Below are 57538 nucleotides of genomic sequence, written 5' to 3'. Positions count from 1 at the left end.
GCACTGGCGGCGGCTTCCTGCAGCCTGGCCTGCATGCGGCCCACCACCACCTCGCCCATGGCCTGCTGTAGCCCTGCCTTGTCGCCAAAGTAGCGGTAGAAAACCGGTTTCGAAGTCCCGGCAGCCGCTGCGATGTCCTCCATCGAAGCGTCGGGGCCCAGCCGGTGCACGGCATGACGGGCAGCACGGATCAGTTCCCGGCGGCGTTCGGTCCGATGGCGGTCCCAGCGGGCGGAGCGGCCGTCGGGCCCGGGCGAAGCCGCGGAACGGACTGTGGCGCTATTCACGTTACCCAGCGTATCAGGTACGCTTGGTAACGGTAACTGACTTCGATCCGACCTGTACCCAATTCACGAGGAGAGCCTTCATGGCCGCTTCACCCGACGCCACCGGCACCCGTCCCGCCACCGTCCTGCGCAAGGCAGTCGTCATCGGCGGCAACCGCATCCCGTTTGCCCGGTCCAACGGGGCCTACACCCAGGCCAGCAACCAGGACATGCTGACGGCAGCATTGGACGGCCTGGTGGCGCGCTTCGGCCTGCAGGACGAACGGATCGGCGAGGTCGCCGCCGGCGCTGTGTTGAAGCACTCCCGCGATTTCAACCTCACCCGTGAAGCAGTCATCGGTTCCGCGCTGTCGCCGGAAACGCCCGCCTACGACCTGCAGCAGGCCTGTGCCACCGGCTTGGAAACCGTGGTGGGCCTGGCCAACAAGATCAAGCTCGGCCAGATCGAATCCGCCATCGCCGGCGGCGTGGATTCCGCCTCGGATGCCCCGATCGCTGTCAGCGAGGGGCTTCGGGCGGTGCTGCTGGAATTGAACCGCGCCAAATCGGTGCAGCAGAAGCTCACCGCCCTGGCCAAACTGCGCCCCAAGGATCTGGCGCCCAACGCGCCCGGTACTGCCGAACCGCGCACCGGGCTGTCGATGGGGGAGCATCAGGCGCTGACCACTGCGGCGTGGAACGTGAGCCGCGCGGCGCAGGATGAACTGGCGCTGGCCAGCCACCGCAACCTGGCGGCTGCCTATGAGCGCGGGTTCTTCGACGACCTGATGACGCCGTACCGCGGCCTGGCCAAGGACTCCAACCTGCGGGCGGACACCACGCTGGAGAAGCTGGCCAAGCTGCAGCCGGTCTTCGGCAAGAACCTGGGCGCCGAGGCGACGATGACCGCCGGCAACTCCACCCCGCTGACCGACGGCGCCTCCACCGTGCTGCTCGGCTCGGAGGATTATGCCCGGCGCAACGACCTTCCGGTGCTGGCCGAAGTCGTCGATTCCGAGGCCGCAGCCGTGGATTTTGTGCACGGCAAGGAGGGCCTGCTGATGGCGCCGGCCTACGCCGTGCCGCGGTTGTTGGCCCGGCAGGGCCTGACCTTTGCCGACTTCGACTATTTCGAGATCCATGAAGCCTTTGCCGGCACGGTGCTGTGCCATCTGGCGGCGTGGGAGAGCGAAGAGTTCTGCCGGAACAAGCTGGGCCTGCAGAAGCCGCTGGGCCCGATCGACCGGACCCGGCTGAACGTCAACGGTTCGTCGCTGGCCACCGGACACCCGTTCGCCGCCACCGGCGGCCGGCTGGTCGCCAGCCTCGCCAAGATGCTGCGCGAAAAGGCCGACGCCGAGTCCCGCGGCACCCGCGGCCTGATCTCCGTGTGCGCCGCCGGCGGCATGGGCGTGGTAGCCATTCTGGAGGCGAACTAATGGCGGACCGCTACCTGGACTTGGTCAACGCCGGGCCGCTGAAAAGCCTGGCCAAGAAACTGGGACTGCCCCAGCCAGCGGTGCTGCGCCGCTACCGGCCGGGCACCCCGTTGCTGCCCGGGCCCGTCCTGGTGCTGGGCTCCGGGGCCGGCGCCGACGTGCTGGCCAAGGAAATGCTCGGCTGGGATCTGGATGTCCGCCGGCACGTGGCGCCGAAGGAACGGCTCGGCGGCATCCTGCTGGTGCTCGACGAACTCGAGTCGCCGGAAGAACTCTCGGACCCGATGCTCACCGCAGGCGCCAGCCTGCGTGCCCTGGCGCCTGGCGGCCGGGTCGTTACGGTCTCCCGCCCCGCCTCCGGCACCGGCGAGCCCGCCCGGGCTGCCGCCCGCCAGGCGGTGGACGGTGCCCTGCGGTCGCTGGCCCATGAGCTGCGCGGCGGAGCCACCGGCAACGGGATCCTGCTGGGCGAGGGCGTGGATGCCGGCGCTCCTGCCGTCCTCGGGGCCCTGCGCTTCCTGCTCTCCGGCCGAAGCGCCTACATCAACGGGCAGTTCCTGACGGTTGGCTCCGGCACCGCCGCGCTGCCGGCGGAGGCGGACCGCCCGCTGGCTGGCAAGGTCGCCGTCGTTACCGGTGCCGCCCGCGGCATCGGCGCTGCCATCGCCGAGACCCTGCACCGCGACGGCGCCAAGGTCATCGCCGTCGACGTTCCCGCAGCCGGGGAACAGCTGGCCCACCTTGCCAACCGGGTAGGCGCCACCGCCCTGCAGTTGGACATCACCGCGCCGGACGCCGGCGAGAAGATCGCAGCCCATGCGGCGGAGCGGAACCACGGGCTGGATATTGTGGTGCACAATGCCGGCATCACCAGGGACAAACTGCTCGCCAACATGGACCAGGCACAATGGGACTCGGTGATCGCGGTCAATCTCTCCTCCCAGCTGAGGATGAACGAGCAGTTGTTGGCCTCGGGAGTCCTTCGCGGAGCCCCGCGGGTGGTGTCGCTGGCCTCCACCAGCGGAATTGCCGGCAACCGAGGGCAGACCAATTACGCCGCCTCCAAGGCGGGCATCATCGGCATGGTTCGCGCATCGGCGGCCGCCTTTGCGGACGCCGGCGGCAGCATCAACGCCGTGGCACCCGGCTTCATCGAGACGGACATGACCGCGCGGATGCCGTTCCTGACCCGCGAGGTGGCCCGTAGGCTGTCCTCGCTGCAGCAGGGCGGCAGGCCGCTGGACGTGGCCGAAGCGGTGGCCTTCCTGGCCAGCGACGCTGCCGGTGGGATCAACGGCCAGACGCTGCGCGTCTGCGGCCAGAGCATGGTGGGCGCATGAGCGAGGTCATCCTGGGGGAGATGCCCACGCTCTCCCGGCTGTACCTGACGGCCGCGTCCACAGCGGCGCGGCACAAGCTCGGCGTCGGCCAGCAGACCGAGCAGCTCCCGGCGGTGCGGCACACCGTTGACGGCGTGCACATCGCCCCGGAACGGGTCAGCGGCTTCCAGCAACTGATGCACGGCACCGTGCGGGACACCTTGCCCTCGGTGTTCCTGCACTCCGTTGCCTTCCCGGTGGCGATGAGCGTGATGACACGGCAGGACTTCCCGCTCCCGCTGCTGGGCATGGTGCATCTGGCCAACCGGGTGAACCACCTGCGGCCGGTCCACTTCACCGAACCGTTGACGGTGACGGCCTGGGCCGAAGGCCTGCGCGGCCACCACGCCGGCACCCAGGTGGAACTTCACACCCGGATCGAGGCCGGAGGCGAAACCGTGTGGGAAGGTGTCTCGGACTACCTGGCCAAGGCGGTCTACCTGCCCGGCCTGGACAAGGCCTTCAGGCCGGAACGCACCGATTTCATCCCGCCGCAGCCGACGGCACGTTGGCGCCTCGGACCCGAGGCAGGCCGTGAGTACGCCGGTGTATCCGGCGACTTTAACCCCATCCACTTGAGCGCGGTGTCGGCCAAGATGCTGGGGCTCAAGCGGTCCATCGCGCACGGCATGTATCTGGCATCGCGGGTACTGACCAGCGTGGAGGCCACGGCCAGCGAACCGTTCAGCTGGCGCATCGACTTCGCTGCTCCGGTGTTCCTCCCTGCCACGGTGGCCGTACGGATCCATGACACGGAACGCAACGGGTCGTGGGAATCGTCCGAGTTCTCCGGCTGGGGAGAGCGCAGCCACCGGCTTCACTTCACGGGCAGCGTCAACACTCTCTCAGGGGAAGACAGCTAACGCACGGTCCGTGCCAGCAACGGTTCAGCGCAGGCCCGATTCAGGTGGCGGCCGCCTTGCGTTCGAGCACCTCGCGTTCACGGTCGTTCCTGGCCAGGGCGGCTGCGGCGGCGAACTCGGCGCGCGCCTCGTTCGACCGGCCAAGCCTGGCCAACAGTTCGGCCCGGACGCTGGGCAGCAGATGCGATCCGCGCAGTGACCCCGCCGCAGCCAGCTCATCGACGATGGCCAGCGCCGTGGCCGGGCCGGTGGCCATGGAGACGGCGACGGCCCGGTTGAGCTCGACCACCGGGCTGGGCGCAATCCGTCCGAGTGCCTCGTAGAGCAGCACGATCTCTGCCCAATCGGTTCGTTCGACGCTGGGCGACACCGCATGGCACTCGGCGATGGCCGCCTGCAGCGCATAGCTGCCGCGTCCACGGCCCAGCCGGTCCGCCCGGGCCAGCGCCGCGCGTCCGCGGCCTATCTGGGCGCGGTCCCAGCGGGTGCGGTCCTGATCGGCCAACAGGACGGGTGTGCCGTCGGGCCGGGTACGGGCGCCGAACCGCGAGGCCTGCAGTTCCATCAAGGCAACCAGCGCGTGCGCCTCGGGCTCCTGCGGCACCAGCGTCACCAGGACCCGGCCGATCCGCAGGGCCTCGCCGGCCAGGTCCGGCCGGATCCAGCGTTCCCCGGAGGTGGCAGCATAGCCTTCGGTGAACATCAGGTAGATCACCCGCAGCACGCCGCCCAGCCGCGGTCCCCATTCATTTGGTTCCGGCACCTCGAAGGGGACCTTCGCGGCGGCCAGGGTTTTCTTGGCGCGGACAATGCGCTGCTGGACCGTGCCCACCGGGAGCACAAAGAGCCGGGCGATTTCCTCGCTGGACAGGCCACCGACAATCCGCAGCGTCAACGACACCTGCGCCTCCCGGGAGAGCACGGGGTGGCAGGCGGTGAAGACCAACCGCAGCACGTCGTCCGGTACTGGTTCCCAGCCGGGGGCGTCTTCGTCCTGCAGCCCGCGGGCCAGCTCCTGGTAGCGCTCGTCGAGGCGGTCGGCCCTCCGCCAGGCGTCAATGGCTTTGCGTTTGGCCACCGCGGTCAGCCAGGCGGCGGGATTGCTTGGCACGCCGGTGTCTGGCCATTGGCGCAGGGCATCGGCGGCGGCTTCCTGCGCCAGGTCCTCGGCAAACCCCACGTTCCCGGTGGCCCGGGCCAGCGCGGCGACGATCCGGGCACCCTCGATGCGCCACACGGCATCCAGCCGGCGCCTGACCGCAGCTGCCCGCTCGGTCGCCTCCTCCCGCTCAAGCGATCCCGAGCGCTCGGTCGTGACCGAGTGCTCGGTAGCCTCCGTCCGCGCGGCAGCCTCGGCCCGCGCCTCCTCCGTCCCCGCCACGGCTGACCCTCCCGCCGCCGCGAGGCTGCTAGGCGTTCTCCGCGCGCAGTTTCGCCTCTTGTTCGCGCCAGCCCTCTTCCTTCTGGATGTACTCGTTGTCGGAGAACTCGGCGAAGTCGGCGGCCTCGGTCACGCGGCGCACCTCCAGCTTGGAGCCGGGGCCCAGTGGGCAGCGGCTGGCCCACTCCGCAGCTTCTTCCTTGGACGACACCTGGACAATCCAGAAGCCGTTGAACAGCTCATGGGTTTCGCCGTACGGGCCGTCGGTGACGATCGGCGGCTCCTCCGAGAAGTCGACGACGAAGGCGCTGCCGTCGGACAGGTCCGCCAGCCCTTCACCGCCCAGCATGACGCCGGCATTGATCATGGACTCGTTGTAGGCGCCCATCTTGTTGATCATTTCTTCGAACGGCATGGCCTTGGACGCTTCGATCGCTTCGTCGGTGGCACGCATGATGAACATGTACTTCACGGCTTTTCTCCTTTGTGAACGAGGACGCGGTATGCGCCTTCTACTATGCCGTCGAACGGCGGATGTGGATATCGACAGCAACGGAAAACTTTTTTCTGATTCACCGTGCCCTTACCTCGCGCCCGGCCACGCCCACCGCCCTTATGCTGGCCGTATGACCACCGATGCTCAGCTTGCCGACCGCGCCCGGACGCTCGATGCCGCCGACCCGCTGGCGGGATACCGCACCCGATTTGTGGGCCACGACGACGAATCTGTCACCGCCTACCTGGACGGCAATTCACTGGGCCGGCCGCTGGCCGCCAGTGTGGACCGGGTCCGCGAGGTGATGCTGCAGCAGTGGGGCGGACGGCTGATCAGGGCCTGGGACGAGGGCTGGCTGGCGCTGCCCGAACGGGTCGGCGATGAATTGGGCCGCGTGGTGCTCGGCGCAGCCCCCGGCCAGTGCGTGGTGGCCGACTCCACCACCGTGCTGCTCTACAAGCTGGCAAGGGCAGCGATTGCGGCCCGCCCCGGCCGGACCCGCGTCCTGGTGGACCGGGACAATTTTCCCTCCGACCGCTTCATCGTGGAGGGCATCGCTGCCGAGTGCGGCTTGGAGTTGGACTGGCTCGAACCGCCGCATGGCGGGGGAGTCACCGCGGACGCCGTGCGCGCCGCCGTCGGGCCTGACACCGCGCTGGTGTTGCTCAGCCATGTGGCGTACCGCTCCGGATACATTGCCGACATCCCCGCCATCACCACCGCGGCGCACGACGCCGGTGCCCTGGTTTTGTGGGATCTGTGCCATTCCGCCGGGGTGCTGCCCGTGGAACTGGATGCGTGGGGCGTGGACCTGGCCGCAGGCTGCAGCTACAAGTACCTGAACGGCGGACCGGGCGCGCCCGCTTGGGCCTATGTGCGGACAGAACTCCAGCATTTCCAGCAGCCGATCCAGGGCTGGCTGGGCAGCAGTGAACCGTTCGAGATGGGCCAGGGCTACGAACCCGCCGGCGGTATCCGCCGGTTCACCTCCGGGACGCCGCCGATCATCGGGATGACGGCCATGCAGGACATGATCGCGCTGATCGATGAGGCCGGCCTGGCCGCTGTCCGGGACAAGTCCGTCGCCTTGACCGAATTCGCCATCGAAGCCGTGCAGGCCAGCCTGGCCGACTTCGGCGTCGTCGTCGCCTCCCCGTTGAATCCGGCCGAGCGCGGTGGACACGTCACGATCGACCATCCGGCGTTCAAACACGTCACGGCCCGGCTCTGGGAACAGGGCGTGATCCCGGACTTCCGCGAACCGGACGGTATCCGGCTGGGGCTCTCGCCGCTGTCCACCAGCTTTGCGGAAGTCTGGCGCGGCATCGCGGCAATTCGCGCCGAGCTGGAACGGGCCTGACGGCAAAGGGTGCGGCTGGAGGGGGCTCACCGACAAGGGCCTGACGGGAAAGCGCCCCGCCGGAGGGGCTTTACCGGAACGGGACTACCCGGCGTTGCGGACCATCCGGATCTCGTGCAGGCCGTCCCATAGGCCGGTCAGTGCTTCGCGGCGTCCGTCGGCGGCGAAGCCGTGCTTGCGGTAGAACGCCTGGGCGCGGGGATTGTCCTCGAGGACCCAGAGCAGCGCCGGCTGTCCACCGATCGCCGCCTCCAGCAGCTGCTGGCCCAAGCCGGTGCCGTGCGCCCGCTTCAGCGCATAGAGCATCTGCAGTTCGTACGGGACGCCGGCATCGCCGTCGTCATCCTGGGCCGGTCCGGCGCCGGCACACCCGATAATCAGGCCGGACGGATCCTCGGCGATCCACAACTCCGCGCCCGCGGCCAGGCCGCGAGACCACCAGTCGACCTGTTGCTCCCGCTGCGCGGCTTCGGCGGCAAAGAACGAGGCGGGACGCTGCTCGGCATACGTTTCCCGCCAGGCAGCCAACTTCATGTCCAGGGTTGCGGGAACATCATTGCTGGTGGCGCGGCGGACGCGGTAATCGGGAGTTGGCACCTATGAATCTTAGCGGTGCGCGAGGACCCGTCAGCGGCGGAAGTGGTCCACCGCCAGCTGGTAGCTGTGCGCCGTCAGCGCTGCGGTCTGCTCCCAGCCGAACGACGAGGCGTGCACCGCGGCGTTGACGCCCAGCCGCTGGCGGAACTCGGGGTAGTCGTGCAGTTCGCGCAGCGCACCGGCCCACCGCACAGGATCGTGTCCATCCACCAACAGTCCGGTGAGCCCGTGGCTGACCGCCACCGGCAACCCGCCCACGTTCGTGGCGACCACTGGTGTACCGCAGGCCTGCGCTTCCAGGGCCACCAGCCCGAAAGATTCGCTGAAGGACGGGACCGCCACCACATCGGCGCTGCGGAAGGTGGCCGCCAGTTCGGCAGGCTCCACCGGCGGCGAGAGCGTCACGACGTCTGCCAACCCCAGTTCCCGGGCCAGCGCCGGCAGGTCCAGTTCGGCGGCTCCGCTGGCCTCGCCGGTGATGGACATCCGCAGCCGGATATCCGGCCGTTCCCGGCGCAGTTCCGCCGCCGCGGCCAGTAGCACCTGGGGCCCTTTCAGCGCCTGGATCCGGCCGGCGAACACCAGGTGGAAGGTATCCGGGTCCAGCCCGGCAGCTGCCCGGTCCCGCTGCCGGCCCTCCGGACGGAAGGTCCGCAGGTCCACGCCGGGCGGGATCACGTCCACCGTCCCCTCGTCCGCGCCGTAGAGATCCACCAGCTCGGAAGCTTCATTCAGCGTATTGGCGATCAGCCGGCCGGCACCGGAGGCGATGGCCTGTTCGCCGCGGACCCGGGTTTCCGGCTCGGCTGCCTCGCCGGGCTGCAGGTGCAGATTCTTGACCAGCCCCATAGTGTGCATCGAATGTACCAGCGGAATCCGCCAGTCCCGCTGCAGGCGCAGTCCCACAGCACCTGAGAGCCAGTAGTGCGAGTGCAGCACGTCATACCGGGCCCCGTCCCGCTCCGCGAACCGCCGTAGTGACGCTTCCAGCGCGGCCAGCCGCAGCGGCACCTCTTCCTTGGCCACGGTGTCCGCCGGCGCCCCGTCCAGATGGATCACGCGCACGCCTGCCCGGGGATGCTCCACCGGCTCCTGGCCGTCATGTTGGGAGCGGGTGAAAACGTCGACGGCGGTGCCCAACGCTGCTTGTTCCCTCGCCAGCGCGCGGACATAGACGTTCATGCCGCCGGCATCGCCCCCGCCGGGCCGGGCCAGCGGCGAGGTATGCAACGAGAGCACGGCGATGCGGTCCGCGCCGACCATGCTCCACCTCCGTGCTGTGCTCGGCCGGTACCTCTCCAGCCGTGGGAAACCGGCGTGCTGCCGAATTTGTCTAGCAGCAACTTTAGCCGTCCGGACAGGCGGCAGCCGCCCGATGACGATCAGTGCATGGTGAAGCGGCTGGCCACCGCGTCCTGGGCACCGGGTATGTGGGTCAGCGCGGCGAACACGTGGTTGCGGGCGGCGAGCACTGCCGAGGGCAGCGGCCGACCCAACGCCATGTTCAGATGCGCCTGCCACGTGGCGGTGGCGGCAGCCCGCCGCCGGTCCGCCTCGAACTGCCGCAGCGCCCGCGCCGTCGGCTCGCCGCGCAGCGCCGCGGCCATGATCGGAGCCAGGGCAGCCGCGTCCAGCCAGCCCAGGTTCATGCCCTGCCCGCCGATCGGGCTGATTTGATGTGCCGCATCGCCAATCAGGGCCAGCCGCCCCGAAATTAGCCGACGCGGCATCCTGGAACTGACCGAGAAGGCGCTCAGCATGGAGCAGCTGTCCGGCTCCGGGCCACCGCCGGTACGCCGCGCGATCAGCGAGGCCAGGCCGGCAGCGGTGGGATGGCTGACCACGCCGGGCATCCTCGCCACCCAGCGCCGGGTGCCCCCGGGCAGCGGAAACGATTCGACGATGCCACCGGCCTCCAGATAGAGCACTGCAGTGCTGCCGTCGGCGGTGCCGTCGGCGGTGCCGTCGGCGAAATCTCCCATCAGGTAGGCATCCGGATACATCCGCGTTCGCACCGTGACGCCGCGTTGCCGGCGTAGCGCGGAGTACGCGCCGTCGGCCGCGACGACCAGACGGGCGCGGATTGATACCTCGCCCGGGTCCGCGGCATGCCCAGCATCCGGGACCGTTGCAGCTCCCGCCTCGCCCGCGCAAGTTTCCGAACCCGGCGCTATGCCGGCGCGGGTTCCCGCTCCCGCCGCCTCGCCCACGCAAGTTTCCGAACCCGGCCCTATGCCCGCGCGTGTTCCCGCTCCTGGCCTCGCGCCCAGGCGACAGGAGAGCGTGACGGTTGCCCCGTCGTCGTCCGCGCTGTACACCTGTACGCCGCGCCGCAGGGCGCCCGGAAGCAGCCCTTCCAACTGCTCCTCCAGCAATTGTTCGGTGATCACCTGCGGTACGGCCAGCACGTAGGGATGCGGGCCGGGCACGGACGCAAAGGACAGCGAGGCGACCTCGCGGCCGCGGCTGCGGGCCGTGCCCCGGCGGATGCGGACCCCGGCCGCCAGCAGTGCAGCACCCACGCCCGCGTCATCCAGCACGGCCAGGGCCGGCGGATGGATCCCGATCGCCCGGGAGTGGCTGCTCCGCGCCGTCCGTTGCTCCAGCACGGTGACGTCCAATCCGTGCCTGGCCAGCAGGATGGCCGTGAACAGCCCCACCGGCCCGCCGCCCACGACGGCGACGTCGTGCAGCGTGTCCTCCGCCCGTCGCGTACTTCTCCGGTGCCGCGGGGCCAGCAGCTCAGCCATGGGTCCCACGGACCAGCAGCTGCCGGAAGGGTGAATCGCGAACCACCTGCCAGTCCGGCGGCACGGCGGCGCGCAGTTCCGCGGGCGTGTAGCTGCGGCGAATGGAGGTCAGGCCGTCGCGGCGGATTAAGGAGCGGTGGAAAAACGGCAGCGTCCCGGCGGCGAACAGCACATAAGCCGGACGGCTGCGGATGATGTCGCTGTGCACCGCGAGGGAACGCGCCAACTGCCCCGAGTCCTGCAGCAGTCCGGCGAGTTCAGCGTCGGTCAAGTGGTGAAGCAAGTGGTTGGACACCACCGCATCGAAGCGACGCCCTTCGGCAACCAGCTCCGAGCTGAAGGCCTGCCGGAACTCCAGTCCCGGCAGTTGAGGGCGCGATGTGGCGAAGGCGTGGGCCCGCGGGTCGGGGTCGATGGCGGTGATCCGCAGGCCCAGGCCGTCGCGGGCGGCCCAGCGCGCCAGCATCCGCGGCACGTCGCCGCCACCGGAGCCGATGTCCAGCAAGGCGGGGTGCTCCACCGCGGCCAGCCGCGGCCGGAGCAGCCGGCGGTAGATGCCGTGCCAGCCCGAGACCGCCCGGTTGATCAGCGGAAACTGGGCATAGGTGCGCCGCAGCATGGCCGGATCGCAGTCCGGTTTGTCCATTTCCTCCATCGCGTCCACGGCGCGGACGGCGAGGAACGGTGACCGGCTGTGCACCGGAGAGGGGGAGGCCACGGCGGTCCGTTCCGGCTACACCGCGGCTGCAGCGATGGCGTCTCGGGGGTGCGGCGTCACGGCCGGGACAGTCTTGGTAAACAGGCCGGTCTCCACCGTCAGCCCGGGGCCGAAGGCCATGGAGCAGATCCGTTCCTCCGCGGCGCCCGCTGGCTGCTCCAGAATGTGCTTGAGCACGAACATCACCGTGGCGCTGGACATATTCCCGTACCGCCGCAGCGTTTCACGGGCGGGCATCAGCTGCTCCTCGGTCAGCGCCAGTTTGGCCTCCACCTTGTCCAGAATGCTCCGTCCACCCGGGTGGATCGCCCAGTGCTCGATGTCGCGGTACGGTTTGGCCGCCAGCGCCGGTTCACGGGCCAGCAGCGGCTCCAGCGCGCCGACAATGTGTTCGTCGATGATGTGCGGAACGTACGTGCCCAGCACCATCTCGAAGCCTTCGTCGCCGATATTCCAGGCCATGGATTCTTCGCCCACCGGGGTGAGGATGGTTTCAAAGTGGTCCAGCCGGATGCCCGGCCCGGAATGCTCCAGTTCGCGTGCGGTGATGACCGCGGCTGCGGCGCCGTCCGCGAACAGCGAGGACCCCACAATGGTGTCCGGGTCGTTGGACGTGCGCACATGCAGCGTGCACAGTTCCGCCGTCACCACCATGACCACGGCTTCGGGGTCCGCGTCGCAGAACAACTTGGCCGCCCGGAGCGCAGGGAATGCCGCGTAGCAGCCCATGAACCCCAGGTGATAGCGCTGCACGCCGGGATTGAGTCCGAGTGCGCGGACCACTTTGTAGTCCGGGCCGGGGTTGAAGAATCCGGTGCAGGAGACGGTGATCAGGTGCGTGATGTCCGCCGGGCCGATCCCGTCGCACGCGGCCAGCGCCTTGCCGGCGGCTTCGATGAACAGCGGAGTGGCCTTGTGCGCGAAAAAATCGTTGCGCACCTTGGTGCTGGGGGAGAGCAGCTCCCGGGATCCGGCGTCGAAAAACACCGGTTGTTCGGCCCGCTTCGCCGTGGTGAGTTCGTCGACGGCGGTGTGCCGCGTGTCGATGCCGGACTGGTCGAACGAGGTGGTCACCAGCCGCTGGCCCAGGCGCGTCAGCCCGGTCTGGGCGGCAAACACGTCACGCGCCTCGGCCTGGATCAGGATCGTTTCCGGAACAGCGGTTTCCAGGGACCTCAGCGTGACCGTCATAGTCCATTCATAGGGCAGGAGGCCGGGGAACACAATGGACCGGCCGCGCGGATTCCCGGCTGAACCGCATCACCGGCGTGCACGTCTTACCCGTTGACGGCCCTGCCCGGAGTCTAAGGAGCGGAATGCGATGGACTACGAAGTCAATGCGCTGCCGCTGCACGTGCTCCTGGTCCACGCCACGGTGGTGTTCATTCCACTCACCGCGCTGTGCATTGTGCTCAGCGTCCTCTGGCCGGCGGCCCGGCGCCGATTGGGGATCGTGACACCGCTGATGGCGCTGTTCGCGTTGGTGCTGGTGCCGGTATCCCAGCAGGCGGGGCACTGGTTGTTCCTGCGCATCGACCAGACGCCACTGGCCATGGAACACATGCGCCTGGGTGACATGATGCTGCCGTGGGTGATCGGCCTGTTCATCACGGCGCTGGGCCTGTGGCTCTGGTTCCGTTATGGCACGACGGCGGCGGCCTCCTGGCGGCGCAGGCTCGGCGCCGGGTACCGCATCATTGCGGCGGTGCTGGTCGTCGTCGTGCTGGCGGTGTGTGCCGGTGCCACGGTGGCGGTGGTGCTGACCGGCGAGTCCGGTTCGCGGGCGGTCTGGGAAGGCCGCTTTTCCGAGCCACCTCCGTTGCCATAGGCGGGCGTCCGACGCTGCCTTAGCCCGGCGTGGGCCGCTGCCGTAGCCCGGCGTCCGCCGCTGATCCGCCCTTACTGCGCTGGCCGCCCAAACTGCGCTGACCGCCGCGCTACCGGCGCAGGCGGTGGTAGGAGGATGCGAAGTGGATCAGCGGATCGGCGCTTTGCGTGCCGGAGGCATCCCGGCCCATGGCCAGCACCTCGCCCACGATCAGCGAATGGGTCGCCGCCGGATGCACCGCGCTGGTCTTCAGTTCGAACCACGCCGCCGCTCCGCCGATCACGGCCGCGCCGGTGGCCGGGCCGCGCCGGAACGGAACCTGGTTGAGCAGGCCCTCCACCGGGTTCCCGGGACTCGCCAGCCAGTTCGCGGTGCCCTGGTGCTGGGCCGCCAGCAGGCTTAACGCCCAGGTCCCGGAACTGGTCACCGCGTCACAGATGCGGGACTCCTCGAAGAGGCTGACGAGCATGGTGGGCGGGTCATAGGAGACCGAGAGATAACCGCTGACGGTTGCCGCGTAGTCCCGGTTCCGCCACCGCGTGGACACCACCGCCACGCCCGAGGCGATGTCGGCGCTCAGGGTGCGGTACAGGTCGATGTCCCGCTGATCCGGGCCGTCCGGCCGAATCTGCTGGCCCGCAAGTTCTCCGTCCAGTTCCATGCCGTCATCTTTGCACGCGGTACCGGGCGCGGCTGGCCGGAGGGTTCATCGCGCCAACAACCGATGGTAGAAAGTAAGCATCCTGATCATGACGAGTGGAGCAAACTATGGCCCAGCGGCTGGTGGCAGACCTTATGGTTGAACGGCTGCACGCCTGGCAGGTACCCCGCATCTTCGGTTACAGCGGGGACGGCATCAACACCTTCATGGGCGCGCTGCGGCGGGCCGGGACCGTGGAGTTCGTCCAGGCCCGGCATGAAGAGAACGCCGCTTTTATGGCCGTGGGCCACGCCAAGTACACGGGCGGGGTGGGTGCGGTCACCTCCACGCAGGGACCCGGCGCAGTGCACCTGCTCAACGGACTCTACGATGCCGCGTTGGACAGCGTGCCGGTGGTGGCGATCATTGGCCAGCAGGCGCGCACCGTGCTCGGTTCCGGTTACATGCAGGAGGTGGACCTGTCCACCCTCACCAAGGACGTAGCCGTCTACCGGCAGCAGGTCAGCAGTGCTGAGCAGGTTCCGCTGGTCATGGACCGGGCGTTCAAGGCAGCGCTGGCAGGCCGCGGTCCCGCCGTCGTGATCATTCCGCACGATATCCAAAAACAGCCCGTTCCCGAACTCGAGCACACGCACGGCATTCTGGCCACCGCACCGGTGTGGCGTCCGGGACAGCTGGTGCCGCGACCCGAGGATCTGCGTGCTGCCGCCGACGTCCTCAATGCCGGACAGCGGGTGGCCCTGTTGGTGGGGCAGGGGGCGCGCGAGGCCGGTGAGCAAGTGGTGGCGGTGGCCGAGAAGCTCGGCGCCGGCATCACCACCAGCCTGCTGGGCAAACCGTATGTGGATGAGTCGCTGCCGTTCGCGGCCGGGACCATGGGCCATCTAGGAACCGGAGCCAGCGGCCAGCTGCTCGGGAACTGCGACACCTTGCTGATTGTTGGCTCGAACGACCCGTGGACCGAGTTCTATCCGCCGCCCGGGGCTGCGCGGGCAGTGCAGATCGATAACAATTCAGGCGCCATCGGCAACCGTTATCCGGTCGAGGCAGCGCTGACCGGCGACGCCGCCAGCACCCTGGAGGCGCTGCTGCCGCTGCTCGAGGACCGGGCGTCCAGCCCGTGGCGGGAGCAGCTGGAAGGCTGGGTCCGGGAATCGCGTGAACTCTCACGGAAACGCGCGATGACTCCGGCGCGGCCGGTCAACCCCGAGCGGGTGGCGTTCGAGCTCAGCGCACGGTTCCCGCCCGACGGCTGGCTCGCCGTCGACGTGGGCAGTTCTGTGTACTGGTATGCCCGGCAGCTCCGCCTGCCGCCCGGTGCGCAAGCGCACCTGTCCAGCACGCTGGCAAGCATGGGCTGTTCGCTGCCCTACGGCATTGCCGCCAAGCTCTCGGCCCCCGAGCGGCCCGTCGTGGTGCTCAGCGGCGACGGGGCGATGCAGATGAGCGGCCTGGCCGAACTGATCACCGTCAGCCGGCTCTGGAAACAGTGGCTGGACCCGCGTTTTGCCGTCTGCGTGCTCAACAACCGGGAGCTGGCCGAAGTGACCTGGGAACAGCGCGAGATGGAGGCCGAACCACGTTTCGCCGACAGCCAGGCGCTGCCGGATGTCGACTACGCCGGCTATGCACGCCTGCTGGGGTTGCAGGGGAAACGGGTCGAGGATCCTGAGCAGCTTGGTGCCGCGTGGGACGAGGCGCTGGCAGCCGACCGGCCCTACCTGATCGAAGTCATCACGGACCCCGACGTTCCGCTGCTCCCGCCGTTCCCTGCCGGCCGGGACAAGGCCCAGACCATGGAGCAGGCCCTGGCGGAAGAGGGTACGGCGTCCGTCGGCGCCAGGCAACTCCTGCGGACCTACACCGAGCAGGAAGAGTCCGCCAACGGTCAGCAGAATTAGCACGCCGGGGCCAGCCCCGGCTCGACAGCGCCAGCGGTGAACGAAAGAATCCTGGGATGAGTGAGGCGGCTGAGTTCATCGACTCCACCTTGCAGCGGGAGGCTACGGAGGAACGGGCGCGGGCGGCGCATGACCCGGGTGACGGCCTGCGGTACTACGGGGCGTCCGTCGGCGCAGTGCGGGGCACGGTGCGCGATGTGGGGCGGAAATTCCGGCCTTGGTCCCATGACCAAGTCACAGCCCTCAGCTCCGAATTGTGGACGCGGCCGGTCTTCGAACTGCGGCTGGCCGCCGTGGTGCTGCTGCAGTCCAACCTCAGCCTGCTGCTGAACTCCGACCTGACCCGGATTGAGGGATTCCTGCGGGACGCCCGCACGGCGGCGTTGGTGGATCCGCTCGCGGTGGACGTCGTGGGCCCCTTGATCAGCGGGCTGGCGGACCAGTCCCGGGCGCGGGCCGAGGCAATCCTGGATCGTTGGGCGCGGGAGCCGGACCCTTGGCTGCGCCGGGCCGCGATCCTTGCTCCGCTGCGGGCGCTGCGTGCCGCCAGCATCGACGCGGAGGAGGTGGTGCGGCGGGCCAGGGCTGCAGCGGCGGGCGGTGACAGTGACATCGTCCGGGAAGGTGTGGCCAGGCTCTGCACCGAGGTGAAGAAAATTGTCCCCGGCCGGGTATCATCGCTCCACCTGCCATGCTGCACCGCAACATAGCGGGTGTCAGGGGACACAAAAAAGCCCCGGATTCCCGGGGCTTTCTCTGTGCGCAGGAAGGGACTCGAACCCTCACCCTCAATAAGAGGACTAGCACCTCAAGCTAGCGCGTCTACCATTCCGCCACCCGCGCAGGTGGAGTTTTCGATGGATGATCAGGAGCCCTCAGGCGCACTGATTCCGTCGAAAGCAGCGAGAAAAACTCTAACATGTTTTGTCCGAAGTGTTGAATCGGCCGCGCGGCATGCCCGGCGGTGCGCGCCGCACGCAGCGGCCCCGGCCCGGAACCGCAGCGGCGCAGCGCGGCGCTGCTGCTGGTTCTGGCACTTTGGCTGGATAGGCTGGGGACAGACACCTACTTCGAGGGAGCCGTCATGACCGTACCGAACCCGCACGACGAAGTGGTCCGGATCTGCCAGGAACTGATCCGGATCGACACCTCCAACTACGGCAACAACGAGGGCCCGGGGGAGAGGCAAGCCGCCGAATATACCGCTGGCCTGCTGGAAGAAGCCGGGCTGGCCACCGAGGTGTTCGAGTCCGCGCCCCACCGGACGTCCGTCGTTTCACGGATGGCCGGCTCGGATCCCTCGGCCCCGGCGCTGGTGGTGCACGGCCATCTTGATGTGGTCCCGGCGCAGGCGGACGACTGGCAGGTGGATCCGTTCAGCGGCGAGGAGCGGGACGGGCTGATCTGGGGCCGCGGGGCCGTGGACATGAAGGACATGGACGCGATGATCCTCTCAGTGGCGAGGCACATGTCCCGCAGCGGCATCCAGCCCCGCCGGGACATCGTCTTCGCTTTCTTCGCCGATGAAGAAGCGGGCGGTACCTACGGCGCGCGGTGGGCGGTGGAGAACCGGCCGGAGCTTTTCGACGGCGCCACCGAGGCCATCTCGGAAGTGGGCGGTTTCTCGGCCACCATTGGCGGCCGGCGAGCGTACCTGCTGCAGACCGCGGAGAAGGGGATCGCCTGGCTGCGCCTCGCCGTCGCCGGCCGCGCAGGCCACGGTTCGCAGATCAACACCGACAACGCGGTCACCACACTGGCCGCCGCCGTCGGGCGGATCGGATCACACCAGTGGCCCATCGAATTGACGGATACCACCCGGCAGTTCCTGGACGGCGTCACCGAACTCACCGGCGTGGAATTTGATCCGGACAACCCGGAGATTCTGCTCAAGGAGCTGGGGACCGTGGCCCGTTTTGTGGGCGCCACGCTGCAGAACACCTCGAACCCCACCGTGCTGAAGGCCGGCTACAAAGAGAACGTGATCCCCGGGCTGGCCGAGGCGCGAATCGACGCCCGGACGCTGCCAGGCCAGGAAGAGCTGGTGCTCGCCACCATCCGCGAGCTGGCGGGCCCGGACGTGGACGTGAGCTACGTGCACCAGGACAGGTCCTTGGAAGTCCCGTTTGCCGGCAATCTGGTGGACGCCATGGTGGACTCGCTGAAGCTTGAGGACCCGGACGCCGTGGTGCTGCCGTACACCCTCTCCGGCGGCACCGACAACAAGTCGCTGGCCCGGCTGGGCATCACCGGTTACGGTTTCGCGCCGCTGCGGCTGCCCGAAGAGCTGGACTTCCCCGGCATGTTCCACGGCGTGGACGAACGGGTGCCGGTGGAGTCGCTGAAGTTCGGCACCCGCGTGCTGCAGCGGCTGCTCACCACCTACTGATCTCTGCACCAACAACGAAAGGACCACCGGCATGCCTGCCAGTGTTGAAGAACTGCTCCCGGACTCACTGCTGGAAACCATCCGCGGACGGGCCGCAGGCTACGACGAGGCGAACAGCTTTTTCCACGAGGACTTCGCCGATCTGGTTGAGGCCGGCTACCTGAAAATGTTCGTGCCGGAGGAAGACGGCGGACTCGGCTACTCGTTGGAAGAGGCAACCCGGGCTCAAATGCGGCTGGCTGGCGCCGCCCCGGCCACCGCGCTGGCGGTCAACATGCACTTGGTCTGGACCGGTGTTGCCAGCGTGCTCAAGGCCCGAGGCGACAACAGCCTCGATTATGTCCTGGCCGAGGCCGGCCGCGGCGAAGTCTTTGGCTTCGGCGTTTCCGAAGCCGGCAACGACCAGGTGCTCTTCGACTCCCGGACCGTAGCGGCGCCCCGCGCTGACGGCGGCTATGAGTTCACCGGGACGAAGGTCTTCACCAGCCTCTCTCCGGCGTGGACCCGGCTGGGCGTCTTTGGCCGGGACGACTCCGGCGAGGCCCCGCAGCTGGTCTGGGGGTTCATCGACCGCGACAAGCCGGGCTACCGGATCAAGGACGACTGGAACACGCTGGGCATGCGCGCCAGCCAGTCCAACACCACCGTGCTGGAAGGCGCAGTGGCAGCGCCGGACCGGATCTTCCGGAAACTGCCGGTGGGCCCCAACCCTGATGTGTTGATCTTCGGCATCTTCGCGTGCTTCGAAATCCTGCTCTCGTCCGTGTATGCGGGGATCGGCACCCGCGCCCTGGACCTGGCCGTGGAAGCCGTGCACCGCCGTCGTTCTTTGAAGACAGGCAAGAGCTACGCGCAGGATCCGGACATCCGCTGGCGGGTGGCCGATGCCGCCCTCGCGATGGACGGCTTGTACCCGCAGCTGGCATCCATCGCCCTTGATGTGGACACGCTGGCCGACCACGGCGGGCTGTGGTTCGCCAAACTGGCCGGGATCAAAATCAGGGCCACCGAGACGGCCAAGGACGTGGTGGAAAAAGCCGTCCGCGTCTCCGGCGGCGGCGGATACTTCCGCGGTCGGGAGCTGGAGCGCCTGTACCGGGACGTGTTGGCCGGGCTGTACCACCCCTCCGACAACGAGTCGGCGCACAGCACCATTGCCACGGCTTGGCTGGGGCCGTTGGACGACTGACCCGGACCGCCCGGGCGGTGCGCGCCGCACCGTTCGGGCTGGTTCAGGCGGTGCGTTCGACCCGGAGCACCCGGCGGCGCAGCCAGTACTTGCGGCCGCCGCCCAGATACAACCGGGTGCGCACCAAATCCCACTTGCCGTACTCGGCGTGGTCGGTCAACACCCGGCGTGCTTCGCCAATGGATTCGTCCTTGTTGACGGTGAGGACCAGGTATTCGTACTGCCGGGCGTAGTCGCGTTCGCGGGTGACAGCGGCACCCAGAAATTGTTCTCTCATTGCCCTCCTGTTCTCTTCACTTATTCTCCACATTGCGGCTAACGTCTACACCATGAGCATTGATCCGCGTGTCGCACTTGAGTCACTGGTTTCCGCGCTGCAGGAACATCTGGCCGCCGCTTCGAGCCGCCGGGGTGAAGACGATCCTGCCGTGGAAGCAGCGTTCTCGTCCATTATGGAATCCTTCGAGACCTACGAAGACGCGCTCTACGATGCTTACGGCGAAGTGACACCGCTGGTAATTTACGACGAGTCCGATGACGAGGACATGGACGACCCCGACGACGTCGTCGATCCGTTCGACGACGATCTGGAAATCGAAGAAAAGTAGCGCCGAACCTCAGGTCAGGGCGCGGAAATTTCATCCAGGACCTGCGCGATCTCCGCAGGCAAGGCATCCAGCGGAGCCTTGAGGATCTCGTCCAGCTGCGCCGGAGTCCGCGGCCCCACGACGGCGGTGCCGACCGTGGGCCGCTGCAGCACCCAGCTCAGCGCCAGATCCAGCGGCTGGACGTCCAGGCCACGGGCGGCCGTGGCCAGCGCATCCACAATCCTGGCCGGTCGGCCGGCCAGATACGGTTCCACAAAGCCGGCATGTTGTTCGGAAGCGGCGCGGGAATCGGCGGGCGTGCCGGTGCGGTATTTGCCGGTCAGGACGCCACGGCCCAGCGGCGACCACGCCATCAGGCCCGGGCCCAGCGCAGTGGCTGCCGGAATCACCTCGTGTTCCGGCCGGCGCTGCAGCAGCGAGTACTCGTTCTGCACCGCGACCAGCGGAACCGGACTGACCGAGACCGCCCGGGCCAGCTGCCAGCCGGAGTAGTTGGACACACCCACATAGCGCGCGCGGCCGGAGGACACGGCATGTTCCAGCGCGGACAGGGTTTCTTCCAGCGGAGCCGAGGCGTCGTCCCAGAGATGCACCAGCCAGACGTCCAGGTAGTCGGTGCCCAGCCGCGCCAGGCTTGCGTCCAGGCTGCGCAACATGGCGCCGCGGGACGTGTCCACCTCGCGCCGGCCCTCGCTCCGGGTCACGCCGGCCTTGGAGACCACCAGCACCTCCTGCCGGGGAACCAACTCGCCCAGGAAGGCACCGAGCATCGCCTCGCTCCGGCCCTCGGCGTAGGGCGCGGCGGTGTCCACCAGCGTGCCGCCGGCGTCGAGGTAGGCGCGCAGCATGGCACCGGCGGCTTCCTCGTCCGTCTCCTCGCCCCAGGTCATCGTTCCCAGCGACAGCTGCGGGACCTTCAGCCCGCTGTTACCCAAGCGCTTGTGCTCCATATAGCCAGCTTATGGCCTGCGGTGCCGTGGCCTTGGCAGCGGCCCGCCGACGCCGTGCCCGAGGTCCTGCCTGGCCGCGGGAGGGAGCCCAGTCCTCATACCGTGGGGTGATCTTCGCCCGGGGACTGTGTCTGGTTCCGTTTCCGGGGCCCGCGTGCCATAGGGTCGACTGTGTGAATTGGCTAGAAGCAATCCTTTTGGGGCTCGTGCAGGGCCTGACCGAGTTCCTCCCGATCTCGTCCAGCGCGCACCTGCGCATCGTGGGGGAGTTCCTGCCCGGCGCCGCCGACCCGGGGGCCGCTTTCACCGCCATCACCCAGCTGGGCACCGAAACCGCGGTCGTCGTTTACTTCTGGCGTGACATCGTCAGCATCGTCAAGGCCTGGTTCGGATCGTTGACCGGCAAAGTGCCGCGCAACGACCCGGACGCGCGGATGGGCTGGCTGGTCATTATCGGTTCGCTGCCCATCGCCGTGCTCGGCTTGCTGTTCCAGGACCAGATTGAATCCACCTTCCGGAGCCTATGGATCGTGGCCACCATGTTGATTGTCTTCGGCCTGTTCCTGGCCATCGCGGACTCGATCGGCCGCCACACCCGCACACTGGACAAACTCACCTACAAACACGGCATCCTGTACGGCCTGGCGCAGGCACTGGCGCTGATCCCCGGCGTCTCGCGTTCCGGCGGCACCATCACCGCCGGCCTGCTGATGGGCTACACCCGCGGGGCAGCGGCCCGCTATTCATTCCTGCTGGCCATTCCCGCGGTCTTCGCCTCCGGCCTGTACCAGCTGGTCAAGAGCTTTGGGGAACCGGGACCGTACGGGCTGGGCGAGACCGCGCTGGCCACGGCGGTCGCCTTCGGCGTCGGCTTCGTCATCATCGGCTGGTTCCTGAAGTACGTGTCCACCCGCAGCTACCGCCTGTTTGTCTGGTACCGGATCGGTCTGGGCACGCTGTTATTCGTGCTGCTGGGCTTCGGAATCATCAACGCCTGACAGCCCGGGAATTTATCCGGCTCCTGCGTCCTTGAACGTTAGGAGCTTTAATGTACGACGGCGGGACCGCCGCCCCTGCGCCGGTCCACCTCATTGGAAGGAAACTCAAGAGTGCTTGGTTGGAATGCCCGTGCCGTACCCGAAATCCCGGGCGGCAAAGACGAACTGACCATCCACGACACCTCTGTGGGGTCGCTGGTAGCACTGGAGCCGTCCTCTACCGGAAGCCTCTACGTCTGCGGCATCACCCCGTACGACGCCACCCACATGGGCCATGCCGCTACCTACGTGGCGTTCGACCTGCTCAACCGCTACTGGCGCGACGCCGGCCGTACGGTGAACTACGTCCAGAACGTGACGGACATTGACGATCCGCTGCTGGAACGAGCCAACGCCATCGGCGTGGACTGGCAGATCCTGGCGAAGGACCAGACCGAACTGTTCCGCACGGACATGGAAGAACTGAACGTGATCCCGCCCCAGCAGTATGTGGGTGCCGTGGAAGCCATTGAATGGATTGTCCCCGCTGTGGAAGATCTGCTGGCCCGCGGCCTGGCCTACCGGGTGCCCGGCACCGACGGCGAGCCCGACGGCGACGTCTATTTCGATTCCGTTGCTGCCGCCGGCCCCGGCTGGCACAACGGCGCCACCTCCCGGCTGACCGAGGAAGACATGCTGCCGCTCTTTGCCGAGCGCGGCGGAGACCCGGGACGGCCCGGCAAGAAGCACCCGCTGGACGCCTTGTTGTGGCGCGTGTCCCGCGACGGAGAACCCGAGTGGCCGGGAGCCTCGCTGGGCGATGGCCGGCCCGGCTGGCATATCGAGTGTTCGGTGATCGCCCGCAAATACCTGCCGGAAACCTTCGATGTCCAGGCCGGCGGCTCCGACCTGAGCTTCCCGCACCACGAAATGAGTGCCGGCCACGCCTACGCCTTGGCTGGCAAACCGCTGGCTAAGCACTTCGTGCACGCGGGCATGGTAGGCCTCGACGGCGAAAAGATGAGCAAGTCCAAGGGCAACCTGGTGCTGGTGTCGGCGCTGCGCGAGGAAGGCGTGGAGCCCGCAGCCATCCGCACGGTCCTGTTGGGCCAGCATTACCGCAGCGACTGGTTCTGGACCGAGGACCTGCTTCACCAGGGTCAGGCCCGGCTGGCTGCCTGGCGCAGCGCCGCTCCCTACGTTCAGGCGGGGCAGGTGCCCGAGCTCGCGCAGCAGGTCCGGCGCGCGCTGTCCAACGATCTCAATGCCCCCGCGGCGTTGGCCGAAATCGACGGCTTCGCCGAGCACTCCCGCGAGCAGGCCAACGACCAGCCGCAGGACGGCGCCGAACAGTTCGCCGCCCTGCTCGACGCGCTGCTGGGTATCCGGCTCTAAAACGTCGGCCTGCGCAGGAGCGCGTTCTTAGCGCCAGCGCCGTTCCGACGTCTTCCGGTGCCTTGCCGGCCGGTATGCACGGGGGACGGCTTTGGTTACCCGGTTCCAGACAACCCAAAGCCCGAGAGTTCCCAAGAGCATGGGATGCACCAGCGAGGCGGATTCGCCGGCCGTGACAACCAGGAGGTAGAGAAAGCCGGCCCAGCACAGCGCGACCAAGTACGCCCCGACGACAAGAGTGCCCCTCCTGAAGTCCGGGCTGTGCAGACGGTTTTTGACGAATGTTCCCTGGACAGACATACGTGCTCCCCTTGCCGGACCGTCGATCGAGTGCGTACATCACAGCACGAAGGCGCCGTTCCGTCGATACCTGATGCACAGATACTCCGGCGGATGGTGAACGGCTGCCAGCTGGGAAGCACCGGCAGTGGCCCAAGCAGCCGGACAAAGTTCTTGCGAGACGCGTCCTCGGCCGGCGCAGGCCTTCACGCGAAACGTGTGCCCAGGCCCGGAAGGCGCCTTCCCGGTCTACTCCTTGCGGCGCTTTTTGAGGTAGCGCTCGAATTCGCGGGCAATGGACTCGCCGGTGGCCTCCGGCAGTTCGGCCGTGTCCTTGGCCTCTTCCAACTGCCGCACATAGGCGGCAACTTCGGGGTCCTCGGTGGCTAATTCGTCGACGCCGCGCTCCCAGGCTTCGGCTTCTTCGCTCAGGACGGACACTTCCAGCGGCACCTGGAGAATGTCCTCCAGCCGGTGCAGCAGCGCGAGTTCGGCCTTGGGGGAGGGCGACTGGCCGACGTAGTGCGGCACCGCCGCCCAGACGGACATGGTCGGGATGCCGGCCAGCGAGGCGACGTCGGCCAGCACACCGACGATTCCGGTGGGGCCTTCGTACTGGCTGGTTTCGGTGTTCAAAGCGCTCCGGACATCGTCGTCGTCGCTGGTCACCGTCACCGGGATGGGCCGCGAATGCGGGACGTCGGCCAGCAGCGCGCCCACCAGGATGATGCAGTCCACTCCCAGCTCCTCGGCGTGCGCCAGAAGCTCAGCGGTATAGGCCCGCCAGCGGTAAGAGGGCTCCACGCCGTGGACAAAAATGATGTCGAGCGGCGCGTCCGGAACGCTGCTCCGGGTGAGCTTCGTCGTCGGCCATTTGATCCGGCGTTCGCCTGACCCGGTGCGATGGACAACCGGCCTGGTGAACTGGAAATCGTAGTAAAGATCCGGGTCCACGGTGGCCACCTTGTGGCTCTCCCACAACCGGCTGAGGTACTTCACGGCATCCGTGGCGGCCTCTCCGGCATCATTCCAACCTTCGAACGCAGCCAGCATCACGGTATAGCGACGCTGTGCCTCCCCGGCCTTGGGCTGCGGGAACAGCAAATGCAGGCCGTGCGTTTCGCCCGGGCCGTCCATCGGCAGATCGCCACTGTCCTGAGTACTCACGGTTTCACCCTAATCCTCCGCGCACGGCTTGTCAGTGAGGCCCTTTGCGATTCGCGCACAGCATAGCGGCCGGTTTCCGGTGTCCAAGCCGGTCCCTGCCTGTGCTGTGGCCGGACAATGGCCGGGCCCGTGGGGCCCGTAGACTGGTGCCATGCCCGCACTTGATCCTTCCGCCGCTGCGTCCGGCGCCCTTCAGCCAGACCTGCAGGCGGTGTTCTGGGATATGGACGGAACACTCGTCGATACCGAACCGTATTGGATCGCAGCCGAATCCGAACTTGTGGCCTCTTTTGGCGGCGTGTGGAGTGCAGAACTGGGCTTGGAGCTCGTGGGCAATGCACTGGAGACATCGGCGGCGGTACTGCAGCGGGCCGGCGTGGACCTCAGCATCCGCGACATCATCGACCGGCTGATCGACGCCGTGACCGAACAAGTCCGCCAAAGTATTCCGTGGCGACCCGGGGCCCGGGAGTTGCTCGCAGAGCTGCGTGAGGCCGGCATTCCCACCGTTCTGGTGACCATGAGCGAGACGAAGTTGGCCACCGAGGTGGTGCGTGCGCTGCCCGAAGGCAGCTTCCCCTACCTGGTCACCGGCGATATGGTCAGCCATGGCAAGCCGCATCCGGAGCCTTACCAGCGGGCTTTTGACTGGCTCAGCGAGCGGCTGCCCGGCGCAGACAAGCGGTGCGTGGTGGCGCTGGAAGACTCCGTTCCCGGAGTTGCATCCGCCGAAGCCGCCGGTCTCGTGACGGTCGCTATTCCGCACGTAGTGCCGGTTCCGCCGTCTCCCGGGCGTCCGCAGTGGGACAGCCTGGCCGGGAAGGGCGTTACGGACGTGGAGCGGCTCTTGGTGCCCGCTTCCCAGGAAGCAGGAGTATGAGCACGCAGACACCCCGGACGCCGGGGCAGAAACAGCGCAGCGAAGGGATTCCGCTGGGTCGGATGTTCGGTGTGCCGGTGCTGCTCGCCTGGTCCTGGTTCGTCATCGCCGCGTTCATCGTGCTGATCTTCGGGCCCCAGGTTCAGCGCTTGATACCGGAACTCGGCGTTGGCGCCTATGCGGTGGCCTTCGGATATGCGCTGCTGCTGCTGTTCTCCGTACTGGTCCACGAACTCGCCCACGCCCTGACTGCCCAGGCCTTCCACTGGCCAACGGCCAAAATCGTGCTCAATCTCTGGGGCGGCCACACCCAATTCGACAATTTCAATGCCACACCGGGCAAATCCCTGATGGTGGCGTTGTCCGGACCGGTGGCCAACTTTGCCCTGGCCGGCCTCGGTTCGCTGGTCCTGCCGCTGTTCCGCGGCGAGCCGATCCCGTTCCTGCTGACCGACATCTTCATCCTGGCGAACTTCCTGGTGGCGCTCTTCAATATCCTGCCGGGGCTGCCCTTGGACGGCGGCCGGCTGGTGGAGACCGCGGTCTGGAAAGTGACCGGCAGCCAGGAGAAGGGCACCGTGGCGGCAGGCTGGGCCGGCCGCGTCATTGTAGTGCTGCTGGTGATCGGCGTGATCGGCGTGCCTTTGATGCGGGGCGACTCACCCGACCTGCAAATGGTGGTGCTGATGGTGCTGGTCTGCGGGTTCCTCTGGATGGGCGCCAGCTCGGCGATCGAGCACGCCCGGATGCGGCTGCGGTTGCCGACCGTCAGCGCCGGGCAGCTCAAAGTCCCGGCAACGTCGCTGCCGGCCACCGCCATGGTCGCCCAGGTCCAGCAAATCCTGGAGCGGGATCCGGGGCTGAACGTGGTGCTCACCGCCGGCACCGGCCAGCCCGAAGCGGTGGTGGACCGCGGCGCCCTGAGCCAGGTGCCGCCGTCGGCAGCCGCACTGACCCCGGCCGCCGCCGTCTCCCGGGCCTTGGCGCCGGGGGCCTATGTCCCGGAAGTGGCCGCCGGACAGGAATTGGTCCAGTACCTGGCCCGGCTGGCCGGCAGCGAGTATGCCGTGATCGACGGCGGCGGCCGAGTCACCGGGGTGCTGCAGCAGAGCACCGTGGTCCGTGCCATTACCGGCAAACCCGGCCGGCTCTGACCTTCACGACGACGAGCACCCGCAGCCGGGCTGCCGGTGCGAATACAATCGACAACACCGCAGCGGTTGGTACCGCCGCGGCCACGCAACAACAACCGGAAGTGATCCACGCATGAGCTCCTCCACCAGCCCGCACGGCGCCGACCAGCGACGCGGACCGCTCCGGCCCGGCGAACGGGTCCAGCTCACCGATGAAAAGGGCCGGATGAACACCATCACCCTGACGCCCGGGGGTGCCTTCCATACGCATAAGGGCTTCCTGCCGCACGACGAAGTCATCGGCCGGGAAGAAGGCACGGTGGTGACCAACACCGTGGGCCACCGGTACCAGGCGCTGCGTCCGCTGCTGTCGGACTTCGTGCTGTCCATGCCGCGGGGCGCCGCCGTCGTCTACCCCAAGGACGCTGCGCAGATTGTCACCATGGCGGACATCTTCCCCGGTGCCCGGGTGGTGGAAGCCGGCGTCGGCTCCGGAGCGCTGAGCATCTCCTTGCTGCGCGCCGTGGGCGACGGCGGACGGCTGCACTCGTTCGAGCGCCGCGAAGAATTCGCCGACGTTGCCCGCGGCAATGTGGAGACCTTCTTCGGCGGACCGCACCCTGCCTGGCAGATCTCGCTGGGCGATTTCCAGGACGAAGTGGTCAAGGCTGAGGAACCCGGCAGCGTGGACCGCGTGGTGCTGGACATGCTGGCGCCGTGGGAATGCCTGGACGCCGTGGCCACGGTGTTGGCGCCCGGGGGAGTGTGGATCAACTATGTTGCCACCGTGACTCAGTTGTCGCGTACCGCCGAAGCCATCCGGGAAGACGGCCGGTTCACCGAGCCGGAAGGCTGGGAATCGATGGTCCGCAGCTGGCATCTGGAGGGCCTGGCCGTGCGTCCGGACCACCGGATGGTGGCGCACACCGGCTTCCTGCTCACCGCCCGGCGACTGGCCAGCGGCGTGACCGGGCTGACCCCCAAGCGCCGCCCGTCCAAGACCGAATTTGCCGCCGAGGACGTGCAGGTCTGGACCGGCAACGAGCAGGACTGGAACGCCGAGGCACTGGGCGAGCGGACGGTTTCAGACAAGCGGCTGCGCCGGGTGGCCAAGGACGCCGCCTCCACTGTGCAGCGCGGGGCGTTCAAGGACGTCAACCCAGAGACCGACTAGCCGGGCACCAACGCGGCGGCGTTTTCGTTATCTCGCGTAATAAGCCGACCACAGGCAACAGATCCTCCCGGCCGGACGTTGGAATTCCATGTTTCGATTCGGCGTTTCTTTTCGTAGACACGTGCAGGCGGCTCAGGCGCCCGTTAGGGTCTAGTGAAGGAACCGATGCAAGGAAGCGGGTCGCGGTGATGAAGGACAACCAGAACCAGAACAATGAACCGGCACCGGCTGACGAACTGGACGAACAGCGTGACGCGCTGACCGTCGCCCAGCGACAAATCAACGTCCTGCGCGACAAACTGCGCCACTTGGATAAGTCCCTTGCTGCAGCCACGCAGAACAATTCCCGGCTGGTCGCCACCCTTGAGGCCGCCAAGACGGAGATTGTGCGGCTCAAGTCCGCCCTCGAGCGCGACGGCGAGACACCCTTCAGTTTCGCCACCATCACCGACGTGCATAAGGCGCAGAGGCCGCGTCCGGGCGTCAGCAACGCCGCCATGGTGCAGGAGAGCGTGGACATTGTCCAGTCCGGACGCAAGCTCCGGGTGGCAGTCAGCCCCCTGGTCGACATGGACCAGCTGGGGCCCGGGCAGGAAGTCCTGCTGAATGAATCGCTGACGGTGATCGCGGCGCTCGGCTTCGAGCGTTCGGGCGAACTGGTGACCATCAAAGAGATGCTGGACGGGCACCGCATCCTGGTGGTGGGTCGGGCCGACGAAGAACGTGTGGTCAAGCTCTCCGGAGCACTGCTGTCCGAGCGCCTTCGGGTTGGCGACGCCGTCTCGATCGACGCCCGAAGCGGCTACGCGCTGGAGAAGATCCCGCGCAGCGAAGTGGAGAACCTGATCCTCGAAGAGGTCCCGGACATCTCCTACGAGGACATTGGCGGACTGGGGCCGCAAATTGACCAGATCCGCGACGCCGTCGAACTGCCCTTCCTGCACCCCGACCTGTACCGCGAGCACGGGTTGAAGGCACCCAAGGGCATCCTGCTCTACGGTCCTCCGGGCTGCGGCAAGACGCTGATCGCCAAGGCGGTTGCCAACTCGCTGGCCGCCAAGGCAATCGAGCGCAGCGGCACGGACACCCGCAGCTACTTCCTGAACATCAAGGGACCGGAGCTGCTGGACAAATACGTCGGTGAGACCGAGCGCCACATCCGGCTGATCTTCGCCCGCGCCCGCGAGAAGGCCTCCGATGGCAGCCCGGTGGTGGTGTTCTTCGATGAGATGGATTCGCTGTTCCGCACCCGTGGCACGGGCGTCTCGTCCGACGTCGAAACGACGATTGTGCCGCAGTTGCTCTCCGAGATCGACGGCGTGGAGAAGCTGGAGAACGTGATCGTCATCGGCGCGTCGAACCGCGAGGACATGATCGACCCGGCCATCCTGCGCCCGGGACGGCTGGACGTGAAGATCAAGATCCACCGCCCGGATGCCGAGGCGGCCGCGGACATTTTCACCAAGTACCTCACCACCAATCTTCCGATCCATGCGGAGGACCTGGCCGAACACGGCCAGGACCGCAAGGCCACGATCGAGGCGATGATCCAGCGCACGGTGGAGGAAATGTACTCCACCGACAAGTCGAACGAGTACCTGGAAGTCACCTACGCCAGCGGCGATACCGAGATGCTCTACTTTAAGGACTTTAACTCCGGCGCGGTGATCCAGAACGTGGTGGACCGGGCCAAGAAGAATGCCATCAAGGACCTGCTGACCAGCCGGCAGAAGGGCCTGCGGATCGAACATCTGCTGCGCGCGGTGGTGGACGAATTCCGCGAGCATGAAGACCTGCCGAACACCACGAACCCCGACGACTGGGCCAGGATTTCCGGTAAGAAGGGCGAACGGATCACCTACATCAGGACCATCGTGCAGGGCAAGGCCGGGCAGGAGGCCGGCAAGTCGATCGAAACGATGCCGAACACGGGGCAGTACCTGTGAGCGTTTACCGGGTGATGGGTTCGGAGACGGAGTATGGCATCCATGCTCCGAGTGAACCGCTGGCCAACTCCACGGTGCTCTCCTCGCAGGTGATCAACGCCTATGCGGCAACCATGCGCAAGGGGCTGGGCAATCTGGCCGGCACCCGCTGGGACTATACCGACGAGGAGCCGCTGCACGATGCGCGCGGCTTCGACCTCTCGCGCGAGGCGGCCGACCCTTCGCAGCTGACCGATGTGCCGCCGGTGCTGGATGCCGAGCAGATTGCGCTGGCCGGCGGCCGCGCGGCCGCCAACGAGTTCTACACGGACGAAGCCTCCGGCGTGCTAATGAACATGGTGCTCAGCAACGGTGCCCGGCTCTACGTGGACCATGCGCACCCGGAGTACTCCTCGCCGGAAGTGACCAACCCGCTGGACGCGGTGCGCTGGGACAAGGCGGGCGACGCCGTCGTGCTGTCCGCGCTGCGCAGGATAGCCGCGACGCCGGGGTTCTCGCCGGTGAATCTGTACAAGAACAACACGGACAATAAGTCGGTCTCTTACGGTGCGCATGAGAACTACCTGATGCCGCGCAGCCTGCCGTTCAACCAGATTGTGACCGGGTTGGTTCCATTCTTCGTGTCCCGGCAGGTGGTGTGTGGGGCCGGCCGGGTGGGACTGGGCACCAACGGCCGGACGCCCGGGTACCAGATCAGCCAGCGCGCTGACTTCTTCGAAGCGGAGGTGGGGCTGGAGACCACCATCCGCCGGCCGATCATCAACACCCGCGATGAACCGCACTCGGTGGCGGACAAGTACCGAAGGCTGCACGTGATCATCGGCGACGCGAACCTGAGCGAGGTGTCGATCTTCCTGAAGATGGGCACCACGTCCGTGGTGCTGTCCATGATCGAACATGGGGAAGCCCCGGACGTGCAACTGGCCGACCCGGTGCAGGCGCTGCAGGCGGTCAGCCATGACCCTTCACTGCAGCAAAAGGTCGCGCTCAGCGACGGCAGCATGGTCACCGGCCTGGACCTGCAGGACATCTATCTGCAGGCAGCCGTGGAGCACTGCCGGAGGCACGGGACCCATAGCGGCCAGACCGCGGAAGTGCTCGAGCGCTGGGCCTCGGTGCTGGAGACCCTGCGGCGCGACCCGATGGAAGCCGCGGACCAGGTGGACTGGGTGGCCAAACTCAAGCTGCTGCAGGCCTACCGTGACCGGGACGGCCTGGAATGGGGCGATCCGCGGCTGGGCCTGATCGACTTGCAGTACGCGGATGTCCGGCCGGAAAAGGGCCTGTACCACCGGCTGGCTGCACGCGGCCGGATGCAGCGGCTGCTCTCGGATGAACAGATCAACACCGCCGTAAGCCAACCGCCGGACGACACCCGGGCCTATTTCCGCGGAAAATGCATCCAGCATTTCCCGCAGGAAGTGGTCGGCGCCAGCTGGGATTCGGTGATTTTCGACCTTCCCGACCGGCGGCGGCTGCAGCGCATCCCGACCCGCGAACCGCTGCGCGGCAACCGCGAGCTGACCGGGAAGCTTTTCGAGGAGGCTGCATCCGCGGAGGATTTTATTACCGCCTTGCTGGGACCCAGCAGCGAGCCGCACGTGGCAACATAAGCATGAGGACCGAGTCGACCGTCACACCATAAGGAGGCCATCATGGCAACCCAGGACCGCAAGAACGCGGACTCCCGCCGCGAAGACGAAGAGTACGACGACGAGCCCACACCCGAGCCTGCCGCCGCACCTGCCGCGCAGGCCGAGACCGAAGGCACCGATGATCTGCTGGACGAGATCGACGGTGTGTTGGAACAGAACGCGGAAGAGTTCGTGCGTGGTTTCGTGCAGAAGGGCGGGCAGTAATTGATTAACATGCCGGCCGGCGGTCCGGGCTCCGTCTTCGCCCAGATTTCGCATTCAGCCACCGCCTCCTTCAGCGAGTATCTGGCCCGTACGGCGCCGGACCTGCTGCCGGCTGCCCGCGGAGCCCAGCAACTGCCGGCCGGAGCCGCCCCGCTGGTGCCGCATGCCACCACGATCGTCTCGATGACCTTTGCCGGCGGCGTGCTCATGGCCGGCGACCGCCGGGCAACGATGGGGAATATGATCGCCAGCCGGCATATCGAGAAGGTCTTTCCGGCCGATTCCTATTCGGTGCTCGGCATCGCAGGCACCGCCGGCATCGCCCTCGACATCACCCGGCTCTTCCAGGTGGAACTGGAGCACTACGAGAAGATCGAAGGCACGCTGCTGAGCCTCGAAGGCAAAGCGAACCGGCTGGGCGCGATGATCCGGTCCAACCTGCCGATGGCAATGCAGGGCCTGGCCGTCATTCCGTTGTTTGCCGGCTTCGACCAGGAACGCCGGGTGGGCCGCCTGTTTTCCTACGATGTGACCGGCGGCCGCTACGAGGAGCAGGAGCACCACAGCGTCGGGTCCGGCTCGGTCTTTGCCCGCGGCTCGTTGAAGAAGCTCTGGCAGCCGAATCTGGACGAGGCGACCGCTGTCCGGGTCGCCATCGAAGCCCTCTACGACGCCGCCGACGACGACTCGGCCACCGGAGGTCCGGATACCGTCCGGCAAGTATGGCCGGTGGTCTACACCGTCAACGCGGCCGGCGCCCGCCGCATCCCGGAGCGCGAACTGGCCGCCACGTCCGAAGCCGTGATCGCCGGCCGGGCCGTGGCTGGACGGGAGGCGTAGGCATGACACAGCAGTTCTACGTATCGCCCGAGCAATTAATGAAGGACCGGGCGGACTTCGCCCGGAAAGGCATTGCCCGCGGCCGTTCGGTGGTGGTGCTCAGCTGCTCGGACGGGATCGCGCTGGTCGCCGAGAACCCTTCGCCGTCGTTGCATAAGATCGGCGAGATTTACGACCGCATCGCCTTCGCCGCGGTCGGCAAGTACAACGAGTTCGAAAGCCTGCGCCAAGCCGGCGTGCGCTACGCCGACGTCCGCGGCTATTCCTACGACCGCGAGGACGTGACCGGGCGGGGCCTGGCCAGCGTCTACGCACAAAGCCTGGGCGCGGTCTTCACTGCCGACACCAAACCGTTCGAAGTGGAGCTCGCTGTAGCCGAAGTCGGGACGACGCCGGCCGAGGACCGGCTGTTCCGGCTCACGTTCGACGGATCCATCGCGGATGAACGCCGGTTCGTGGTCATGGGCGGTGACGCCGAAGCAGTGGGCGAAGCCCTGCGGACCGACTGGGCCGACGGCCGCGACTATGCCGGGGCGGTTCGGGCCGCGGTGGCCGCCTTGTCCGGCAAGACCGGGCAGCAGGACGCCGGGCAGGCCCGGGAACTGCGTCCCGAAGGACTCGAAGTTGCTGTGCTGGACCGCGACCCGCTGTCCAGCCGGGGGAGCCAGCGTGCATTCCGTCGGTTGGCGACCGCTGAACTAACCGAGATTTTGGGCGAGGGAATGGACGGCTAGCCATGGACAGACGGATCTTCGGAATCGAGACCGAGTTCGGCATCTCCTATTCGGCGCCGGACTCGCGCCCGCTCTCACCCGAAGAGGTGGCCCGCTACCTCTTCCGCCGGGTGGTCACGTGGGGAAGGTCCTCCAACGTGTTCCTGACCAATGGCTCCCGGCTGTACCTGGACGTCGGATCCCATCCCGAGTACGCCACCGCGGAATGCGACGACGTCGCCCAACTGGTAGCCCACGACCGGGCCGGCGAATTGATCCTCGAAGACCTCATGAACGAGGCCCAGGAACGCTTGGCCCGCGAGGGCTTCGGCGGCCGGGTCTACCTGTTTAAGAACAACACCGATTCTGCCGGGAACTCCTACGGAAGCCACGAGAACTACCTGATCCCGCGCAAACTCGAGTTCTCCCGGCTGGCCGACATCCTGATCCCCTTCTTGGTGACCCGGCAGATCCTGGTGGGCGCCGGCAAGGTACTCAAGACCCAAAACGGTTCTATCTACGCCTTCTCGCAACGGGCCGACCACATCTGGGAGGGCGTCTCATCGGCCACCACGCGTTCACGGCCGATCATCAACACCCGTGACGAACCGCATGCAGATGCCGAGTACTACCGGCGGCTGCACGTCATCAACGGCGACTCCAACATGTCCGAAGCCACCACCATGCTGAAGGTCGGGTCGGTGGACCTGCTGCTGAGGATGGTGGAAGCCGGACTGATCATGCGCGATCTCCGGCTGGAAAACCCGATCCGGAGCATCCGCGACATTTCCCACGACCTGACCGGACGGAAACCCCTGAAACTGGCCAGTGGTCGGGAGATGTCCGCGCTGGCCATGCAGCAGGAATACTTGTCCAAAGCGCGGGAATTCGTCGAAGCCAATGGAGCGCACAATCCGCACGTGGCACGCATCCTGGACTTGTGGGAGCGCACGCTGGCGGCGGTGGAGTCCGGCGACCACAGCGGGATCGAGCGGGAGATCGACTGGGCGATCAAGAAACGGCTGATCAACCGGATCATGGACCGCGAGTCGATCGACCTGGATGCCCCGCGGATTGCCCAAGTGGACCTGACCTACCACGACATTTCGGCCAAGCGCGGCCTGTACCATCTGCTGCAGGCCCGCGGCGAGGTGGCCCGTGTGGTGGAGGAACAGGAGGTCAAGAATGCCATGGACTACCCGCCGCAGACCACCCGGGCGAAGCTGCGTGGCGACTTTGTCCGGGCGGCCCGGGAGAACGGCCGCGACTTCACGGTCGACTGGGTTCATCTGAAGCTCAACGACCGCTCGCAACAGACGATTCTGTGCAAGGATCCTTTCAAGAGTGAGGATCCGCGGGTGGAAGCCCTTCTCGCCACCCTGTGACCTGCTGACGCTGCTTCCAAGCAGATCTCCAGATTTCTCTGCGAGAATGTCCTTCAAGCCCACATGTTCCACGATAAGAAAGTCGATTGTGCGCAAAATACTCTCCATCCTGCTACCTGCAGCCTTGCTCCTGACGGCGTGCAGCGGCGGCGCTGATTCCGGCTCGGACAGCCTGGACGACATCACTGTGAAGGCGGGCGCCGAGGGCGCCGCACCGGCGGTTGACTTCTCCGCCCCGCTGGAACTGCCCGAATCGAACGCCGAGGTCATCACCGAAGGCAAGGGCGACGGCGCTGCCGACGGCCAGTGGATCCGGTACCGGCTGCTGGCCAAGGACGCCGTCACCGGCGAACAGTTGGGCGAGACCTACTCCGGACCGGTCGACCAGACAGTGGAACTGAGCGAAGGCTTCAAGTCCGCCGACCCCGCGCTGTACAACGCGCTGCTCGGCGCAAATCCCGGCAGCGAGATCGCCTACTATGTGCAGCCGCCGGAATCTTCCAGCTCGTCTGCCCCCGCGCAGAACCCGCAACTGCTCTTCCTGACCGTGCAGGACGTCCGGGACAAGGCGGTTAAGGCCGACGCGGCCGAAGTCGCCGAACTGGACAAGGCCGGCAAGCTGCCTGAGATCACACTCGACAAGAAGGGTGTCCCCTCGGTCAAGATCCCCGAGGGCAACGACGCGCCGGACAACCTCATCGTCAAGGTGATCGACGAAGGCGACGGCAAACAGGCCACCGAGACCAGCACGGTGAAGGCCAATTACGCCGGCTGGAACTGGTCCGAGGGCACCGAGTTCGACTCCAGCTACTCCCGCGGAGAAGCTACCGAATTCCCGCTCGACGGCGTGATTGAAGGCTGGACCAAGGGCCTGACCGGGCTCAAGGAAGGCGCCAAGGTCATGCTGTCCATCCCCACCGAAATGGCCTATGTCCAGGGCCAGGGAGATGCTGTCGGAGACCTCATCTTCTATGTCGAACTGACCGACGTGAAGTAGTAGCCGAGCCCGGACGGTACGGTAACGTAGCCGTCGGCAGCACCGCATACACGTCACAAGCAAGAGAGGTTCAGCATGTCTTTTGGCAAGCGCGACTACGACCGCACCAAGCCTGAAATCGAATTTCCCGGGACCGAAACGCCCCAGGACCTGGTGATCGAAGACATCATCGTGGGCGACGGCGCCGAGGCCAAGGCCGGCGACACCGTCTCCACGCACTACGTGGGCGTGGCCTGGTCCACCGGCGAAGAATTCGATGCTTCCTGGAACCGCGGAGCGCCGCTGGACTTCCGCGTCGGCGTCGGCCAGGTCATCCAGGGCTGGGACCAGGGCCTGCTGGGCATGAAGGTCGGCGGACGCCGCCGGCTGGAGATCCCGGCCCACCTGGCCTACGGCGACCGCGGCGCAGGATCGGCCATTGCGCCGGGCGAGTCGCTGATCTTCGTGGTCGATCTGCTCGGCGTCCGCTAGGTCCGCCGACAGCCTGAACAGGGGCGGAGCAACGGTGAACGTTAGGTCATCGTTACTCCGCCCCTGGTCGTTAACTTCGTTCCGAATGCCCGGTAGCCAGTAACGTTTCAACTATGTCCGCCTCCAAAACCGAACGACTCCTGAACCTGCTGATCGCGCTGCTGGAACGCCGGCGCGGCTACAGCAAGGAGGAGCTGCGCGCGCTGATTCCGCCGTATCGAGAGGCCACCAGCGACGATGCCTTCAACCGCCTGTTCGAGCGGGACAAGGAAGACCTGCGGGAAATGGGCGTCCCGGTGGAGACGTTCCCGGGCGACACGCTGTACGAGAACGACCAAAGCGGGCTGCGCTACCGGATCGACCGGCACAAGTACCGGCTCCCGGAACTGCAGTTCAGCCCACAGGAAAGCGCCGTCCTCTCGCTGGCCTCGCGTCTCTGGCAGCAGGCCTCGCTGGGGTCCGCCGCCGCCCGCGCGGTACGCCGGCTGGACGTCCAAGGCGCCCTGGCCGAGGGCGACCCGCTGATTGGCGTGGAGCCGCGTATCCGGACCGCGGAACCGGCCTTCGAAGCCATGCTCAAGGCCGTGCTCGAGCACACGCCGGTCTCCTTCGATTACCGGTCGCCCCGGGACGGGCAGCCGCAGCAGCGGCGGGTCGAACCCTGGGGTTTAGGCAACCGCTACGGCCACTGGTACCTGGCCGGCCGGGATCTGGACCGGGACGCCCAGCGCACCTTCCGGTTGTCCCGAATCACCTCCACCGTTAAGAAGCTGCCCGGGACCTACAGCATCCCGGAGGGCTTCACCATGCGTGCTGTGCTGGCAGGACTTCAGGCGCCGCAGGACAACGGCACCGCGGTCCTGCTGCTGCGCGAAGACAAGGCCAATTCCCTGCGCTCGGCCGCTTCAGCCGTCGAAGCCGTTCAGCCGCCGGCCGGCTGGGACGCGGTGGAACTGGGCTACGGCGATGTGGAAGTACTGGCCGAGGAAATTGCCTCGCACGGCGCCAACGCCTGGGTGCAGGAACCGGACGAATTGCGCGGCGCGGTGGTCCGCCGGCTGGAAGGCGCCCTGGCCGCCGCAGCCGAAGCCCCGCCGTCGTACACCCTCAAAGACGACCCTGCGCGGCCGTCACGGAAGTCCGGCTCCCTGGACCATCTGCCGCGGCTGTTGGACCTGGTGTCCTACGTCACCGCCAACCCCGGGGTGCCGCTGGAGGACACCGCGCACAAGTTTGGCATCAGCACCACCCAGTTGATCAAGGACCTCAACCTGCTGTTCGTCTGCGGGACACCCGGCTACGGTCCGGACCAGTTGATCGAGGCGTTCTGGGAAGACGGCACGATTTCCATCAGCAATGCCGATGAGATCGACAAGCCGGTGCGGCTGAGCCTCGACGAGGCGCTCTCGCTGGTGGTGGGGCTGCAGGCGCTGGAAACCGTCCCCGGGGTAGGGGAGCAGCCGGCCCTGCGCAGCGCACTCAGCAAACTGCTGGCGGCGGCCGGCGGGGTTGCCGGCCGGCATGCCGCCGTCGCGGCGGACCTGGCCGCGGAGGAACGCGCACCGGAAGTGCTCGCCCTGCAGGAGGCTGCGGCCACGCGACGGAGCGTAGAGATCGATTACCTGGTGCCTTCCCGGGACGAAATCACCTCCCGCCGGATCGATCCGCTGCGGGTCTTCGCCGTGGACGGCCACTGGTACACCGAGGCCTGGTGCCACCGGCAGCAGGCCGTGCGGCAGTTCCGCGTGGACCGGATGCGGTCCCTAACCCAGACCGGTGAGCCGTTTGAGCCGCCGGCGGCGCGCAGCAGCGAATTCCCGGACAGCCTGTTCACGCCGCAGGAGACGGACCAGGTGGTGGTGTTGCGGATCTCAGAGCGTCTGGCCGAACTGGCCGATCAATACAACGCCCGACGCCGTGCCGTGCTGCAGGACGGATCGCTGGTGGCCGAAATCCGCTTGTCCACCACAGCTGTGCTGCCCGGCCTGGTGGCCCGGCACGGCGGCGAAGTGGTGGTGTTGGAGCCGGCCGACGTAGTGCAGCGCAGCCAGGAATGGTTGCGGCAGGCGCTGGACGTGTACAGCTCGGCTGCGGCTCCCAGCGGAAGCTAGAGTGGACAGCATGCCGCTTTGGTTCTGGATTCTTCTGTGGGTTGCCCTCTGTGCGCTGGCGTTGGTCTTCATCGCCCTGCTGGGTTGGCGGATCTTCCGCCAGTTCATGCGAACATTGCGTGAATTCGAGTCGGCGGCGGACCGGCTGTCGAATGGCCTGCAGGCGGAACCGCCGGTGGCCGAACCGCACCAGCCCCGACCGGCACTCTTCGCCGATCCTGCCGTGCTCAAAGAGGAATACGCCCTGGGCAAGGAGCAGCGCCGCGAGCAGCGGCGGCAGCGGCGGGTCGCCCGTCGGGAGGCCCGGGGGCAGCGGCAGTCCCTGCACGACCTGCGGCTTTCCTGACCCCGCGATGACATAAGATGTAGTAGACGAAAGGAACCACGCATGGGACGACTCTTCGATAACCCTTGGACCATCATTATTCTGGTCATCATTGTGCTGCTGCTCTTTGGCGCACCGAAGCTGCCGGGCCTCGCCCGCAGCGTGGGTCAGTCTATGCGCATCTTCAAGTCCGAAGTGAAGCAAATGAAGGACGACGATGCGTCCGGTTCCGCTTCCGCTACGGACTCGGAGCCGGTCGAGGGCCGTGTGGTCAACCCGCCCCGCAACAACACTGATAACCGCGGCCAGGCGCCGAATGCGAACGGTGGATCCCCATCGCCGCACCAGCAGTAAGGGCCGTGGCCGGTAAGAAGGGCCGCAAGGCCAACCCTGAGGGGCGGATGCCGCTCAAGGCCCACCTCAAAGAACTGCGCAACCGGCTGATCATCGCCGGCATCGCCGTCCTGCTGGGGGCCATTGTCGGCTGGTTCCTCTATGACCCGGTCATGGTGGCCGTCCAACAGCCGCTGATGGAAATTTCGGCGGAAAAGGGCCGGCGCGCCGAGATCAACTACGGCAGCGTCGGCTCGCCCTTCGACCTGAAAATCCAGGTCTCCATTTTCCTGGGCCTGCTGGTCAGTTCGCCGGTGTGGATCTACCAGATCTGGGGCTTCATCACGCCCGGACTCAAGACCAAGGAACGCCGCTACACGCTGGGCTTCATGTTCGCCGCCGTGCCGCTGTTCCTGCTCGGGATCTACTTTGGTTGGATTGTCCTGCCGGAGATCGTGAAGGTCCTGACCATGTTCACCCCGCAAGGTGGCGTGAACCAGATCCTGGCCACCGACTACCTGACGTTCGTCATGCGGATGTTCCTGTCGCTCGGGATTGCGTTCCTGCTTCCGGTGGTGCTGGTAGGCCTGAACTTTGCCGGTCTGTTGTCCGGCCGCAGGGTGATCAAGAGCTGGCGGATCGTGGTGTTCGTAGTCTGTCTGGTTGCGGCCATGGCGGCCCCCGGACCCGACGCCATGTCCATGTTCCTTCTCGCCGGACCGTTACTAGCGCTGTTCTTCGTGGCAACAGGTATCAGCCTGATCAACGACAAGCGCCGTGAGAAGCGGCGCGCCGCGCGCGAGGCGGACATCGCAGCCACTCTCGACCAGGCCGTGCCCCTTGACCAGGCCACGCCGCTGGATAAGGCAATGCCGCTGGACCAATTGAAAGCTGATGACGGGAAGCCGGACGGCGCCCGCTAGCGGCATACGGCTCGTCGAGCCCAGAGGTGCACTCAGGCGCACTGGTTTAAACGGATAGTCTTTTGATATGAGTTCTCCATCCGAACGCTATCTGGCAGCCGCCGAACGGGTGGCCTTCTCCAAGACCCGGTTGTATTCATTCAGCCAGACCCTCGGATTCGAACTCGATCCGTTCCAGCGCGAAGCCTGCGAAGCGCTTGAGCTCGGGCGCGGCGTGCTGGTTGCCGCCCCCACCGGCGCCGGCAAGACCGTGGTCGGCGAGTTTGCGGTCTACATGGCGCTGCAGCGGGGCTTGAAGGCTTTCTACACCACGCCGATCAAGGCGCTGAGCAACCAGAAGTACAACGAATTGGTCGCCACCTACGGAGCGGAACGGGTCGGCCTGCTGACCGGCGACACCTCCGTCAACCCGCATGCGGACGTCGTGGTGATGACCACCGAGGTGCTGCGGAACATGCTGTACGCCAACTCCGAGACGTTGCTGGACCTGGCCTACGTGGTGATGGACGAGGTCCACTATCTGGCCGACCGCTTCCGTGGTGCGGTGTGGGAAGAAGTCATCATCCACCTGCCCGACGACGTGCAGTTGGTCTCATTGTCGGCCACCGTCTCCAATGCGGAAGAGTTCGGCGCCTGGCTGGATACCGTCCGCGGCGACACTGACGTGGTGGTGTCCGAGCACCGGCCGGTCCCGCTGTGGCAGCACGTGATGGTCGGTTCCGACTTGTTCGATCTCTTCGCCGGCGACATTGCCTTCGATGAATCGGTGCCGGAGTCCGGGGCCGGCAACAGCCGTGCCTATGAAGTGAACCCCGAGCTGCTGAAGCTGGCTTCGGCCGAGCACAAGCTCAACCGCAGCGCCAACTGGGGCCGGTCCGGCGGACGGCGGGGACGGCGTGCCCCGGAACCTCCACGGCAGGCGTTGACCCGGATCCGGCGCGCCAGCCGGCCGCAGGTGATCGCCAAGCTGGACAGCGAAGGGCTGCTACCGGCAATCACTTTCATTTTTTCCCGCAACGGCTGCGACGCCGCCGTAAAGCAGTGCCTGGAGTCCGGGTTGATCCTGACCACGGAGAAGGAACGCGACGCCATCGTCCGCCGGGTGGACGAAGCAGTGCAGGACATCGCCGAAGAAGACCTGGACGTGCTCGGCTTCTGGACCTGGCGCGAGGGCTTGTCCCGAGGATTCTCGGCCCACCACGCCGGCATGCTTCCCACGTTCAAGGAAGTGGTGGAGAAGCTTTTCGCCGACGGGTTGGTGCGCGCCGTCTTCGCTACCGAGACACTGGCGCTGGGCGTGAACATGCCGGCCCGGTCCGTGGTGCTGGAGAAACTGGACAAGTTCAACGGCGAGGCACACGTCGACATCACCGCGGGGGAGTACACCCAGCTGACCGGCCGCGCCGGACGGCGGGGCATCGACGTCGAGGGCCACGCCGTGGTGCTGTGGCAGCCCGGCACCGATCCGGGAGCAGTGGCCGGCCTGGCTTCACGGCGCACCTATCCGCTGAATTCCAGCTTCCGGCCGACCTACAACATGAGCATCAACCTAATCGCCCAGTTCGGCCGCGGTCCCGCCCGCGAGATCCTGGAGAGCTCGTTCGCGCAGTTCCAGGCCGACCGCTCGGTGGTGGGCCTGGCGAAGCAGGTGCGCAGCCGGGAAGAATCCCTGGCCGGCTACGAACAGGCGATGAGCTGCCACTTGGGCGACTTCACCGAGTACGCGCGGCTGCGCCGGGAACTGAACGACGTCGAGAAACGCGCCTCCCGTACTCAGTCCCGGCATCTGCGTTCGGCGGCCGCATCGTCGCTGGACCGCCTGCGCCGCGGGGACATCATCGACATCTCGGCAGGACGGAGCCTGGGCTACGCGGTGGTGCTGGACCGCGACGAATCAGCCCGCGAGCCCCGCCCGACGGTGCTGACCCAGGAAAAGCACATCCGGCGCATCTCGGTTGACGATTTCCAAGGCCCGGTGGAGGTCCTTTCCAGCATCCGGATCCCCAAGTCCTTCAACGCGCGCAGCCCGAAGGAACGCCGCGACCTGGCGTCGTCGCTGCGCAATGCCCTGCACGACAAGCGTCCGCCGCGGCGCGGGACCGAGCACCGTGACTTTGTGGTGCCCGGCGGGCAACAGGCCGAGCGGCAGATCAACGACCTGCGCCGCAAACTTAAGGCCCATCCCTGCCACGGCTGCAGCGATCGTGAGGACCACGCCCGCTGGGCCGAGCGGTGGTGGAAGCTCCGCAAGGAGACCGACCAGCTGGTATCGCAGATCCAGGGCCGGACCAACACCATCGCCAAGACCTTCGACCGTGTCTGCCAGGTATTGGACAGCTATGGCTATCTGGAGACCGGCGGCGACGGGGTGGCCATCAGCCCGGCGGGAGAACGCCTCCGGCGGATCTACGGGGACCGCGACCTGTTGGTGGCGCTGTGCCTGGAACAGGACGCCTTCGCAGGGCTCAGCTCCGCAGAACTGGCGGCCTTCGTCTCCTGCCTGGTGTACCAGGCCAAACGCGAAGAGGCCGGCATTCGGCCCAAGATGCCCTCGCCGGCGATGGAAGCGTCGGTCAGCATCGCCGTGCGCGAATGGTCGCAGCTGACCGACCTTGAGGAGCAGCACCGCTTGCCGCTGAGCGGAGAGCCGGAACTGGGACTCGTCTGGCCGATCTACAAGTGGGCGAGCGGCCGCTCGCTGCAAACAGCCCTCAAGGGAACCGACCTGGCTGCCGGCGACTTTGTCCGGTGGGCCAAGCAGGTGATCGACCTGCTGGACCAGTTGGTCAAGGTTCCCGCCATTGATTCACAGCTAGCGGCGCGCGGCAGGCAGGCCATCGGCCAGGTCCGCCGCGGCGTCGTTGCCTATGCCGCCGTGGCCGAATAGCCCGGCCCGCCGCTGCACCCCCTGAAAGGATCTCCATGAGTAACTCCGCCCTGCCCGCCGCCTCGGGTGTCACGCTGTACCGCAATGGCAGCATCTACAGCGCGGCCGACCCCTATGCCACGGCCATGCTGGTTGACGGCGGCACCGTGGCGTGGATCGGATCCGAGCATGCCGCCACGTCCATAGCGGACAACACCATGAGCATTGTCGACCTGGACGGTCGGCTGGTGGCCCCCGGGTTCGTGGATTCCCATGCCCACGTGACCCAGACTGGCCTCGCCCTGTCCTCGCTGAATCTGGCCGGTTGTGCCTCACTGGCCGAACTGCTCGATGCGGTCGCAGCAGCTGCGCGGCAGAACACGGGGCCCGTGCTGGGACACGGCTGGGATGAAACCCGGTGGCCGGAGCACCGCGCACCGAGCGCTGCCGAACTGGACCGCGCCGCGGCGGGGGCAGAGGTCTTCCTGACCCGGGTGGACGTCCATTCAGCAGTGGTCTCGGCGGCGCTGGCAGCCCGGCTGGCGCTGGCCGAGGTGCCCGGATGGACCGCCAGCGGCACCGTCAGCGGGCCGGCGCTGGAACGCGCTCGGCACGCTGTCCAGGCTCCCGCTGCCGGCCGGCGGGAAGAACTCCAGCGCAAGGCCCTGCAGCACGCGGCTTCCCGAGGGTACGTCGCGCTGACGGAAATGGCTGCCCCGCAGCTGGGACCCGCCGAGGACCTGCTGGGACTGCTGGCGCTGAGCGATGCCGAACCCGGACCCAGGATCCTGCCGTATTGGGGCGAGCTGATGACCTCGGCCGGACAGGTCTCCGAGACCATGGAACGCTTTGCCGGGCGCCTGCGGGGGCTGGGCGGCGACTTGACCATGGACGGCTCCATCGGGTCCCATTCCGCGGCCATCAGCGCCGGCTATGCCGACCGGCCGGGCGAACACGGTTCGCTGTACCTGGAAACCGAGGCAGCTGCCCGGCACCTGGAGTTGACGGCTGAGGCAGGCATTCAGGCCGGCTTCCACGTGATCGGCGACGCCGCGCTCCTCCGGGTGCTGGATGCGCTGGATCTGGCCGCCGAACGCGTCGGACAAGCGACGGTGCGGTCCGCCCGTCCGCGCCTGGAACATGTGGAGATGCTGCCTGATGGAGCACTCGAGCGGCTGCTGCAGCATGGCGTGACGGCCAGCATGCAGCCACTCTTCGACGCGTATTGGGGCGGGAGCGACGGGATGTACGCCACCCGTCTTGGTGCCGAGGCTGCACTGGCGATGAATGCGGTGGGCACGATGCAGACCGCGGGCGTTCCAGTGGCCATCGGATCCGACGCCCCGGTGACCGAACAAAGCCCATGGGCAACCGTGAAGGCATGCCTGGAGCATCACAATCGGGGCGAGCAGATGTCTGCACGGGCTGCGTTTTTGGCGCACACGCGGGCAGGCTGGCGGGCGGCAGGGGAGCGCAACCCGATGGAGGGGCAGCTGGCTCCGGGGACACCGGCCACCTTCGCTGTCTGGGATGCGGATGAACTTTCCATCCAGACGCCGGACTCGCGGGTGTCTGCCTGGAGCACGGATGCCCGCGCCGGCACCCCCATGCTTCCGTCTCTGGACAATGGGCGGTTGCCGGAATGTGTCCGGACCGTGGTGAACGGAATAACCATCCATGACGCGTTCTAGGGCGGGTGGTGCCGGGGGAGCGGTCCGGGCCGCATGGAGGAAAATCTGAATGAAATGTTTAATTTCTGCTCATTTCCGCAGTAAGGAGACCTGCTCTGACGTGCATCTTTGGACAAAACCGCAGGTCAGAGCGGTATTGACACTTCCTACATAGCCAGTAGGCTGAAGTCTCAGTGGGCCGGTATTTCTTCGCGGATTTCGGCCCGTGCCGGGGAGAGCGGCAGCTGGCGGTAGCCTGCCTCTGGGCGGTTGCACCCTTTGCCCCTTGACGAACCGGCACTTTCCAGGGTAGGTCCGCATGTCAGTAGAAAACATGTCTGCGTTCCCCTACAGGTTTGCTTTCGTGGCCCGAAGGCATGCGGACCTACCCGCCCTTCCTCCCGATACCGGCCGCCCGGACTGTCTGCCAGCTGGCCATCCGGGCGATGGCCTATACTGGACCGTCGATGTGGAAGCCTTTGGGCACCTCACGCATCATGGAATCTGCGGTTTTGCAGCACAACGTTCGAAAGGCCACTGAGTGCGGGTCGTCACCATCATCCCGACGTACAACGAGATTGAGTCCCTCCCGAAGACAGTAGCCCGCCTCCGCTCCGCCGAACCCGGCTCCGACATCCTGGTGGTCGACGACAATTCACCGGATGGCACCGGCGCCCTCGCCGACCGGATGGCCGCTGAAGATTCCGCCATCCACGTGCTCCACCGCGAGGGCAAGGCCGGACTGGGCGCAGCCTACATCGCCGGATTTCGCTGGGGCCTCGACGCCGGCTACGACGTGCTGGTGGAAATGGACGCCGATGGCTCCCACCAGCCGGAAGAACTGAACCGGTTGCTGTCCGCGCTGCGCGAGGGCGCAGACATGGCCAAAGGCTCGCGCTGGATCCCCGGCGGCAAAGTCGTCAACTGGCCCATCCACCGCAAGGCCATTTCCCTGGCTGGCAGCCTGTACTCGCGGATCATGCTGGGTGTGACCATCCGCGACATCACCGGGGGCTACAACGCCTTCAAGGCCCAGACCCTGCGCACCATCGATCTTGCTGCCGTGGAATCGGTCGGTTACTGCTTCCAGATCGATCTCACCTGGCAGACCCTGAAGGCAGGGCTGACAGTCCGCGAAGTTCCGATCACCTTCGTCGAGCGGGAGTACGGCGACTCGAAGATGAGCGGTGCAATTGTTGCCGAATCGATTGTGCTGGTCACCAAATGGGGGATTGCCGACAAGTGGCGCAGGCTTCGCGCCAAGAGGGCCTGAGCCGCGCGAGCGCTCCGGACCCGGACGAATGCATCAGAGGCCGACTTAAAAGCAGAGGGAGCAACCCGGATTCCGGGTTGCTCCCTTTAGCTTTGGCGGCTGAGAGGCGAGGCGTTAAGCGGTGCGCCGTTCCCCGCGGCGTTCGCGGAGCTTGGTCAGGCGGTCTTCGAGGATCTGTTCCAGTTCCTCCACGCTGCGGCGCTCCAGGAGCATGTCCCAGTGGGTGCGCACTGGCTTGGCATTCGGGTCAACGGGCCTTTCTCCGTCGACCAGGAGCGCCTCTTTGCCGGATTTGGAGACCCAGACTGCGGGAATCTCGGCCTCTGCGGCAAAAGTGACGAACACCTGCTCGCCATCCTCGCAACGGTACTCAACGCGCTGGCGCGGAGCCGGCTCGACACCGGATTCGGTCTCCATGCTCTGCGCTCCGAGGCGCATACCCCGCAGGCTACGATCGCTCATGATCTCTCCCTCTTGTCTTGTGGCGGACCTGGTGCTTGGACCACGTCCGCGATGGCTCGCTAACACCCTCAACGTCGGCGGGCGGCCGTCTGTTCCCGGTCGCAGATGATAAAGGCAATCTGCTCCACGTCAAGGATGGTTATGAGCGGCAACTTCCCGGCAAACAACCCATTATAGTCCGCGCCCCTGTTTCAGGTAAAACGCCGCCGGGCTGCTGCGGGTCCCGGCGGCCACAGGCTCACAGATGCCTGGGCCGCCGGGTCCTTCATGAGGCTGCGGTCGTGCGGCCTAACCGCGCGGCGCGTTGTCGGCTGCGGAGACCGCCGGCGTGCCGTCCTCCGGAGTCGCAGCGCCCAGCACGCTGCCAATGCCCTTGAGCGCTTCGCCAACCTCGCTGGGGATGATCCAGAGCTTGTTCGATTCGCCTTCGGCAAGCTTGGGGAGCGTCTGCAGGTACTGGTAGGCCAGCAGCTTTTGAGTGGGGTTGCCCTTGTGGATAGCGTCGAACACCTTTTGGATGGCCTGGGCTTCGCCGTCGGCCCGCAGGATGGCCGCCTTGGCATCGCCCTCCGCCGCAAGGATGGCAGCCTGCCGCTGGCCCTCCGCGGTCAAGATCTGGGACTGCTTGAGGCCTTCGGCAGTCAAAATGGCCGCGCGGCGGTCACGTTCGGCCCGCATCTGCTTTTCCATCGAATCTTGGATGGAATGCGGTGGATCAATCGCCTTGAGTTCCACCCGTGAGACGCGGATCCCCCAGCGGCCGGTGGCTTCGTCCAGGACTCCACGCAGCTGGCCGTTGATCTGATCACGGGACGTGAGCGCCTCTTCCAGGTTCAAGCCGCCCACCACGTTGCGCAGGGTAGTGGTAGTCAGCTGCTCAACAGCCTGGATGTAGTTGGCGATCTCGTAGGTCGCGGCCCGGGCATCGGTGACCTGGAAATAGACCACGGTGTCGATGGAGACCACCAGGTTGTCTTCGGTGATCACCGGTTGCGGCGGGAAAGAGACAACCTGTTCGCGCAGATCCAGCAGTGGCAGCAGCCGGTCCACGAAGGGGATCAGGATGGTTAGTCCCGGGTTCAAGGTGCGCTGGTACTTGCCCAGTCGCTCCACAACGCCGGCCCGTGCCTGCGGGACGATCCGTACGGCCCGGACCAGGACGATCACGACGAACAAGATCAGGACCAGCAGCACGATCCAGATTGCGATATTGCTATCCATAGTTCCCCTCTAGGAGTGGTGTCAGTGACTCGGGTGCCGGAATCCAGCCCGGCGCGGGTCTTACTGGGCCGGGAGCGGCCCGTCTGTTCGTTGTGGTGTCACGACGGCGGTCGCGCCCTCGATCCGGGCCACCGAAACGCGCTGACCGGCCGGAATGGCCGATCCGTCCGCAGACCTTGCGGTCCAGGTATCGCCGCCGATCTTGACCACGCCGGAATGGTCGGTGACGGATTCAAGCGTCATCGCTGATTCACCAATCAGCCGGTCCACGTTTGTTGCTTGCTCCCGCGGTCCACGGCGCAGATGCCGCAATGCGACCGGCCGGACGAATAGCACCATCAGCAAAGCGACGACGCAGAAGATGACCACCTGCAGCCAGAAAGGCAGCCCGAGCAAAGCCCCGAACAGGGCCACCAGTGCGCCGGAGGACATCATGATAAAAAATAGGTCCAGCGTCATCATTTCGACGATGGCCAAGATCAGGAACACGACCAGCCAGAGTACCCAGCTGTTGGCGACAAGCCATTCGATCATCAGTACTCCCAGATGTTGGAGCAGCCGCCGTTTCCTGAGCCTGCATCGTTCAAGCAGGCATCCACCGCGAGCTGCTGCTGCCCTTGATGCTTCCATCATGCCCGACGGCGGGGCGGGTCGGCGTGAAATTGGCCACTTGCGTGCGGGATTGGGCGTATCGTGGCCAAGTTGTAACCAGAACGGCGTTGCCGGGAAGTCAGACCGCGGGCTGGATAGGATGGTTCGGTGCTGAATACCGCGCCCCACCGCGTCTCCCGGAGCCTGCCATGCAGACAGTACTGACCAGCAGCCGATTGTCCCTGAGGACGCTGCGCCTGTTTGTCGGTCTCTTCGCCTACGGCATCGCGATCGCCCTCATGATCCGGGCCAGCCTCGGTTCCGCGCCGTGGGATGTGCTGAGCCAAGGAATAGCCCGGGCAGCCGGCATGAGCTTCGGCTGGGCTACCGTGGCGATCAGCGCGGCTGTGCTGCTGCTCTGGATCCCGCTGCGGCAGAAGCCGGGCGCAGGCACCATCGCCAACGCACTGCTCGTTGGCTTTTTCGCCGACATTGGTCTGCTGGTCATTCCGCACTGGCATCATCTGGCCGCGCAGATTGCTTCTTTCAGCGTCGGATTGCTGCTGCTGGCTGCCGCCAGCGCCCTGTACATCGGAGCTGGACTGGGCCCCGGCCCCCGCGACGGCTTGATGACCGGCCTGCATGCTGTCACCGGGTGGCAGGTCTGGATAGTCCGGACCGGGATCGAAGCAGCGGTGACCCTCACCGGGTGGCTGCTCGGCGGCGTCGTCGGGCTTGGCACGCTGGTGTTTGTCCTGGCCATCGGACCGCTGATCCAGCTGTTCCTGAAATGGATGTTTGTCGATCTGGCGCCGGCCGCCCCCAAGGATGCCTCGGCCGAGCCCGTCCACTGATCGTTCCCGTCCACCGACCCGGAAGGGGCGCAAGGCCGTGCCTTGCGACGACGGGCCTATCCGCGGCCGCGGCGCCGATACGTCGACACAGTGAACCGCGCGGTTACCTGAAATCCGCCGGCCGCAGTCGCGTCGGCCGCGGCAGCACGGATCTCTCCGGCATCGCTGTGGTGGGCGTTAGGTCCCATCATGACCAGCTGCACCATATCCTCGGCGTCCAACTGGAGCGGCACCTGGAGCTGCACCTTGTCCACTCCCTCGAAGCCGTCGCCCAGGGTGGTGCCCAGCCGCTCTGCTTTGTCGGCATCCACGGCCAGCAGCGGTACCACGTCGCGCAGTTCGCCCAGGTGCCCGGGCGCTGCCGTGGCCACCACCAAGTGGCCGCCGGGTTTCAGCACCCGGGCAAACTCCGCGGGATTTCGCGGGGCGAAGACGTTGAGGATCAGGTCGGTGCTGCCGGCAGCCAGCGGAAGCGGCTTCCACAGGTCCCAGACCACGCACAAGGCGTCCGGCAGGGCACGGGCTGCCCGGCGCAGGGCGAACTTGGACAGATCCAGCGCGAATGCCCGGCCATCCATCACACTTCGCAGCACGGCTTCAAGGTAGTAGCCGGTACCTGAACCGGCATCCAGCAGCACGGGTGCCGGCGTGCCGGCCAGGAGCGTGCCGGCGGTCGCCGCCAGTTGCCGGGCCAGCGGAGCGTAGTGTCCGGCGCCCAGGAAGGCGTCGCGTGCGGCGACCATCTCGGCCGTGTCCGGAATAAAGCGGGTGCCGCGGCCGGTGAGCATGTTGACGTAACCCTGCCGTGCGCCGTCGTACTGGTGGCCTGCCGCACACCGCAGGCCTTGGGCCGGGACCTGCCCGGCGGCTTCCAGTTGTTCTCCGCAGACCGGGCAGAGCATCAGCGGGACCAGATCCAGGGGGCGTACGGCGGAGGGCATGCTCCATCCTAGGCAGCGCGGACGGCGGTGCGGCTGATTGGCTCCGGCCCGGCGATGAGACTAGGCTCACAAGGGTGAGATCTGAAGACATTGCTTTATTTAATTCGTTGTCCGCCCCAACACTCCACCCGGACGGTAGCCGTGCGGCGGTGTCCGTCACCCATCCTGACTTTGCGTCGGACAGCTATGTAGGGCAATTGTGGGAGGTTCCGCTTGATGACGGCGGAGCGCCTCGCCGCCTGACCCGCGGCTTCAGGGACACCGCGCCGTGCTACTCGCCCGACGGCGGTTCGCTGGCCTTCCTGCGGGCGGCGGCACCGGGGGAGCGGCCGCAACTGATGGTGGTGGACAGCCGCGGCGGAGAGCCAGTGGCCGTCACCGACCAGAAGCTGGGGGTCTCCGCTTTCATCTGGGCACCGGACTCCCGCCGCCTGGTCTTCGCCGCCCGCGTCCCGGAGGAGGGTCGCTACGGCAAGCTGGACGGCGTGGGCCCCGGTGCCGAAGATGCCCGGCTGGTCACCGGCTTCAAGTACCGGATGAACGGCGCCGGCTACACGGGCGACAAGCGCAGCCACTTGTTTATGGTGGACACCCCGGACTTGCAGGCGGAACCGGCGGTTGCGCCCGTGGGCCGGGCGCGGAAGGCCACCGAGGACGCCGGCGCCGAGTTTTCGGCGGTAGCGCCCGCACGGCAGCTCACCAGCGCGGACGCCGACCACGACAGCCCGGTCTTCAGCCCGGACGGGCGGACGCTGTACTTCGCCGCCGCGCTGCACAACAGCGCGGATGAAGATCTGCGGCGCGACGTGTACGCCCTCGATCCTGAAGCCTTGGACGAGCAGCCAAAGCTCCTGTCCAACCTGGCCGGCGAAACCCTGGGCGCCGGCTCTCCTGCGCTCAGCAACGACGGCGACTGGCTGTTCTATCTGGGCAGTTCGATCGGCAACGGAACGGACTTCGTCGCCCGTAACACCGCACTCTATGCCGCCCCCGTGTCCGCTCCGCACGAGGTCCGGCGGCTGACCGATCCGGAAACGTTGGACCTGGCCGAGGGCGACCTGGTGCCCACCGGTCCAGACTCGGTGCTGGCCGTGAACCGGCACCGCGGCTCAGCACAACTGCTGGAAGTATCGGCCACGGGCAGCAGCACCGTCCTTGTCGACGGGCCGCTGAATGTGTCGGCTGCTGCACACGCCGAAGGCCGGACGGTCGTCAGTTTTTCCGACGCCGGTACGGCAGGGGACCTCGGACTGGTCGCCGGCGCCGGACTGTCCCGACTGACCGACTTCTCTGCCGCCCTGCGCAGCACGGGCGTTGCCGAACCACTCGAAGAGGTCTTTGCCTCGGACGACGGCTACCCGGTGCACGGCTGGGTGTTGCTGCCCGAGGGCGAGGGGCCGCATCCAGTGCTGCTGAACATCCACGGCGGGCCGTTTGCCCAGTACGGCTGGGAGGTGTTCGATGAGGCGCAGGTCTATGCCAAGGCGGGCTACGCCGTCGTGATGTGCAACCCGCGTGGATCCGCCGGCTACGGCCAGACGCATGGCCGCGCCATCAAGGGTGCCATGGGGACCGTGGATATGGCCGATGTGCTGGCGTTCCTGGATGGCGCGGTGGCAAAGTACCCGCAGCTGGACGGAAGCCGGCAGGGCATCATGGGCGGCTCCTACGGCGGCTACCTGACAGCCTGGACGGTGTCCCAGGACCACCGGTTCGTCGCGGCCATCGTGGAGCGCGGTTATCTGGATCCGCCGTCGTTCGTCGGCTCCTCGGACATCGGCTGGTTCTTCTCGGACGAATACACCGGCACCGATCCGGAACGCGTCCGCGGCCAGAATCCCTTTGCCCAGCTGGACTCGGTACGCACCCCGGTGTTCGTCATCCATTCCGAAGAAGACCTGCGCTGTCCGCTGGAGCAGGCCCAGCGCTACTACGTGGGGCTGAAGCAGCGCGGCGTTCCCACCCAATTGCTGATCTTTCCCGGCGAGAACCATGAGCTCTCGCGTGCCGGCACCCCGTGGCACCGGAAGCAGCGCTTTGACGAAATCCTGCGCTGGTGGTCCACCTACCTTCCCACCGAGCAGAACAACGACGGCGGCTTCGCTGCCGCCGCCGGGGCGAAAGCAGCTGCGCCGGCGTAGGGTAAGCCGGTGCGGGCGCCGGCCTAGAAGTCTAGGCCGACGCGCGCCTGATTGACCGTCGGCTGCGCCCAGAAGCGCATGTACTCGGCATTGCCGCAGAGCGACCGGGGCAGCATCTTGTCCACGTAGATGGTGCCGGCCAGGTGATCGGTTTCATGCTGCACAATCCTGGCCGGCCAGCCGGTGAAGGTTTCCTGCCGGTGGCTGCCGTCGGGAAGGTCGTAGTCCAGTTCGACGCTACTGTGCCGTTCCACCACGCCTTGGAATCCGGCGAAGGACAGGCACCCCTCATAGAAGGCGGCCGTTTCCTCGCCGACGGCGCGGTAGGACGGATTGATGATCGCGAAGTAGGGGAGCGGGGTGCGTTGCCGCGCTTCGGCCACTTCGGGGTCCGCGGCGTAGCTGTCTTCGAGAACCGCGATCCGCAGCGGCACCCCGATCTGCGGAGCGGCCAGTCCGACGCCGGGGGCAGCCTGCATGGTCCGGCGCATCAGCTCCAACAACGCGGCTAGGCCCGCAGCGTCCAACTGCCCGTCGAACACCACTGCCTGCTGCCGCAGCATCGGATCGCCGATTTGCAGGATGGGGGCAGGTTCGCCGGAGGCGGCCAGCGATTGAACCAGATCACGCAGTTGCTCGGCAGAGTAGTCGGTCACAGCTGTCAGTGTAGGCGCTGGCACGCCGCGGCAAACGCAGACACCGGCCGCCGGAGGCCGTCAGCCCCTCTGGCCGGCGGCTTGGCAAGCAGCGGTGATGAAGCGGTACACCGCGCGGTCAAAATCATGGCCGCCATCGAGCCGCAGGACGCCGTGGTGGTTCCCGGCTGCGATGCTGACCGGAATCCGGGTGCCCAGCTTGTCCTCGGCCAAAGCATGCGGATCGCAACGCATCGGCACCACCTGCAGGCTCAGGCGGGATGCCGCATCAGCTCCGTCCACGCGGAGGTTCCTGGGCCAGGCATGTTTGCTGTCCTCGTCCAGCAGGGTGGTGGTGCCAAAGGATTCAATGACCAACGACTCCTTCCCGCCCGTCGGCCGGACGTCTATGCCGACCAGTGCGGAGCGGCTGCCTGGCAGCACTTTTAGTGTCTGGTCAATCCGCAGCGCTGCCACCGAACCCGCAGCCTGCGCCAAGCAGTCCTCCGAGTGGTTCCGGGAGAGCACGTTGTGCGGATCGTTGGCCCGGACTTCGACGGTGCTCAGCCCTGACCGTTCGCCGTCCATGGTCACCGTTATCCGGTGCCCCGCAGCCTCATCCGCCGCTTGACCGGCCGAGCACTCGGCCGGAGGCAGCTCAGCGGGCAGGCTGACGGTTGAACCGGCCGAGACCTTCGTGCCGCCGACGCGCGTGGGCTTCCAGTCCGCCGCTCCGTCATACAGCGGTGAATGCAGTGTGGCTGAGGTCACCAGCACGGGATCAGGGGAAATGTTCGTGATCAGCAGGTTGACCACACGGTCCGTGTAGTGCGCCCGGCCCTGGTCAACGGCGGCCGCCACCGGGTGGTTAGCCGGCGGGGTGGCGGGGGACAGGCCTCCGGGGGCGCCGGTACATCCGGAGGTGAAGACTGCCGCCGTCAACAGCAACACCGAACACTTTCGATTCCTTCGGCTGCCGTGACCCATGGCACTAAGGTAGTACCAACTCCGGGGGACCTGGTCCCTGTCAGCAGCGAAAGGGCAACTTGTGGACGAACGACTCATGCTCCTTGACACCGCCTCGCTGTATTTCCGGGCCTTCCACGCACTGCCGGATTCCATCAAGTCCAAGGACGGAACTCCGGTGAACGCCGTCCGCGGATTGCTCGACATCATCGCCCGGCTGGTGGCCGACTACCGGCCCACCCACCTGGTGGCCTGCTGGGACAACGACTGGCGTCCCGCGTGGCGGGTCGAACTGATTCCGACCTATAAACGCCACCGCGTGGCCTCGACCGTGCCCGGGGGCGTCGATGTTGAAGAGACTCCGCCGGGGCTGGTGGCCCAATTGCCTTTGATCCGCGAGGTGCTGGCCGCGCTTGGCCTCGCCGTCGTCGGAGCTGACCAGCATGAGGCCGACGACGTGATCGGCAGCCTTGCAGCCCAGGCCAACGTTCCCGTCGATATCGTGACCGGAGACCGGGACCTGTTCCAGCTGGTGGACGACGAGCGGGACATCCGGGTGATTTACACAGCTAAGGGCATGAGCAACCTAGAAGTCCTGACAGATGTGTCCGTGGTGCGCAAGTACGGCGTGCTGCCCGTGCAGTACGCGGACTTCGCCACGCTGCGCGGCGACACCTCCGACGGCCTGCCAGGCGTGCCCGGCATCGGCGATAAGACGGCGGCCGGACTGCTGAAGGACCATGGCAGTTTGGACGGAATAGTTTCCGCCGCCGCTAGTCCGGAGGCTCAGATGTCCGCGCGGTTCCGGGCGAAGATTGCCGAATCCGCTGACTACCTCAAGGTTGCGCCCACGGTGGTCAACGTGGTCCGGGACCTGGACCTCGGGAGCGTTGACGGCCGGCTGCGGGTGCCCGACGATGACCGTGCGGAACGGCTCGACCTGCTGGCGAACGAGCTGAACATCAGCGGACCGCTGGGCCGCGCCCGCAAGGCGTTGGCGACGGTCGGCGCGACCTCCGGCTGAAAGGTGCCGCGAACGTCGCGGCCGAGGCAAACTGCCGTCCCGGGCTCACGCCAAGGCCGCCGTCGTTGGCCGCCGTCCGGAACGGGCAGGAATGGAGAAGTTTGGGCGCCCCGGCCACGGCTAGCATTACGGTCATGGATATCGTCACCTTCGGAGACCCCAACGGTGACCCCGCCTCACAGATGGAGACACGATGAGTACGGCCACGACGACGGACTCGCAGCCGCGGGCGCACGCCGCAGACAGCCACGACATGATCACCGTGCAGGGTGCGCGGGTGAACAACCTCAAGGACATCAGCGTTGCGATCCCGAAACGGCGCTTGACGGTCTTCACCGGAGTCTCCGGCTCGGGCAAGAGCTCGCTGGTGTTCGCCACCATCGCCGCCGAGTCCCAGCGCATGATCAACGAGACTTACAGCGCCTTCGTGCAGGGCTTCATGCCGACCCTGGCCCGGCCCGAGGTGGACATGCTCGAAGGGTTGACCACGGCAATCATCGTTGACCAGGAGCGGCTGGGCGCCAACCCGCGTTCCACCGTCGGCACGGTCACGGACGCCAACGCGATGCTGCGGATTCTGTTCAGCCGGCTGGGGGACCCGCACATCGGCTCGCCCAACGCGTATTCGTTCAACGTTCCGTCGGTCAAGGCCAGCGGTGCCATCACCGTGGAACGCGGCGGCAAGACCAAGGCCGAAAAGGCCACCTTCCACCGGCTCGGCGGCATGTGCCCGCACTGTGAGGGCATGGGCTCGGTGAGCGACTTTGACCTGACCGCGCTGTACGACGACACCAAATCGCTGTCCGAGGGCGCGCTGACCGTACCCGGCTACAGCATGGACGGCTGGTACGGCCGGATCTTCAGCGGGGCGGGCTTGCCCATGGATAAGCCCATCGGCAAGTACAACAAGAAGGAACTGCACCAGCTGCTCTACGCCGAACCGACCAAAATCAAGGTGGAGGGCATCAACCTCACCTATGAGGGGCTGATCCCCAAGATCCAGAAGTCGATGCTCTCCAAGGACCGTGAGGCGATGCAGCCCCACGTCCGGGCCTTCGTGGACCGGGCGATCACGTTCGCCACCTGCCCCGATTGCGGCGGCACCCGGCTGGCCCAGGAAGCCCTGTCATCGAAGATCAGGGGCAAGAACATCGCCGACCTCTGCTCGATGCAGATCACCGACCTGGCGGACTGGGTCCGGACGCTGGATGAGCCTTCGGTCGCGCCGCTGGTCACCGGGTTGCAGCACCTGCTCGACTCTTTCACCGAAATTGGACTCGGCTATCTGTCCCTCGACCGGCCCTCGGGCACCTTGTCCGGGGGAGAGGCGCAGCGCACCAAAATGATCCGGCATCTCGGGTCGTCCCTCACGGACGTGACCTATGTCTTCGACGAGCCCACCATCGGCTTGCACCCGCACGACATTGAGCGGATGAACCAACTGCTGCTGCAACTGCGGGACAAGGGCAACACCGTGCTGGTCGTCGAGCACAAGCCGGAGACCATCGCGATTGCGGACCACGCGGTCGATCTGGGCCCGCGGGCCGGCACCGCAGGGGGAGAAGTCGTGTTCGAAGGCAGCGTGGACGGGCTGCGCGGCAGCGACACGCTGACTGGCCGGCACCTCGACGACCGCGCGGCCCTCAAAGCAACCGTCCGCGAGGCCAGCGGCGCCCTGGAGGTCCGCGGCGCCACCACGAACAACCTGCAGGGAGTCGACGTCGACATCCCGCTCGGGATTCTCTGTGTCCTCACCGGGGTCGCCGGGTCAGGTAAGAGCTCGCTGATTAACGGCTCGGTTGCCCGCCGCGACGGCGTGGTGGTGGTTGATCAGGGCGCCATCCGGGGTTCCCGGCGTAGCAACCCGGCAACCTACACCGGACTGCTTGAGCCGATCCGGAAGGCGTTTGCCAAGGCCAATGGCGTCAAGCCGGCCCTCTTCAGCTCAAACTCAGAGGGCGCCTGCCCGGTGTGCAACGGTGCCGGCGTGATCTACACAGAGCTCGGCATCATGGAGACCGTGGAGTCAACCTGCGAGGAATGCGAAGGCAAGCGCTTTCAGTCGGCAGTGTTGGAATACACGCTGGGGGAGAAGAACATCGCGGAAGTGCTCGCGATGTCGGTGACTGAGGCCGAGGAGTTCTTCGGTTCCGGCGAGGCGCGCACCCCGGCCGCGCATAAGATCCTGGACCGGCTGGCGGACGTTGGCCTCGGTTACCTCACCTTGGGCCAGCCGCTCACCACCCTGTCCGGCGGAGAACGGCAGCGGCTCAAGCTGGCCACGCAGATGGCGGAGAAGGGCGACATCTACATCCTCGACGAGCCGACCACCGGACTCCATCTGGCCGACGTCGAGCAATTGCTCGGCCTGCTGGACAGGCTCGTGGATTCCGGCAAATCCGTCATCGTCATCGAGCACCACCAAGCAGTCATGGCCCATGCAGACAGGATCATCGACCTGGGGCCGGGGGCCGGCAATGAGGGCGGAAGGATCGTCTTCGAAGGCACTCCCGCGGAGCTGGTTGCCAACCGTTCCACCTTGACCGGCAAGCATCTGGCGGCCTACGTCGAAGCCTGACACTGCATCAGCCGCTGGGGTGATTCTGCGCCATGCCGACGGGCGTGGCGCAGAATTATGTCAACCTAACCGCGCGGCGTGCCGTACCAAGCGGGAGAGCACGGAAGGCCCTGGCTTGATCTCCTGAGCCCCTCAGGCGGCGTCGTGGAGGCGGTGATACGGAGACGACAGACACCTGATCAGGGTGATGCCCGAGGCAATGCCGTGCGAGCATTGCAGGCGCACGGGTGCTGCGCGAACAGCGTCAACGGGCGAACTTATCAACGGGCAACTGACACCCAGACAACATGGCCGACATGGTGACGTTGTCTGCGCGTTCAGGTCTCGGCACAGCCGCATGCCGCTGGCACGACGGCGGGCCGGCTTGATGCCACGGCGTCGTGCAGAGAAAGCCGCCCGCAGTTGGCTTCCAACGAGGTTCACCCGAGCGGGATAGACCAGTTGCCAGATCGCCTGTGAGGCTCCCCGCCCGGCCCTATTCGTAACGCCGATAATCCACATTATGTCAACTAGAACAGTGATTATTGCATCCGATGCACGACAGGCCCTCCACTGCCGCGACTTCGGCACCACACTGCATGGACGACACCACATCGTCTCTGACCTGCGGAAACGTCCTTCAGAAAGTCGAGT

The 57538-nt window shown here is 66.7% G+C and carries 52 protein-coding genes and 1 tRNA gene (1 of these 53 cut by a window edge); 34 read left to right on the top strand and 19 right to left on the bottom strand.

What is annotated here, in order from left to right; translation table 11 throughout:
- A protein-coding gene (locus tag E4J89_RS13995; protein ID WP_240691900.1) for a TetR/AcrR family transcriptional regulator crosses the window boundary here: on the bottom strand, positions 1-287 show its beginning. Its footprint begins 484 nt before the window's first position; only the first 287 of its 771 coding nucleotides appear in the window; its start codon is at positions 285-287; its stop codon lies beyond the left edge, outside the window.
- Between the two features lie 80 nt (positions 288-367).
- Here E4J89_RS13995 and E4J89_RS13990 point away from each other — a divergent pair, with 80 nt between their 5' ends.
- Genes E4J89_RS13990 through E4J89_RS13980 form a run of 3 tightly spaced genes read left to right on the top strand, consistent with a single transcriptional unit; the run spans position 368 to position 3947 of the window.
- Positions 368-1705, top strand: a complete 1338-nt coding sequence (locus E4J89_RS13990) for an acetyl-CoA C-acetyltransferase (protein WP_136786763.1) — start codon at positions 368-370, stop codon at positions 1703-1705.
- Entirely contained in the window at positions 1705-3045 is a 1341-nt protein-coding gene (locus E4J89_RS13985; RefSeq protein WP_136786762.1) for a 3-oxoacyl-ACP reductase, read from the top strand. Before E4J89_RS13990 ends, E4J89_RS13985 begins: the two co-directional genes overlap by 1 nt.
- Positions 3042-3947, top strand: a complete 906-nt coding sequence (locus E4J89_RS13980; RefSeq protein WP_136786761.1) for a MaoC/PaaZ C-terminal domain-containing protein — start codon at positions 3042-3044, stop codon at positions 3945-3947. The genes E4J89_RS13985 and E4J89_RS13980 overlap by 4 nt, the downstream gene beginning before the upstream one ends.
- A gap of 40 nt (positions 3948-3987) precedes the next feature.
- Here the strand turns inward: E4J89_RS13980 and E4J89_RS13975 are convergent, their stop codons facing one another.
- The gene (locus E4J89_RS13975) at positions 3988-5193 is read right to left on the bottom strand and encodes an RNA polymerase sigma factor (RefSeq protein ID WP_136786822.1); all 1206 of its coding nucleotides are present in this window, start codon (positions 5191-5193) and stop codon (positions 3988-3990) included.
- A gap of 163 nt (positions 5194-5356) precedes the next feature.
- A complete protein-coding gene (locus E4J89_RS13970) occupies positions 5357-5800 on the bottom strand; it encodes a YciI family protein (protein WP_136786760.1) in 444 nt (147 codons plus the stop codon).
- A gap of 154 nt (positions 5801-5954) precedes the next feature.
- Here E4J89_RS13970 and E4J89_RS13965 point away from each other — a divergent pair, with 154 nt between their 5' ends.
- Positions 5955-7184 (top strand): aminotransferase class V-fold PLP-dependent enzyme, encoded by a 1230-nt coding sequence (locus E4J89_RS13965; RefSeq protein WP_136786759.1) that lies wholly within the window; start codon positions 5955-5957, stop codon positions 7182-7184.
- Between the two features lie 84 nt (positions 7185-7268).
- Here the strand turns inward: E4J89_RS13965 and E4J89_RS13960 are convergent, their stop codons facing one another.
- The 5 genes from E4J89_RS13960 to E4J89_RS13940 all read right to left on the bottom strand — a co-directional run bounded on the left by E4J89_RS13960 (position 7269) and on the right by E4J89_RS13940 (position 12440).
- Positions 7269-7781, bottom strand: coding sequence for an N-acetyltransferase (locus E4J89_RS13960; RefSeq protein ID WP_136786758.1), 513 nt, complete (start codon positions 7779-7781; stop codon positions 7269-7271).
- Positions 7782-7811: 30 nt separating this feature from the next.
- Complete coding sequence (gene mshA, locus E4J89_RS13955; protein WP_136786757.1) at positions 7812-9044, bottom strand: D-inositol-3-phosphate glycosyltransferase; 1233 nt, start codon at positions 9042-9044, stop codon at positions 7812-7814.
- 119 nt (positions 9045-9163) lie between these two features.
- Positions 9164-10531 carry an FAD-dependent oxidoreductase gene (locus E4J89_RS13950; RefSeq protein WP_136786756.1) on the bottom strand — a complete coding sequence of 456 codons (1368 nt, stop codon included), beginning with the start codon at positions 10529-10531 and terminating at the stop codon, positions 9164-9166.
- Complete coding sequence (locus E4J89_RS13945; protein ID WP_346763388.1) at positions 10524-11249, bottom strand: class I SAM-dependent methyltransferase; 726 nt, start codon at positions 11247-11249, stop codon at positions 10524-10526. The genes E4J89_RS13950 and E4J89_RS13945 overlap by 8 nt, the downstream gene beginning before the upstream one ends.
- Before the next feature lie 15 nt (positions 11250-11264).
- Positions 11265-12440, bottom strand: coding sequence for a type III polyketide synthase (locus E4J89_RS13940; protein ID WP_136786755.1), 1176 nt, complete (start codon positions 12438-12440; stop codon positions 11265-11267).
- Positions 12441-12570: 130 nt separating this feature from the next.
- Here E4J89_RS13940 and E4J89_RS13935 point away from each other — a divergent pair, with 130 nt between their 5' ends.
- The gene (locus E4J89_RS13935; protein WP_136786754.1) at positions 12571-13077 is read left to right on the top strand and encodes a hypothetical protein; all 507 of its coding nucleotides are present in this window, start codon (positions 12571-12573) and stop codon (positions 13075-13077) included.
- Between the two features lie 109 nt (positions 13078-13186).
- On the opposite strand, the gene E4J89_RS13930 is transcribed toward E4J89_RS13935, so the two are convergent.
- Positions 13187-13738 (bottom strand): flavin reductase family protein, encoded by a 552-nt coding sequence (locus tag E4J89_RS13930; protein WP_136786753.1) that lies wholly within the window; start codon positions 13736-13738, stop codon positions 13187-13189.
- A 107-nt stretch (positions 13739-13845) separates the two neighbouring features.
- On the opposite strand from E4J89_RS13930, the gene E4J89_RS13925 reads away from it, so the two are divergent.
- Positions 13846-15639: a thiamine pyrophosphate-requiring protein gene (locus tag E4J89_RS13925; protein ID WP_136786752.1), complete on the top strand. Its 1794-nt coding sequence runs from the start codon at positions 13846-13848 to the stop codon at positions 15637-15639.
- 56 nt (positions 15640-15695) lie between these two features.
- On the top strand, positions 15696-16349 hold the full coding sequence (locus E4J89_RS13920) for a DNA alkylation repair protein (RefSeq protein ID WP_136786751.1): 654 nt from the start codon (positions 15696-15698) through the stop codon (positions 16347-16349).
- A 49-nt stretch (positions 16350-16398) separates the two neighbouring features.
- On the opposite strand, the gene E4J89_RS13915 is transcribed toward E4J89_RS13920, so the two are convergent.
- Positions 16399-16482: transfer RNA gene (locus tag E4J89_RS13915), tRNA-Leu, on the bottom strand.
- A gap of 241 nt (positions 16483-16723) precedes the next feature.
- On the opposite strand from E4J89_RS13915, the gene E4J89_RS13910 reads away from it, so the two are divergent.
- A complete protein-coding gene (locus tag E4J89_RS13910; protein WP_136786750.1) occupies positions 16724-18028 on the top strand; it encodes a M20/M25/M40 family metallo-hydrolase in 1305 nt (434 codons plus the stop codon).
- Between the two features lie 31 nt (positions 18029-18059).
- Entirely contained in the window at positions 18060-19217 is a 1158-nt protein-coding gene (locus E4J89_RS13905; protein WP_136786749.1) for an acyl-CoA dehydrogenase family protein, read from the top strand.
- Between the two features lie 43 nt (positions 19218-19260).
- Here E4J89_RS13905 and E4J89_RS13900 read toward each other — a convergent pair whose 3' ends face one another.
- Complete coding sequence (locus E4J89_RS13900) at positions 19261-19494, bottom strand: DUF5703 family protein (protein ID WP_136786748.1); 234 nt, start codon at positions 19492-19494, stop codon at positions 19261-19263.
- A gap of 52 nt (positions 19495-19546) precedes the next feature.
- Between E4J89_RS13900 and E4J89_RS13895 the strand changes: the two genes are divergently transcribed.
- Positions 19547-19825, top strand: a complete 279-nt coding sequence (locus tag E4J89_RS13895; protein ID WP_136786747.1) for a hypothetical protein — start codon at positions 19547-19549, stop codon at positions 19823-19825.
- Positions 19826-19839: 14 nt separating this feature from the next.
- On the opposite strand, the gene E4J89_RS13890 is transcribed toward E4J89_RS13895, so the two are convergent.
- A complete protein-coding gene (locus E4J89_RS13890) occupies positions 19840-20775 on the bottom strand; it encodes an aldo/keto reductase (protein WP_136786746.1) in 936 nt (311 codons plus the stop codon).
- A gap of 173 nt (positions 20776-20948) precedes the next feature.
- Between E4J89_RS13890 and E4J89_RS13885 the strand changes: the two genes are divergently transcribed.
- On the top strand, positions 20949-21773 hold the full coding sequence (locus tag E4J89_RS13885) for an undecaprenyl-diphosphate phosphatase (RefSeq protein WP_136786745.1): 825 nt from the start codon (positions 20949-20951) through the stop codon (positions 21771-21773).
- 111 nt (positions 21774-21884) lie between these two features.
- Positions 21885-23147, top strand: coding sequence for a cysteine--1-D-myo-inosityl 2-amino-2-deoxy-alpha-D-glucopyranoside ligase (gene mshC / locus E4J89_RS13880; protein ID WP_136786744.1), 1263 nt, complete (start codon positions 21885-21887; stop codon positions 23145-23147).
- 528 nt (positions 23148-23675) lie between these two features.
- On the opposite strand, the gene E4J89_RS13875 is transcribed toward mshC, so the two are convergent.
- On the bottom strand, positions 23676-24563 hold the full coding sequence (locus tag E4J89_RS13875; protein ID WP_136786820.1) for a PAC2 family protein: 888 nt from the start codon (positions 24561-24563) through the stop codon (positions 23676-23678).
- 181 nt (positions 24564-24744) lie between these two features.
- Here E4J89_RS13875 and E4J89_RS13870 point away from each other — a divergent pair, with 181 nt between their 5' ends.
- From E4J89_RS13870 to E4J89_RS13785, 18 genes are all read left to right on the top strand, one after another.
- Positions 24745-25473: an HAD family phosphatase gene (locus E4J89_RS13870; protein WP_136786743.1), complete on the top strand. Its 729-nt coding sequence runs from the start codon at positions 24745-24747 to the stop codon at positions 25471-25473.
- Positions 25470-26627, top strand: coding sequence for a site-2 protease family protein (locus tag E4J89_RS13865; RefSeq protein ID WP_136786742.1), 1158 nt, complete (start codon positions 25470-25472; stop codon positions 26625-26627). The genes E4J89_RS13870 and E4J89_RS13865 overlap by 4 nt, the downstream gene beginning before the upstream one ends.
- A gap of 112 nt (positions 26628-26739) precedes the next feature.
- The gene (locus tag E4J89_RS13860) at positions 26740-27780 is read left to right on the top strand and encodes a tRNA (adenine-N1)-methyltransferase (protein ID WP_136786741.1); all 1041 of its coding nucleotides are present in this window, start codon (positions 26740-26742) and stop codon (positions 27778-27780) included.
- A 188-nt stretch (positions 27781-27968) separates the two neighbouring features.
- The gene (gene arc, locus E4J89_RS13855; protein WP_136786818.1) at positions 27969-29726 is read left to right on the top strand and encodes a proteasome ATPase; all 1758 of its coding nucleotides are present in this window, start codon (positions 27969-27971) and stop codon (positions 29724-29726) included.
- A gap of 14 nt (positions 29727-29740) precedes the next feature.
- On the top strand, positions 29741-31339 hold the full coding sequence (gene dop / locus E4J89_RS13850; protein WP_136786819.1) for a depupylase/deamidase Dop: 1599 nt from the start codon (positions 29741-29743) through the stop codon (positions 31337-31339).
- Between the two features lie 42 nt (positions 31340-31381).
- Positions 31382-31585 carry a ubiquitin-like protein Pup gene (locus E4J89_RS13845; protein WP_127512569.1) on the top strand — a complete coding sequence of 68 codons (204 nt, stop codon included), beginning with the start codon at positions 31382-31384 and terminating at the stop codon, positions 31583-31585.
- Between the two features lie 9 nt (positions 31586-31594).
- Positions 31595-32425, top strand: a complete 831-nt coding sequence (gene prcB, locus E4J89_RS13840; RefSeq protein ID WP_136786817.1) for a proteasome subunit beta — start codon at positions 31595-31597, stop codon at positions 32423-32425.
- A 2-nt stretch (positions 32426-32427) separates the two neighbouring features.
- Complete coding sequence (gene prcA / locus E4J89_RS13835; protein WP_136786740.1) at positions 32428-33159, top strand: proteasome subunit alpha; 732 nt, start codon at positions 32428-32430, stop codon at positions 33157-33159.
- A gap of 2 nt (positions 33160-33161) precedes the next feature.
- On the top strand, positions 33162-34523 hold the full coding sequence (gene pafA / locus E4J89_RS13830; RefSeq protein WP_136786739.1) for a Pup--protein ligase: 1362 nt from the start codon (positions 33162-33164) through the stop codon (positions 34521-34523).
- 88 nt (positions 34524-34611) lie between these two features.
- Entirely contained in the window at positions 34612-35520 is a 909-nt protein-coding gene (locus tag E4J89_RS13825) for an FKBP-type peptidyl-prolyl cis-trans isomerase (protein WP_169304009.1), read from the top strand.
- 75 nt (positions 35521-35595) lie between these two features.
- Complete coding sequence (locus E4J89_RS13820; protein ID WP_136786737.1) at positions 35596-35991, top strand: FKBP-type peptidyl-prolyl cis-trans isomerase; 396 nt, start codon at positions 35596-35598, stop codon at positions 35989-35991.
- A gap of 113 nt (positions 35992-36104) precedes the next feature.
- Positions 36105-38102: a WYL domain-containing protein gene (locus tag E4J89_RS13815; RefSeq protein ID WP_136786736.1), complete on the top strand. Its 1998-nt coding sequence runs from the start codon at positions 36105-36107 to the stop codon at positions 38100-38102.
- Between the two features lie 10 nt (positions 38103-38112).
- Positions 38113-38448, top strand: a complete 336-nt coding sequence (locus E4J89_RS13810; protein ID WP_136786735.1) for a HAMP domain-containing protein — start codon at positions 38113-38115, stop codon at positions 38446-38448.
- 42 nt (positions 38449-38490) lie between these two features.
- Positions 38491-38781, top strand: coding sequence for a Sec-independent protein translocase subunit TatA (gene tatA, locus E4J89_RS13805; RefSeq protein WP_136786734.1), 291 nt, complete (start codon positions 38491-38493; stop codon positions 38779-38781).
- A gap of 5 nt (positions 38782-38786) precedes the next feature.
- A complete protein-coding gene (tatC, locus tag E4J89_RS13800) occupies positions 38787-39683 on the top strand; it encodes a twin-arginine translocase subunit TatC (protein ID WP_240691899.1) in 897 nt (298 codons plus the stop codon).
- A gap of 67 nt (positions 39684-39750) precedes the next feature.
- Positions 39751-42570: a DEAD/DEAH box helicase gene (locus E4J89_RS13795; protein ID WP_136786733.1), complete on the top strand. Its 2820-nt coding sequence runs from the start codon at positions 39751-39753 to the stop codon at positions 42568-42570.
- 35 nt (positions 42571-42605) lie between these two features.
- Entirely contained in the window at positions 42606-44240 is a 1635-nt protein-coding gene (locus E4J89_RS13790; RefSeq protein WP_136786732.1) for an amidohydrolase family protein, read from the top strand.
- Between the two features lie 520 nt (positions 44241-44760).
- A complete protein-coding gene (locus E4J89_RS13785; RefSeq protein ID WP_136786731.1) occupies positions 44761-45492 on the top strand; it encodes a polyprenol monophosphomannose synthase in 732 nt (243 codons plus the stop codon).
- 114 nt (positions 45493-45606) lie between these two features.
- Here the strand turns inward: E4J89_RS13785 and E4J89_RS13780 are convergent, their stop codons facing one another.
- The 3 genes from E4J89_RS13780 to E4J89_RS13770 all read right to left on the bottom strand — a co-directional run bounded on the left by E4J89_RS13780 (position 45607) and on the right by E4J89_RS13770 (position 47709).
- Positions 45607-45954, bottom strand: coding sequence for an RNA polymerase-binding protein RbpA (locus E4J89_RS13780; RefSeq protein WP_136786730.1), 348 nt, complete (start codon positions 45952-45954; stop codon positions 45607-45609).
- Positions 45955-46242: 288 nt separating this feature from the next.
- The gene (locus tag E4J89_RS13775; protein WP_136786729.1) at positions 46243-47175 is read right to left on the bottom strand and encodes an SPFH domain-containing protein; all 933 of its coding nucleotides are present in this window, start codon (positions 47173-47175) and stop codon (positions 46243-46245) included.
- Between the two features lie 60 nt (positions 47176-47235).
- A complete protein-coding gene (locus tag E4J89_RS13770) occupies positions 47236-47709 on the bottom strand; it encodes an NfeD family protein (protein WP_136786728.1) in 474 nt (157 codons plus the stop codon).
- Positions 47710-47975: 266 nt separating this feature from the next.
- Here E4J89_RS13770 and E4J89_RS13765 point away from each other — a divergent pair, with 266 nt between their 5' ends.
- Entirely contained in the window at positions 47976-48620 is a 645-nt protein-coding gene (locus tag E4J89_RS13765) for a hypothetical protein (protein WP_136786727.1), read from the top strand.
- A gap of 56 nt (positions 48621-48676) precedes the next feature.
- On the opposite strand, the gene E4J89_RS13760 is transcribed toward E4J89_RS13765, so the two are convergent.
- Entirely contained in the window at positions 48677-49561 is an 885-nt protein-coding gene (locus E4J89_RS13760) for a putative RNA methyltransferase (RefSeq protein WP_169304008.1), read from the bottom strand.
- 74 nt (positions 49562-49635) lie between these two features.
- Between E4J89_RS13760 and E4J89_RS13755 the strand changes: the two genes are divergently transcribed.
- Positions 49636-51702, top strand: a complete 2067-nt coding sequence (locus E4J89_RS13755; RefSeq protein WP_136786725.1) for a S9 family peptidase — start codon at positions 49636-49638, stop codon at positions 51700-51702.
- 23 nt (positions 51703-51725) lie between these two features.
- Here the strand turns inward: E4J89_RS13755 and E4J89_RS13750 are convergent, their stop codons facing one another.
- Both E4J89_RS13750 and E4J89_RS13745 read right to left on the bottom strand, forming a co-directional pair.
- The gene (locus E4J89_RS13750; protein WP_240691898.1) at positions 51726-52358 is read right to left on the bottom strand and encodes a peptide deformylase; all 633 of its coding nucleotides are present in this window, start codon (positions 52356-52358) and stop codon (positions 51726-51728) included.
- Positions 52359-52418: 60 nt separating this feature from the next.
- A complete protein-coding gene (locus E4J89_RS13745; RefSeq protein WP_136786723.1) occupies positions 52419-53288 on the bottom strand; it encodes a hypothetical protein in 870 nt (289 codons plus the stop codon).
- Positions 53289-53400: 112 nt separating this feature from the next.
- Here E4J89_RS13745 and E4J89_RS13740 point away from each other — a divergent pair, with 112 nt between their 5' ends.
- Positions 53401-54327, top strand: coding sequence for a 5'-3' exonuclease (locus E4J89_RS13740; protein WP_136786722.1), 927 nt, complete (start codon positions 53401-53403; stop codon positions 54325-54327).
- 193 nt (positions 54328-54520) lie between these two features.
- Positions 54521-56905 (top strand): excinuclease ABC subunit UvrA, encoded by a 2385-nt coding sequence (locus E4J89_RS13735; RefSeq protein WP_136786721.1) that lies wholly within the window; start codon positions 54521-54523, stop codon positions 56903-56905.
- The last annotated feature ends 633 nt before the right edge of the window (positions 56906-57538 follow it).

The organism is Arthrobacter sp. CAU 1506 (genome assembly GCF_005047635.1).
Lineage (GTDB): Bacteria > Actinomycetota > Actinomycetes > Actinomycetales > Micrococcaceae > Crystallibacter.
Note: the sequence above shows the minus strand (reverse complement) of the source record. Positions and strands in the feature narration are given on the sequence as shown.

Coding starts and splice junctions, on each gene's coding strand:
- E4J89_RS13965 (WP_136786759.1), top strand. CDS start 5,955: ATGACCACCGATGCTCAGCTTGCCGACCGCGCCCGGACGCTCGATGCC.
- E4J89_RS13780 (WP_136786730.1), bottom strand. CDS start 45,954: ATGAGCGATCGTAGCCTGCGGGGTATGCGCCTCGGAGCGCAGAGCATG.
- pafA (WP_136786739.1), top strand. CDS start 33,162: ATGGACAGACGGATCTTCGGAATCGAGACCGAGTTCGGCATCTCCTAT.
- tatA (WP_136786734.1), top strand. CDS start 38,491: ATGGGACGACTCTTCGATAACCCTTGGACCATCATTATTCTGGTCATC.
- E4J89_RS13735 (WP_136786721.1), top strand. CDS start 54,521: ATGAGTACGGCCACGACGACGGACTCGCAGCCGCGGGCGCACGCCGCA.
- E4J89_RS13990 (WP_136786763.1), top strand. CDS start 368: ATGGCCGCTTCACCCGACGCCACCGGCACCCGTCCCGCCACCGTCCTG.
- E4J89_RS13845 (WP_127512569.1), top strand. CDS start 31,382: ATGGCAACCCAGGACCGCAAGAACGCGGACTCCCGCCGCGAAGACGAA.
- E4J89_RS13910 (WP_136786750.1), top strand. CDS start 16,724: ATGACCGTACCGAACCCGCACGACGAAGTGGTCCGGATCTGCCAGGAA.
- E4J89_RS13865 (WP_136786742.1), top strand. CDS start 25,470: ATGAGCACGCAGACACCCCGGACGCCGGGGCAGAAACAGCGCAGCGAA.
- E4J89_RS13795 (WP_136786733.1), top strand. CDS start 39,751: ATGAGTTCTCCATCCGAACGCTATCTGGCAGCCGCCGAACGGGTGGCC.
- arc (WP_136786818.1), top strand. CDS start 27,969: ATGAAGGACAACCAGAACCAGAACAATGAACCGGCACCGGCTGACGAA.
- E4J89_RS13920 (WP_136786751.1), top strand. CDS start 15,696: ATGAGTGAGGCGGCTGAGTTCATCGACTCCACCTTGCAGCGGGAGGCT.
- E4J89_RS13895 (WP_136786747.1), top strand. CDS start 19,547: ATGAGCATTGATCCGCGTGTCGCACTTGAGTCACTGGTTTCCGCGCTG.
- E4J89_RS13775 (WP_136786729.1), bottom strand. CDS start 47,175: ATGGATAGCAATATCGCAATCTGGATCGTGCTGCTGGTCCTGATCTTG.
- prcB (WP_136786817.1), top strand. CDS start 31,595: ATGCCGGCCGGCGGTCCGGGCTCCGTCTTCGCCCAGATTTCGCATTCA.
- E4J89_RS13940 (WP_136786755.1), bottom strand. CDS start 12,440: ATGACGGTCACGCTGAGGTCCCTGGAAACCGCTGTTCCGGAAACGATC.
- E4J89_RS13980 (WP_136786761.1), top strand. CDS start 3,042: ATGAGCGAGGTCATCCTGGGGGAGATGCCCACGCTCTCCCGGCTGTAC.
- E4J89_RS13815 (WP_136786736.1), top strand. CDS start 36,105: ATGTCCGCCTCCAAAACCGAACGACTCCTGAACCTGCTGATCGCGCTG.
- mshA (WP_136786757.1), bottom strand. CDS start 9,044: ATGGTCGGCGCGGACCGCATCGCCGTGCTCTCGTTGCATACCTCGCCG.
- E4J89_RS13925 (WP_136786752.1), top strand. CDS start 13,846: ATGGCCCAGCGGCTGGTGGCAGACCTTATGGTTGAACGGCTGCACGCC.
- E4J89_RS13870 (WP_136786743.1), top strand. CDS start 24,745: ATGCCCGCACTTGATCCTTCCGCCGCTGCGTCCGGCGCCCTTCAGCCA.
- E4J89_RS13890 (WP_136786746.1), bottom strand. CDS start 20,775: ATGGAGCACAAGCGCTTGGGTAACAGCGGGCTGAAGGTCCCGCAGCTG.
- E4J89_RS13900 (WP_136786748.1), bottom strand. CDS start 19,494: ATGAGAGAACAATTTCTGGGTGCCGCTGTCACCCGCGAACGCGACTAC.
- E4J89_RS13860 (WP_136786741.1), top strand. CDS start 26,740: ATGAGCTCCTCCACCAGCCCGCACGGCGCCGACCAGCGACGCGGACCG.
- E4J89_RS13760 (WP_169304008.1), bottom strand. CDS start 49,561: ATGCCCTCCGCCGTACGCCCCCTGGATCTGGTCCCGCTGATGCTCTGC.
- E4J89_RS13740 (WP_136786722.1), top strand. CDS start 53,401: ATGCTCCTTGACACCGCCTCGCTGTATTTCCGGGCCTTCCACGCACTG.
- E4J89_RS13935 (WP_136786754.1), top strand. CDS start 12,571: ATGGACTACGAAGTCAATGCGCTGCCGCTGCACGTGCTCCTGGTCCAC.
- E4J89_RS13770 (WP_136786728.1), bottom strand. CDS start 47,709: ATGATCGAATGGCTTGTCGCCAACAGCTGGGTACTCTGGCTGGTCGTG.
- E4J89_RS13930 (WP_136786753.1), bottom strand. CDS start 13,738: ATGGAACTGGACGGAGAACTTGCGGGCCAGCAGATTCGGCCGGACGGC.
- E4J89_RS13765 (WP_136786727.1), top strand. CDS start 47,976: ATGCAGACAGTACTGACCAGCAGCCGATTGTCCCTGAGGACGCTGCGC.
- E4J89_RS13950 (WP_136786756.1), bottom strand. CDS start 10,531: ATGGCTGAGCTGCTGGCCCCGCGGCACCGGAGAAGTACGCGACGGGCG.
- E4J89_RS13790 (WP_136786732.1), top strand. CDS start 42,606: ATGAGTAACTCCGCCCTGCCCGCCGCCTCGGGTGTCACGCTGTACCGC.
- E4J89_RS13985 (WP_136786762.1), top strand. CDS start 1,705: ATGGCGGACCGCTACCTGGACTTGGTCAACGCCGGGCCGCTGAAAAGC.
- prcA (WP_136786740.1), top strand. CDS start 32,428: ATGACACAGCAGTTCTACGTATCGCCCGAGCAATTAATGAAGGACCGG.
- E4J89_RS13810 (WP_136786735.1), top strand. CDS start 38,113: ATGCCGCTTTGGTTCTGGATTCTTCTGTGGGTTGCCCTCTGTGCGCTG.
- E4J89_RS13905 (WP_136786749.1), top strand. CDS start 18,060: ATGCCTGCCAGTGTTGAAGAACTGCTCCCGGACTCACTGCTGGAAACC.
- E4J89_RS13820 (WP_136786737.1), top strand. CDS start 35,596: ATGTCTTTTGGCAAGCGCGACTACGACCGCACCAAGCCTGAAATCGAA.
- dop (WP_136786819.1), top strand. CDS start 29,741: ATGGGTTCGGAGACGGAGTATGGCATCCATGCTCCGAGTGAACCGCTG.
- E4J89_RS13875 (WP_136786820.1), bottom strand. CDS start 24,563: ATGGACGGCCCGGGCGAAACGCACGGCCTGCATTTGCTGTTCCCGCAG.